Annotated in this window: 53 protein-coding genes, 1 tRNA gene and 1 pseudogene (1 of these 55 only partly in view); 11 read left to right on the top strand and 44 right to left on the bottom strand. The window is 34.6% G+C overall.

What is annotated here, in order from left to right; genetic code table 11:
- Positions 1 to 2: 2 nt before the first annotated feature.
- The 3 genes from HNQ00_RS10510 to HNQ00_RS10500 form a co-directional block, all read right to left on the bottom strand.
- The gene (locus HNQ00_RS10510; RefSeq protein ID WP_173838452.1) at positions 3 to 1,208 is read right to left on the bottom strand and encodes an ammonium transporter; all 1,206 of its coding nucleotides are present in this window, start codon (positions 1,206 to 1,208) and stop codon (positions 3 to 5) included.
- Between the two features lie 34 nt (positions 1,209 to 1,242).
- The gene (locus tag HNQ00_RS10505) at positions 1,243 to 1,581 is read right to left on the bottom strand and encodes a P-II family nitrogen regulator (RefSeq protein ID WP_173838451.1); all 339 of its coding nucleotides are present in this window, start codon (positions 1,579 to 1,581) and stop codon (positions 1,243 to 1,245) included.
- A 463-nt stretch (positions 1,582 to 2,044) separates the two neighbouring features.
- A complete protein-coding gene (locus tag HNQ00_RS10500) occupies positions 2,045 to 3,208 on the bottom strand; it encodes a hypothetical protein (protein ID WP_173838450.1) in 1,164 nt (387 codons plus the stop codon).
- Positions 3,209 to 3,924: 716 nt separating this feature from the next.
- On the opposite strand from HNQ00_RS10500, the gene HNQ00_RS10495 reads away from it, so the two are divergent.
- From HNQ00_RS10495 to msrB, 6 genes are all read left to right on the top strand, one after another.
- Positions 3,925 to 4,620 carry a TIGR04282 family arsenosugar biosynthesis glycosyltransferase gene (locus tag HNQ00_RS10495; RefSeq protein ID WP_173838449.1) on the top strand — a complete coding sequence of 232 codons (696 nt, stop codon included), beginning with the start codon at positions 3,925 to 3,927 and terminating at the stop codon, positions 4,618 to 4,620.
- 44 nt (positions 4,621 to 4,664) lie between these two features.
- Positions 4,665 to 7,649, top strand: coding sequence for a TonB-dependent receptor (locus HNQ00_RS10490; RefSeq protein ID WP_173838448.1), 2,985 nt, complete (start codon positions 4,665 to 4,667; stop codon positions 7,647 to 7,649).
- A gap of 184 nt (positions 7,650 to 7,833) precedes the next feature.
- On the top strand, positions 7,834 to 8,823 hold the full coding sequence (locus tag HNQ00_RS10485) for a phosphotransferase (protein WP_173838447.1): 990 nt from the start codon (positions 7,834 to 7,836) through the stop codon (positions 8,821 to 8,823).
- 10 nt (positions 8,824 to 8,833) lie between these two features.
- A complete protein-coding gene (locus HNQ00_RS10480; protein WP_173838446.1) occupies positions 8,834 to 9,796 on the top strand; it encodes a nucleoside hydrolase in 963 nt (320 codons plus the stop codon).
- Positions 9,797 to 9,945: 149 nt separating this feature from the next.
- Positions 9,946 to 10,578 carry a peptide-methionine (S)-S-oxide reductase MsrA gene (gene msrA / locus HNQ00_RS10475; RefSeq protein ID WP_173838444.1) on the top strand — a complete coding sequence of 211 codons (633 nt, stop codon included), beginning with the start codon at positions 9,946 to 9,948 and terminating at the stop codon, positions 10,576 to 10,578.
- A gap of 6 nt (positions 10,579 to 10,584) precedes the next feature.
- Positions 10,585 to 11,142 (top strand): peptide-methionine (R)-S-oxide reductase MsrB, encoded by a 558-nt coding sequence (gene msrB, locus HNQ00_RS10470; protein WP_173838442.1) that lies wholly within the window; start codon positions 10,585 to 10,587, stop codon positions 11,140 to 11,142.
- 85 nt (positions 11,143 to 11,227) lie between these two features.
- On the opposite strand, the gene HNQ00_RS10465 is transcribed toward msrB, so the two are convergent.
- The 17 genes from HNQ00_RS10465 to HNQ00_RS10385 form a co-directional block, all read right to left on the bottom strand.
- Positions 11,228 to 11,914, bottom strand: coding sequence for a haloacid dehalogenase type II (locus HNQ00_RS10465; RefSeq protein WP_173838440.1), 687 nt, complete (start codon positions 11,912 to 11,914; stop codon positions 11,228 to 11,230).
- Positions 11,915 to 11,928: 14 nt separating this feature from the next.
- Positions 11,929 to 13,008, bottom strand: coding sequence for a glycoside hydrolase family 113 (locus HNQ00_RS10460; RefSeq protein ID WP_173838437.1), 1,080 nt, complete (start codon positions 13,006 to 13,008; stop codon positions 11,929 to 11,931).
- Positions 13,009 to 13,194: 186 nt separating this feature from the next.
- Entirely contained in the window at positions 13,195 to 14,625 is a 1,431-nt protein-coding gene (locus tag HNQ00_RS10455) for a dihydrolipoyl dehydrogenase family protein (RefSeq protein WP_173838435.1), read from the bottom strand.
- A 134-nt stretch (positions 14,626 to 14,759) separates the two neighbouring features.
- Entirely contained in the window at positions 14,760 to 15,020 is a 261-nt protein-coding gene (locus tag HNQ00_RS10450) for a hypothetical protein (RefSeq protein ID WP_173838433.1), read from the bottom strand.
- 34 nt (positions 15,021 to 15,054) lie between these two features.
- Positions 15,055 to 15,636 carry a sigma-70 family RNA polymerase sigma factor gene (locus HNQ00_RS10445; protein ID WP_173838431.1) on the bottom strand — a complete coding sequence of 194 codons (582 nt, stop codon included), beginning with the start codon at positions 15,634 to 15,636 and terminating at the stop codon, positions 15,055 to 15,057.
- 22 nt (positions 15,637 to 15,658) lie between these two features.
- On the bottom strand, positions 15,659 to 16,897 hold the full coding sequence (locus HNQ00_RS10440; RefSeq protein WP_254598488.1) for a mannosyltransferase: 1,239 nt from the start codon (positions 16,895 to 16,897) through the stop codon (positions 15,659 to 15,661).
- Between the two features lie 107 nt (positions 16,898 to 17,004).
- Complete coding sequence (locus tag HNQ00_RS10435; RefSeq protein WP_173838427.1) at positions 17,005 to 18,486, bottom strand: cellulose synthase family protein; 1,482 nt, start codon at positions 18,484 to 18,486, stop codon at positions 17,005 to 17,007.
- A gap of 28 nt (positions 18,487 to 18,514) precedes the next feature.
- On the bottom strand, positions 18,515 to 19,204 hold the full coding sequence (locus HNQ00_RS10430; RefSeq protein WP_173838425.1) for a glycosyltransferase family 2 protein: 690 nt from the start codon (positions 19,202 to 19,204) through the stop codon (positions 18,515 to 18,517).
- 6 nt (positions 19,205 to 19,210) lie between these two features.
- Positions 19,211 to 19,603, bottom strand: a complete 393-nt coding sequence (locus HNQ00_RS10425) for a toxin-antitoxin system YwqK family antitoxin (protein WP_173838423.1) — start codon at positions 19,601 to 19,603, stop codon at positions 19,211 to 19,213.
- Between the two features lie 84 nt (positions 19,604 to 19,687).
- Positions 19,688 to 21,280: a 4Fe-4S binding protein gene (locus HNQ00_RS10420; RefSeq protein ID WP_173838421.1), complete on the bottom strand. Its 1,593-nt coding sequence runs from the start codon at positions 21,278 to 21,280 to the stop codon at positions 19,688 to 19,690.
- A gap of 1 nt (position 21,281) precedes the next feature.
- Positions 21,282 to 22,577, bottom strand: a complete 1,296-nt coding sequence (locus HNQ00_RS10415; RefSeq protein WP_173838419.1) for an NAD(P)/FAD-dependent oxidoreductase — start codon at positions 22,575 to 22,577, stop codon at positions 21,282 to 21,284.
- Positions 22,578 to 22,657: 80 nt separating this feature from the next.
- Positions 22,658 to 23,461: a DUF6503 family protein gene (locus tag HNQ00_RS10410; RefSeq protein WP_173838417.1), complete on the bottom strand. Its 804-nt coding sequence runs from the start codon at positions 23,459 to 23,461 to the stop codon at positions 22,658 to 22,660.
- A 57-nt stretch (positions 23,462 to 23,518) separates the two neighbouring features.
- The gene (locus HNQ00_RS10405; RefSeq protein WP_173838415.1) at positions 23,519 to 24,214 is read right to left on the bottom strand and encodes a TIGR04283 family arsenosugar biosynthesis glycosyltransferase; all 696 of its coding nucleotides are present in this window, start codon (positions 24,212 to 24,214) and stop codon (positions 23,519 to 23,521) included.
- The gene (locus HNQ00_RS10400; RefSeq protein WP_173838413.1) at positions 24,207 to 24,980 is read right to left on the bottom strand and encodes a DUF547 domain-containing protein; all 774 of its coding nucleotides are present in this window, start codon (positions 24,978 to 24,980) and stop codon (positions 24,207 to 24,209) included. Before HNQ00_RS10400 ends, HNQ00_RS10405 begins: the two co-directional genes overlap by 8 nt.
- Before the next feature lie 66 nt (positions 24,981 to 25,046).
- Positions 25,047 to 25,919 (bottom strand): sterol desaturase family protein, encoded by an 873-nt coding sequence (locus HNQ00_RS10395; RefSeq protein WP_173838411.1) that lies wholly within the window; start codon positions 25,917 to 25,919, stop codon positions 25,047 to 25,049.
- Positions 25,920 to 25,926: 7 nt separating this feature from the next.
- Entirely contained in the window at positions 25,927 to 26,538 is a 612-nt protein-coding gene (locus tag HNQ00_RS10390; protein ID WP_173838409.1) for a TIGR04282 family arsenosugar biosynthesis glycosyltransferase, read from the bottom strand.
- Positions 26,528 to 27,022 carry a rhodanese-like domain-containing protein gene (locus tag HNQ00_RS10385; RefSeq protein ID WP_173838407.1) on the bottom strand — a complete coding sequence of 165 codons (495 nt, stop codon included), beginning with the start codon at positions 27,020 to 27,022 and terminating at the stop codon, positions 26,528 to 26,530. Before HNQ00_RS10385 ends, HNQ00_RS10390 begins: the two co-directional genes overlap by 11 nt.
- 352 nt (positions 27,023 to 27,374) lie before the next feature.
- Here HNQ00_RS10385 and HNQ00_RS10380 point away from each other — a divergent pair, with 352 nt between their 5' ends.
- Positions 27,375 to 28,097, top strand: coding sequence for a ribonuclease activity regulator RraA (locus tag HNQ00_RS10380; protein ID WP_173838405.1), 723 nt, complete (start codon positions 27,375 to 27,377; stop codon positions 28,095 to 28,097).
- A gap of 32 nt (positions 28,098 to 28,129) precedes the next feature.
- Here the strand turns inward: HNQ00_RS10380 and HNQ00_RS10375 are convergent, their stop codons facing one another.
- From HNQ00_RS10375 to HNQ00_RS10365, 3 genes and pseudogenes are all read right to left on the bottom strand, one after another.
- On the bottom strand, positions 28,130 to 28,717 hold the full coding sequence (locus HNQ00_RS10375; protein WP_173838403.1) for a DUF6642 family protein: 588 nt from the start codon (positions 28,715 to 28,717) through the stop codon (positions 28,130 to 28,132).
- 114 nt (positions 28,718 to 28,831) lie between these two features.
- On the bottom strand, positions 28,832 to 29,791 hold the full coding sequence (locus tag HNQ00_RS10370; RefSeq protein ID WP_173838401.1) for a bile acid:sodium symporter family protein: 960 nt from the start codon (positions 29,789 to 29,791) through the stop codon (positions 28,832 to 28,834).
- Positions 29,775 to 30,029: pseudogene (locus HNQ00_RS10365) on the bottom strand (efflux RND transporter permease subunit); the annotation flags it as partial. The pseudogene HNQ00_RS10365 and the gene HNQ00_RS10370, both read right to left, overlap by 17 nt.
- A 209-nt stretch (positions 30,030 to 30,238) precedes the next feature.
- On the opposite strand from HNQ00_RS10365, the gene HNQ00_RS10360 reads away from it, so the two are divergent.
- From HNQ00_RS10360 to HNQ00_RS10345, 4 genes are all read left to right on the top strand, one after another.
- Positions 30,239 to 30,718 carry a hypothetical protein gene (locus HNQ00_RS10360; protein ID WP_173838399.1) on the top strand — a complete coding sequence of 160 codons (480 nt, stop codon included), beginning with the start codon at positions 30,239 to 30,241 and terminating at the stop codon, positions 30,716 to 30,718.
- Between the two features lie 316 nt (positions 30,719 to 31,034).
- Complete coding sequence (locus tag HNQ00_RS10355; protein ID WP_173838397.1) at positions 31,035 to 32,663, top strand: long-chain fatty acid--CoA ligase; 1,629 nt, start codon at positions 31,035 to 31,037, stop codon at positions 32,661 to 32,663.
- A gap of 222 nt (positions 32,664 to 32,885) precedes the next feature.
- Positions 32,886 to 33,311: a YidH family protein gene (locus HNQ00_RS10350; RefSeq protein WP_173838395.1), complete on the top strand. Its 426-nt coding sequence runs from the start codon at positions 32,886 to 32,888 to the stop codon at positions 33,309 to 33,311.
- A 416-nt stretch (positions 33,312 to 33,727) separates the two neighbouring features.
- Entirely contained in the window at positions 33,728 to 35,488 is a 1,761-nt protein-coding gene (locus HNQ00_RS10345; protein ID WP_173838393.1) for a PAS domain-containing sensor histidine kinase, read from the top strand.
- 122 nt (positions 35,489 to 35,610) lie between these two features.
- Here the strand turns inward: HNQ00_RS10345 and HNQ00_RS10340 are convergent, their stop codons facing one another.
- The 21 genes from HNQ00_RS10340 to nhaC form a co-directional block, all read right to left on the bottom strand.
- Positions 35,611 to 36,303 carry a M48 family metallopeptidase gene (locus HNQ00_RS10340; RefSeq protein WP_173838391.1) on the bottom strand — a complete coding sequence of 231 codons (693 nt, stop codon included), beginning with the start codon at positions 36,301 to 36,303 and terminating at the stop codon, positions 35,611 to 35,613.
- Between the two features lie 4 nt (positions 36,304 to 36,307).
- Positions 36,308 to 36,658: a hypothetical protein gene (locus HNQ00_RS10335; RefSeq protein ID WP_217425264.1), complete on the bottom strand. Its 351-nt coding sequence runs from the start codon at positions 36,656 to 36,658 to the stop codon at positions 36,308 to 36,310.
- Positions 36,651 to 39,833 (bottom strand): type I restriction endonuclease subunit R, encoded by a 3,183-nt coding sequence (locus HNQ00_RS10330; RefSeq protein WP_173838389.1) that lies wholly within the window; start codon positions 39,831 to 39,833, stop codon positions 36,651 to 36,653. Before HNQ00_RS10330 ends, HNQ00_RS10335 begins: the two co-directional genes overlap by 8 nt.
- A gap of 150 nt (positions 39,834 to 39,983) precedes the next feature.
- Positions 39,984 to 40,520 carry a hypothetical protein gene (locus HNQ00_RS10325; protein ID WP_173838387.1) on the bottom strand — a complete coding sequence of 179 codons (537 nt, stop codon included), beginning with the start codon at positions 40,518 to 40,520 and terminating at the stop codon, positions 39,984 to 39,986.
- A gap of 5 nt (positions 40,521 to 40,525) precedes the next feature.
- Positions 40,526 to 41,194, bottom strand: a complete 669-nt coding sequence (locus tag HNQ00_RS10320; protein WP_173838385.1) for a DUF3800 domain-containing protein — start codon at positions 41,192 to 41,194, stop codon at positions 40,526 to 40,528.
- 84 nt (positions 41,195 to 41,278) lie between these two features.
- Positions 41,279 to 41,839 (bottom strand): hypothetical protein, encoded by a 561-nt coding sequence (locus HNQ00_RS10315; RefSeq protein WP_173838384.1) that lies wholly within the window; start codon positions 41,837 to 41,839, stop codon positions 41,279 to 41,281.
- Position 41,840: 1 nt separating this feature from the next.
- Positions 41,841 to 42,593: a PDDEXK-like family protein gene (locus tag HNQ00_RS10310; RefSeq protein ID WP_173838382.1), complete on the bottom strand. Its 753-nt coding sequence runs from the start codon at positions 42,591 to 42,593 to the stop codon at positions 41,841 to 41,843.
- 4 nt (positions 42,594 to 42,597) lie between these two features.
- Positions 42,598 to 43,893, bottom strand: a complete 1,296-nt coding sequence (locus HNQ00_RS10305) for a restriction endonuclease subunit S (protein WP_173838380.1) — start codon at positions 43,891 to 43,893, stop codon at positions 42,598 to 42,600.
- Positions 43,890 to 45,452 carry a type I restriction-modification system subunit M gene (locus HNQ00_RS10300; RefSeq protein WP_173838378.1) on the bottom strand — a complete coding sequence of 521 codons (1,563 nt, stop codon included), beginning with the start codon at positions 45,450 to 45,452 and terminating at the stop codon, positions 43,890 to 43,892. Before HNQ00_RS10300 ends, HNQ00_RS10305 begins: the two co-directional genes overlap by 4 nt.
- A 154-nt stretch (positions 45,453 to 45,606) precedes the next feature.
- Positions 45,607 to 47,799 (bottom strand): toxin-antitoxin system YwqK family antitoxin, encoded by a 2,193-nt coding sequence (locus tag HNQ00_RS10295; protein WP_173838376.1) that lies wholly within the window; start codon positions 47,797 to 47,799, stop codon positions 45,607 to 45,609.
- Positions 47,800 to 48,541: 742 nt separating this feature from the next.
- A tRNA-Ser gene (locus tag HNQ00_RS10290) sits at positions 48,542 to 48,626 on the bottom strand.
- A gap of 166 nt (positions 48,627 to 48,792) precedes the next feature.
- Positions 48,793 to 49,926, bottom strand: coding sequence for a 3,4-dihydroxy-2-butanone-4-phosphate synthase (gene ribB, locus HNQ00_RS10285; RefSeq protein WP_173838374.1), 1,134 nt, complete (start codon positions 49,924 to 49,926; stop codon positions 48,793 to 48,795).
- Position 49,927: 1 nt separating this feature from the next.
- Positions 49,928 to 51,376 (bottom strand): LptF/LptG family permease, encoded by a 1,449-nt coding sequence (locus HNQ00_RS10280; RefSeq protein WP_173838372.1) that lies wholly within the window; start codon positions 51,374 to 51,376, stop codon positions 49,928 to 49,930.
- 8 nt (positions 51,377 to 51,384) lie between these two features.
- On the bottom strand, positions 51,385 to 52,026 hold the full coding sequence (lolA1, locus tag HNQ00_RS10275; protein WP_173838370.1) for an outer membrane lipoprotein periplasmic chaperone LolA1: 642 nt from the start codon (positions 52,024 to 52,026) through the stop codon (positions 51,385 to 51,387).
- Positions 52,027 to 52,030: 4 nt separating this feature from the next.
- On the bottom strand, positions 52,031 to 54,496 hold the full coding sequence (locus tag HNQ00_RS10270) for a DNA translocase FtsK (protein WP_173838368.1): 2,466 nt from the start codon (positions 54,494 to 54,496) through the stop codon (positions 52,031 to 52,033).
- 18 nt (positions 54,497 to 54,514) lie between these two features.
- On the bottom strand, positions 54,515 to 54,889 hold the full coding sequence (locus HNQ00_RS10265; protein WP_173838366.1) for a diacylglycerol kinase family protein: 375 nt from the start codon (positions 54,887 to 54,889) through the stop codon (positions 54,515 to 54,517).
- 12 nt (positions 54,890 to 54,901) lie between these two features.
- On the bottom strand, positions 54,902 to 55,399 hold the full coding sequence (tpx, locus tag HNQ00_RS10260) for a thiol peroxidase (protein WP_173838364.1): 498 nt from the start codon (positions 55,397 to 55,399) through the stop codon (positions 54,902 to 54,904).
- 177 nt (positions 55,400 to 55,576) lie between these two features.
- Entirely contained in the window at positions 55,577 to 55,834 is a 258-nt protein-coding gene (locus HNQ00_RS10255) for a DUF6952 family protein (RefSeq protein ID WP_173838362.1), read from the bottom strand.
- Between the two features lie 126 nt (positions 55,835 to 55,960).
- Positions 55,961 to 56,269: a thioredoxin family protein gene (locus tag HNQ00_RS10250; RefSeq protein ID WP_173838360.1), complete on the bottom strand. Its 309-nt coding sequence runs from the start codon at positions 56,267 to 56,269 to the stop codon at positions 55,961 to 55,963.
- 159 nt (positions 56,270 to 56,428) lie between these two features.
- Entirely contained in the window at positions 56,429 to 57,067 is a 639-nt protein-coding gene (locus HNQ00_RS10245; RefSeq protein ID WP_173838358.1) for a peroxiredoxin, read from the bottom strand.
- 184 nt (positions 57,068 to 57,251) lie between these two features.
- On the bottom strand, positions 57,252 to 57,671 hold the end of the coding sequence (nhaC, locus tag HNQ00_RS10240; RefSeq protein WP_173838356.1) for a Na+/H+ antiporter NhaC. It continues 1,038 nt past the right edge of the window; the window shows 420 of its 1,458 coding nt (coding positions 1,039-1,458); its start codon lies beyond the right edge, outside the window — the gene reads right to left on this strand; its stop codon occupies positions 57,252 to 57,254.

Raw genomic sequence — 57,671 nt, 5'->3', positions numbered from 1 at the left:
AATTAATCGTTGTACACATTTGTACCGTGCTCATGAATGTCAAGTCCGTCGATTTCTTCTTCTTTAGTTACTCTCAATCCCATTGTTTTCTTAAGGATAAAAAGTACTATAAAAGAAGCGACTGCTGCCCATGCAACGATTGCCGCTACTCCGGTGATTTGCACAATTAATTTGTCTATACCACCACCGTAAAACAAACCACCATCTGTAGCGAAAAATCCAACTAATATTGTTCCTAAAGCTCCGCATACTCCGTGAACAGAAACGGCTCCTACAGGATCATCAATTTTTAATTTTTTGTCAATGAACTCAATTGAAAACACCACGACGATTCCGCAGATTAGTCCTATGAACAAAGCACCTAACGGACTCACAGCAGCGCATCCTGCAGTTACACCTACAAGTCCAGCAAGCACACCGTTTAATGTCATTGAAATATCTGGTTTTTTATAAAAAATCCAAGTTATAAACATCGCTGCTAATGCTCCAGTGGCTCCAGCTAAGTTTGTTGTGATGAAGATTTCGGCAACTTTAAAAGCATTATCACCAGAAATTGCTAATTGTGATCCAGGATTAAATCCAAACCAACCTAACCATAGAATAAACACCCCAAGTGCTCCTAGTAGTAAGTTGTGCCCAGGGATGGCATTAGATTGTCCATCAGTATATTTTCCTATTCTAGGTCCTACCATAGCAGCAGCTACAAGTGATGCAACACCTCCCACAGCATGTACTACAGTAGATCCAGCAAAATCAGTGAATCCCATTTGAGCTAACCATCCACCAGCATTCCAAACCCAGCTACCAGAGATAGGGTAGATTACTAAGGTCATTAATAGTGAAAAAATCAAGTAGGTTGTAAATTTTGTTCGTTCGGCAATTGCACCAGAAACTATCGTTGCAGCAGTAGCAGCAAATACAGTCTGGAAAAATAAACTGTGCATGTCAGGTAAACTATCAAAAAAAGCATACTGACTCATATTTCCTATTAAACCACCTATAGAATCTCCATACATTAAAGAGTATCCTACGGCCCAAAAAGCAAGACTTCCAATACAGAAATCCATTAAATTTTTCATTATTATATTTCCTGTATTTTTTGATCTTGTGAAACCAACTTCCACCAAGGTGAAACCAGCTTGCATGAAAAAAACCAGTATTGCACAAATTAATACCCACATTAAGTCCATTGCAGTATTCGTATCCATAATATTTCTATTTATATGTTAATGTAAAGTCGCATTAGTTTACTGCGTCGTTTCCTTTTTCTTTAGTTCTAATTCTGTATGTTTCTTGAATATCTGAAACGAAAACTTTTCCGTCTCCTACTAATCCTGTAGCAGCTGATTCTAAAATAACAGCCACGGTACGATCTAAAAAATCATCAGAAACTACGATCGACAAGTATCTTCTTTGAATGTCGCTAGTGCTATAGGTTACTCCGCGATATACATGTCCCTCTTTTTCGTTTCCTACTCCAGTAACGTCCCAGTAGCTAAAGAAATTAACACCTATTTCGTGCAATGCTTTTTTAACATCAGAAAACTTAGATTTCCTGATTACGGCTTCAATTTTTTTCATTTTTTTTAATGGTTTTGGTTGGTATTCGTTTTGGTTATTGTATCTATAATTGTAGAAATAGAGCTGCTAATAAATGAATAATTTACAGCCATTTTTCACCTCATTTCTTTTACGAATTTATTGGTTTTAGACTGCGACACCGTGAAAAATTGAGTGTTTTTAACGCAAAAGCCGAATAATTATGAATATTTGAAAATGAAAATCAAAAAATAGTAATAATTGATTTTAAGAGTTATAAATTATTGTATTCATATCTTAAAAATGAGGGGTGGTAGTCGTTTAAGTTGGTTTTTTATAATTTTGTAGGTGTAAAATAAGGGGGTTAAATTTATTTAGTTACATATTATTGAAACATATGGTTGTAAAATAGGGGGTGTATTGCATATTTTTTTTAATTAGGCTCAAAAAAAAGCCCTTCACTCAAAGTAGAGTGAAGGGCTAGATTATTTTGGGAGGAATACTGCTAAAAGTAGTATCCTATATTCATGTTGAAACGTACTTCCCATTTGGCACCATTAGTACCGTTTGCTAAAGCGGGTTCCCATACGGGTCCTAACCAAGGTTGGTTTTTTCCAGCCGCGGCATCAAAGTAGGTGTAAATATTTCCTGCAGTAACGAGTACTCCGGTTACATTCATGATACTGTCAGCAAAGTCACTATTTATCTTCTCTAGATACCCGTAGTCATTGTAGAATTGTAAGGAAGAAACGGGTCCCCATTTTACTGGAAGCGTGTAAGAAGCTCCAAGTGTATAGGTGTTCCCTGTAGCCGCAACGAGGTACGGCGCACCGTAAGCGGTCATTGCAACCACTTCTTTGCTCTCTCCCTCAGGTCCCCTTGTTGATTTTTTATATTTTGTTACTTGGGCTTTAACGCCAATGCGTTTATACTTTAATTGATACTGCAAAGCAAGGGCGTAATGCGATCCCATTTTTTCAGTGTCTAAATTATACAAACCACCATACTGCGCCGATGCACCAATTTTATGACTAATACTATCACCACCAAAATTATAATCCAGTTTACCGTTGACTTGGTTTACTTCTTTATTTCTAAATTCTAATACACCATCACCATCTAAGTCAATTGAAGCAACGTCATAAGAGTAACGGCTATTCGAAATGTCTGAGTTATTACCGAAATTCATTTCCTCAGCATTTTTGAAAAAAGCCAAAGCGTAATTCCACTTTTTATCAGTATGCGTGAATTTTACCCCCATATCGTGATCGTCTTCAAGACCTATATAATAGTTGATACTAAAAAACCAGTTGTGCGAGTTGTAAGTTGTATTCCCAAAAGGGACTTGGGTCAAACCAACTTGGATTTCGTTCTTTGGATCAAAATCATAGGCTAGCCAACCTTGCTTTAACATTCCACCTCCAAAACCATCAGAGTACAAACGGTACTCTGCATTTAATTTTACGCCTTTATATTTTGCTTTGGCGTTAAGCCTGAATACATCGTAACCAAAATCACCTCCACGCTTTTTCTGTCCTGGTTTCCAAGAAGATAAATTATAGTTAAATCGTAAAGCTCCTCCTATTTCTACTTCGGGTTTGTCTTGGGCAATAATAGTTGATGATGATAGCAGCAGGAAGCTTACTATCAAAGTAATTTTTGAAAACATGTAAAGTTATTTTAATTTAAAAAAGAATTATGAAAACGAAAAAGCGTTATTTAAAAGCCATTCACTTCGCCACTCTGAGTATAGAATAGCTGCGAATTAAGGTTGGTTTTTACTTTTAAAGACATTGTATTATTTTTCATTTGCATGCTGCAAAGGTATAAATAAATATTACTTTGACTAATTCTCTAGCGACTGGTTAGGGATTATTGCTTTGTAGCAGCTTTTAATTTTAAAGTTTTTATCGAAAGCAAAAGGCGTCAAAGGCTAGCTATTACTCGTAGTGGGCGCCTATTACAAGTTAGTAGCATGCCTATTGTCGACGGCTTTATACTGATGACTGATTGCTGCAGTGTCAGAAAGAGTGTATAACAATAGAGTAAGTTGCAGGGCACTTTGCAGTATATAAATTTCACGCACAGCTTAATTTTATTAAAAATATTAAAGCGGTAGAAAGTAGTTCAGGCTGTTGATTGTTTGTGTTTATTGCTTTGATTTATAATATGCTATGTAATGGTGGTAAATACTAAAAGAAAAGCTAGGGATAGTAGTTGCTTAAAAATCACGAAAACAATTATCTTTTTTAAAACTACATATTGCCTATTTACGTAAGTATTATCGAATGTATTGATTGTATCTTTGAACCTGTATATTCTTGTTAATAATAAATAAATTTTATTTGTGTCAGGAATAGCAATGAGACACGTCTCTTTTACTGTATGAATTTAGATAATAGACAAACTTCCTCAACGGCAATATTGCTCTTCGCTCAAAGCGATGCAGTCGATAGCGCTTTAAAACCATTTGCTGCTACTAGAAAGCAGAATGATTTGTTGTGGCATCATCTAAATCAGAAAGTTTTACAAACGATTAAAAAAACTAAGCTGCCATTTTTTGTTTCGAATGAGCAAACGCAGCAAGGAACGCATTTTGGCGCTAAGCTAAGTCATGCTGTTCAGGGATTGTTTGATAAAGGCTTTGAGAATATTATTATTGTAGGGAATGATTCGCCTGGACTTACAGTGAAGCATTTTGAGGCAGCCTGCAAAGGACTAGCAAATGGAAACCTAGTTTTAGGTCCGGATTTTAATGGGGGAACCTATCTTATCGCACTTTCACGCGCTGTGTTTAACCAAGAGCAGTTTGCACAAATTGACTGGCAGACAAAACACACCTTCGCTGATTTAAAAGACCTTGATAATGACAGCGCGTTGCTATTGCAACCATTATCAGATTTTAATAGTTTAAAAGATGTTAGAAATATTGCAAAGGGCTTCTCCTTTTACAGTGTTTTTATGGCACAATTACTGTCGCTTTTATATTATCAGCAGCCTTTAAATAGAGTAACTAAAAAGCAGTATACATTTGAAATTGTTGGATTTAATTTTAATAAGGGATCGCCTGCATGGCTGTAATTTCCAAAATCTTATTCGAATATTTATCCAAAATTTAACTTTAAATGAAACATTTTTTATTGTTTTTATTACTGAGCGTGAGCACTATGGCCATTGCTCAGCAAGACTTGTCAGTGTCTGTAATTGACTTTAATACGCAAGCACCTCTAGAAAACATTCAAGTATTATTATTAAATAGTTCTCGTAACAGTAGTTTTCAACAAACATCAAATGCGCAAGGGAAAGTCACTTTTCGTGGAATTCCTGCCTTAGATGGATACCAAGTTATTTTTGAAGGATCATCAGCGTTTGCTGCTCAAAAATCTGAGTATGTTAGTGTGCGTTCAAATCAAGCACCAAACGTGACTTTATTGTTAGCGCCTCGCACTGGGGATGATTCTAATCAATTAAACGAAGTCGTAATTACAAAAGGGGCAACAGCTCAAATTAACCGTCGTGATGCGGAGGTTTCATTTGAAATGAAAGCTGCAGAAATTCAGGAAATACCAGTTGAAGGTCGTGACATTACACGTGTCCTGTTCCGTTTACCTAATGTATCTCAAGCGACTGGATTTTATGCTGAAGCACCTAATGTGAGTATCAATGGAGCGAGTTCTGGATACACCTCTTATTTAATTGACGGATTAGACAATAACGAGCGCTTTTTAGGCGGACAAAAATTTGCAATTCCGTCTGGATTTGTAAAAGATATTACCGTATTAACAAATAACTTCTCGGCAGAATACGGATTGACAGGAAGCGGAATTGTAAATATCACACCGCGTTCAGGATCAAATGAAACAACTGGAGAAGTGTTTTTTATCTCTAGACCTGGTCCCTCAATTGATGGAAAATCAAGTTTTGCACAAAGAGATTTATCAGGAAATCAGGTTAAAAATGGTTTTGCTCGTTACCAAGCGGGTGGAGGAATTGGTGGCGCTTTAGTGAAAGATAAGACTTTTTACTATGTGAATTTTGAGCATACGACAGATATAAAAGACAATTTATTAAACGTACCAGCATTAGGTGTTTCTGAAACCGTACGTGGTACGAATACTTTCAATTATTTTTCGACAAAAATCGACCAAATTTGGAATACTAATTTCAATTCGTCTTTGCGTGCAAATGTGGGAGTTATCGACGTTGAGAGACAAGGTGGTGGTTTAGATGGCGGATCAACTTTTGCTTCAGCTGGAAATTCGCAACAGCGCAACAGTATTTTGTTGGCTTTAAAGAACAGTTATAAATTTGGTAACTTCTCAGGAGAAACAAATGTGCAGTATAGCAGATTTAGATGGAATTATGCAAAACCATTTAATCCAGGTGCTCCACGGGTTACTGTTTTAGGCATTAATGACGAAACTTTAGGAGTAATTGGGAATCCAGGATATGTATTTGATGCTATCGAAAATACAATCCAAATTCAACAAAAAGTCAAATACTATGCAGAAAATCACACGATAAAAGCGGGAGTAAATTTCATTAGAGGAGATCATCAATTGATTGATGGTGGAAATCCAGCAGGAAATTACCGTGTGAAATTGAACCAGAACCAGATCGACGCAATACGAACTAGTGGAGTAGGAGGAGCACTGAATGTGAATGATATTCCGCTTGATGCTTCAGTTTTAGATTATGATGTTGAGTTACGTCAAGCCTCTTTTGGAACAAACCAAGACATTTACTCTGCTTATGTAGAGGATTTATGGGCTGTTTCTGCTCGTTTAAATCTAACCCTAGGCTTGCGTTATGACTATGATAATTTATCAAAAGGCGGAAGCGATAAAGGCGATTTTAACAACCTAGCACCTCGTTTTAATTTTAACTATAAATTAAATAACTCAAGTAGTTTAAGAGGAGGTTATGGAATCTCGTATGATAAAGTGAACTATGCATTGTACAGTGATGCTTTAGGACAAAACACCACTTCAGCTAGTTATAAGTTGCAATTAGAGGAGTTAAAGCGATTGGGAATATTACCAGCAGATACTAATATAGATAGAATTACTTTTAACGGTAAGCTGGCTGCAACGGTATCAAATGTTGGTTATTTACAAGGGCCTTCAGCAAGCGATTTACAAGGAGAAAGAGAAAATATTTTTTCGAATGAAAGACGTATTTTAAATCCTAATGGCTATAAAAATTCGTACTCACATGAATTTGCTTTAGGGTACCAATTGCAATTGACTGATGAGCGCATGTTTTTTGTGGATTTAGTTCACAATCGTGGAGAAAATTTATCACGTCTACGCAACTTAAATGCTGTGTCTGAATATCCTATTGATCCAGATAATGTGGTGATTAGAACTCGTAATGAGGCAGATGCAAGCAGACCAATCCCTATTACTAATGGTAGTGCTGTAATTAACGGTCAAACGGTAACTGGTATTGCTAGAAGTGTAATCATGAGTGAAAACGAAGGGAAGTCAAGATATTATGCGATGAGTTTTAATTATCAAAAGACAAGAGGTACAGATGATTACTCTTACCGATTGAATTATACTTTGTCTTCAAGTAAAAATGATACCGAGGGAATTAACTTTAGAGCATCTGATGGAAATAATTTTGCTAATGAATGGGGACCATCTGTAAATGATAGAACGCATAACATTAACGGAATTTATAGCTATTATCCTTTTAAAGGAACTACAGTTACCTTAGCAGGGTTGCTACAAAGTGGACAACCTATTAATAGAATTCCACTAGGTTTTGGGACTACTGACTTAAATGGTGATGGCGCTAGTTTTTCTGATGCATATCAAGGTAATAGTGACCGTTTTCCAGGTGAGGGTAGAAACAACGATCGTTTGCCATGGAATACAACATTTGATTTAGGAGTGCAACACCAAATCACAATTTCAGGTAACAACAAAATCGAATTGCGTGCTGATATTTTCAACTTATTCAATGCAGAAAACTTGAGTGGATACAGTAATAATGCAACACAAAGTAACCAGATTCAAGGTGGATCTAGTGCTAGCGGATTGTTCACACAAAGGAACGCTTCACCACCAAGACAATTTCAGTTTGGTGTACGTTACTTGTTTTAATATAATAATACAATCCTGCAGGGCATAATCGTCTTGCAGGATTTTTAAAGTTGCGTTAGGGATAGTAGCGGCATCTTGCCATTAATAAAACAAGGCTTTTTACTAGCCGTAGTTTTACATGGGGAATACAGCGAATAGCCCGCCCACCTTTTTTTGGTGGGAACGCCCAAATAAAAAAGAATCTATGTTTATACTAAATGCAAATGAGCCAGAAGAATTGGCTGTATATTTAAGACAACAACAGTGGTTGCAAGAAGATGAGACCATCGTTTCATTAAGTAAACCGGGAGAAGGCAACATGAATTGTGTTTTACGTGTAGAAACCGAAACGCGTTCTTTTATTGTAAAACAATCTCGCGATTATGTTGAGAAATATCCTCAAGTGGCGGCTCCTGCTGAGCGTGCTATTACAGAGGGTGCTTTTTATAACAAAATTGCGACTTCTAAAAAAGTGCAAGATGCAATGCCTGTATTAATGGGCACGGATGTTGTTAATAATTTAATAGCGCTAGAAGATCTAGGTAAGACAAATGATTATGCTGTTTTATATGGTTTAGACCAAAAAATAAGTGAAGGAGAATTGTTAGAATTAGTGGTGTACTTGAATGGGCTGCATACTGATTTTGAAAAAACGGTGACTGATGAGGAGCTTTCTAACAAAGCAATGCGCGCGCTGAATTACGAACATGTGTTTGAATATCCTTTTAAGGAAGACAATGGTTTTAATTTAGATGTTGTTCAAGAAGGATTGCAGGCTTTAGCGATGCCGTTCAAACAAAATAAAGAACTTAAAGAAAAGATTTCGGAGCTAGGTACGCTTTATTTATCGAATGGAAAGTATTTATTACACGGTGATTTTTATCCAGGGAGTTGGTTAAAAACAGATGCAGGAATTAAAATTATCGATCCTGAATTCTGTTTTTATGGCATGCGTGAATTTGATTTGGGTGTTTTTATTGCTCATTTATATTTAACGCAACAAGACGCTAGTACGGTGGCTTTTATTAAGGAGCATTACAAATCGTTTGATGATTTAAATTTCACCATATTAAATGGTTTTATAGGAACAGAAATAATGAGAAGGTTGATAGGTCTTGCACAACTACCTCTAAAAATGGATTTAAATACTAAAGTAGCGCTACTTGCATTTGCTCAAAAATTAATTACAGAATAAAACGACGACTATGAAAATTAAAATTATTGCACTAGCACTATTACTTTCGGCGGCAGTACAAGCTCAGAAAAAAGTGTGGTTTGACACAGATATTATGATCGGGATGCCTGATAAAAGTGCTCGCGAAGTTGATGATGGTTTCACATTAATTATGGCTTTGAAACAACCCCAAATCGAAATCGTAGGAATTAGTTCAATCACCTATGTTGATTATAGCTTTCCTATTATAAACAAGATTTTAGGTTGGCACAATAAAGGAGCAGCAATTCCTGTATATAAAGGCTCGCCTAATGCAGATGATTTAGGAGTAGAAAACGATGGTACACGCGCCTTGTACCAAGCTTTGAAAAAAGAAAAACTGACAATATTGGCATTGGGACCAATGACAAATATTGCCACTTTAATTCAAAACCATCCTGATATTATACCTCAAATCGAAAAAATTTCTATTTGTGCTGCAAGAACAGAGGGATTGCCATTCAATCCTGGAAACGGAAAATTGAATGTTTTTGATTACAACTACGAACTGGATTATAAATCTATGGATGTCGTGCTTAATTCGTCTATTCCGTTAGTATTTGCAGGATATGAACCTAGTTCTTACACACATATTGGTAACATTGATTTGGCTTCATTAGACCAGTCACTAGAAGCTGATAAGTGGTTGTATGATGTTGTTCAACCGTGGATGGATAAAAACGAAAAATATTTTGGAGTAAGGGGATTCATTCCTTTTGACTGTTCGACACTAGGTGTAATCACACATCCAGAATATTTTACTTACTATAAGGACATTCCCATTAAAGTCAATTATAGAAAAAATGATGCGCTAGAAGTACAACCAGATACGCCTTATAAGAATTTTCTAGAAGTTTCTTATAAGTACAAAACCAAAAGAAAGGTAGATTATGCAATTCGTGCTTTGCAAGGCTTTGAAGAAAAGATACTGGAAACTATGAGTGTCAAAAACTAACAAAATTTTAGGAGTTGTTGTAAAACCGTCTTGAAAAATCGGTCGTATATTACAGAACAATACAAGAAGAAAAGGATAATCAAGTAGGTAGTGTGATTTGTGTTTACTGAACTGATTATTAGTAATTTATAATTTTAAAGAAAACGGATATGAAAATGAAGATAGCAGGCATTGCCTTAGTGATGTTTACAATGTTAAGTTGTAAAGCACAAACCGAAAAATTATCGTTAACACCTAAGTCAGGAAAAGCTGTTGCAGTATTTGCAGAAGGTTGCTTCTGGTGCAGCGAGCATGTTTTTGAGGCAGTAGTAGGAGTAGATGAGGCTGTTTCAGGATACAGTGGAGGAGCTTTAAAAAACCCTTCGTATGAAAAAGTAGGTTCAAATACTACAGGTCATGCTGAATCAGTGGCTGTTTTCTATGATCCAAAAAAAGTTTCTTATCGCCAGTTAGTAGATGTGTTTTTTGCATCTCAAGATCCTACAACTCCTAACCAGCAAGGACCAGATCGTGGATCGTCTTACCGTTCAATTGCTTTTTACAGCAATGCGGCTGAGAAAAAAATTATAGAAGATAAAATCAAAGACCTTACTGCTAAGAAGGTTTTTGCAAACCCTATTGTTACTGAGGTAAAACCAGTTTCTGAATTTTACAAAGCAGAGGCTTACCATCAAGACTATGTAAAGCATAATCCTAATCAACCGTATGTAAAATCAGTTTCGGTTCCTAGATACAATAAATTTAAAAAGACCTATAAAGGTGCTTTGAAACCTAATTCTTAAATTGTTATGAAAAAATATACAAAAATTGCAGCGATTGCATTAGTAGCTTTTGGTTTTATGGCGTGTATGCAAGCCAAAAACAGCCAAGCAACTTCAAGTACAGAAATAGCTTCGAATGATGCTAATACAGCAGTACAACAAGCGGGCTTATCATTAAATGACACTTCATTGAAGAAGGTTGAAAAAACCGATGCTGAGTGGAAAAAAGAACTTACAGATAATCAATATTACATTTTGCGCAAGAAAGGAACAGAGCGTCCTTTTCAAAATGAATTTAATGAGAATCATAAAAAAGGACATTACTTTTGCGCTGCGTGTAAACTACCTTTATTCTCCTCTGAAGCTAAGTTTAACTCGGGTACGGGATGGCCAAGTTTTTTTGATGTAATAAATAAAGATCGTGTTAAAGAAGTAGTAGATAAAAGTCTAGGAATGGTGCGCGGAGAAATTGTTTGCGCACGTTGTGAAGGCCACATAGGACATTTATTTGATGACGGACCTAAGCCTACAGGATTAAGATATTGCATGAACTCAGGAGCAATGTTGTTCCAGGAGTCCAAGTAGTTAGATTTGGTTAATTGTTTTGTTCAAAAAAAGGGCGCTTGTTTCAGTGAAACAAACGCCCTTTTGGGTTTTTAGTGTAGCGCAATTATTGATAAGCAGCTACTAATTTTTCAGCCATTTTTAAAATATCTTCAGCTATAAAATTAGGGTCTTTTGATAAGCTATAAAGTGACTGCCCTTCACGCTCGATAAAACCAGTGGCTAGACCAGCGTGTGTAGCACCAGCAATATCCCAACCGTGAGCCGCTACGAGTAGCATTTCTTCTGGTTTAACTTTAAGTTGTTTTGCTGCCCATTGGTATGTTTCAGGAGCAGGCTTGTATTTCCCTAAGGAATCGATGCTTAACGCTTGCTCAAAGAAATGCGTTAATTTTGAGTTTTCTAATTGTGCTTGTAGCGCGCCATCAGGAGAATTAGTAAGGGTAATTAGTCTAAAACCATTTTCCTTCAAGACGGTTAAACCTTTAGCTACATCAGGGTAGCTCTGCAAGGTCTTAATTAATGACAAAGTTTCTTTTACTTGATCCTCAGATACCTTTTTATTCATAGATACTGCAGCCATTTTTAATGTTGCTGTGGCGATAGTAGTAAAATCATTGTACTCTTCAATACTATTTGAAACAGTCGAGTAATGCAATAACATACCAAACCATATTTTAAATCCTTGCTCTTCACCTAATAATTCATTGACTGATTTTTTAAGAGGTGTCATATCTAGTAAAGTTTCATTGACGTCAAAAACTATTACCGGTTTATTTTTTATTGTGCTCATGCTTATTTAATTTATTAGTTGTACCATTTTTTAATCACTGCTAATGCAGGTTTATCTTGCGGCGTGTAGTCTACTTTATTCTTAGGTTTTTTATGGTAATCATCAGCATACCATTTCCAAGCAAATCCACCTACAAACCAGGGCTCTTTTGTCATTGTTTGATATAATGCTTCGTATGCAATAGCTTGCGCTTCATTGTTTATATCATTTTTATTTTCGGTCCATGGTGCTTCTGCAGCAAAGTCAGTATTGCGGTAACCGTACTCAGAGAACATTACTTTTTTACCAAATTTCTTTTGCACCAATCGCATTTTATCTAGGTGTTTTGCCCATCCATTTTTTACCGTTTTTAAAGAAGGATTCTGCTCATTAGACAACGGAAAATAGGCATCAACACCTATGTAATCTAGTTCGTCCCAAAACGGAACCTTGTCGTAATCATCCCAATTAGCGGCATAGGTCAATTTTCCTTTGTATACCTTTTTTATCTTTGCGATCAATTGCTTCCAGTATTGAGGTCGCTTAGCTACCGAATTTCCTAGCTCTGTGGCAAAACAAAAAAGTTCGATATTTTCTTGTTGCGCTAGTTTAGCAAAATTCATTATATAGTCTTCATACTGACTTTCCCAGCGTTGCCACTGCTCCTCTGTATCAAAGTTTAAATTTCCAGTATAAAAGTTGTGATTTACCCATAAATGTGGTTTTAGCATTACCGTCATATTGTGACTATGCGCCATTTTTGCGCTGGTGATTATACCTTCTGTGCGTTCGCCCCACCATTGTCTTTTATTATTGTAGTTCACCGTAGCCGCATCCATATCAACATAAGCATAGGGAATAATAGATACTGCATTGACATTATTTTTTAGTAAATCCTCTAAGGTACTTTTGTTTAAAGTATTGATAGGCGCAACAAGATTCATTCCTTTATATTCCATGGGGAGACTAAGCCGCGTAGGTCCTTCAAGATCATTCATAGCCAGATTAGCTTTCACGTTATCTGTTACCATGCGTTTCTTTTGATTTGCGATAAAAAAATAGCCAATGACCAATAATACTAGTAGCGTACAAAATATAGTTATGTTTTTTTTCATAGGGGAAAATGCTTTGTCGTTTAGCTTACTATTAACAACTAAACTATTATATTTTCGAAAAATTGAATCCATACAGTCAGTAATTGCAGCTCGATTTTTCTATTCGAATATTCATTTTTCGAAATTTAAGATTTTATTTTAAGACATTATCTTTAAATTTTCCTAAAACTGACGAGGCTGCAGCTCCTAGCTAAACATTTTAAATGCTAGGTGGATTAACTTTTTACTTTGATCAGTAATTAATTTCATCTTTAATTGTCCTATCGCTTTCTGGTTGATCCTTGATGCTACAGGGTAAGGGTAAACCTTTCCGGCGATTGTATTGATTGACATTCCGGATACATTTGCTAACAGCAATTCCTGAATTAATTCACCCGCCTTGGGAGCGACCATGCTTCCACCTAAGATACGTTGTTTTTGAAACCAAAACCCTTTTGATACATAGAGAATTAATTTTCCGTAACGGTAATCGTCTACTATAGCACGATCATCATTTGCAAAGTCTTGAACTATTTTTTCAAAAGTGATATTTTGCTCTTTTAATTGTTTCTCGTTCAAACCAAAGGTTGCTAGTTCAGGATCTGTAAATGTGACCCATGACAGGTGTTTGTTGTTTAGTTTTTTCTTGAGTGGCGAAATCAGATTATTCAATATCAAGCGTCCATGTTGCTCTGCGGCATGTGAAAATTGTAGGTTGCCAGCAATATCACCACATAGCAGTATATTTTTATTAGTTGTTTGTAAATAGTCATTGACTACGATACGTTCTTTTTCAACTTTAATGTTAGCCTTTTCTAAGTCTAGTCCTTCAATGTTGAGTTGGCGTCCTATGGAAACAAAGAGAGCGTCTATTTCAAGAGTCATTTCTATTCCTTCCTTTGTTTTTAATACAGCAGTATTTGCCGATTCAAAATGGCTAATGGTAGTGTCAAATAATATTTTTATTCCAGCATCTTCTAATCTCTTTTGTAAAATTACCGTAAGCTCTTTGTCATCATGTGAAAGAATGGTATTGCTGTGCTGTACAACGGTAACCTTTGATCCTAATCTTTGAAAAGCCTGTGCCATCTCTATACCTATAGGGCCAGCACCTAAAATTAAAAGCTTCTTAGGCAGTTCGTCTATCTTAAAAATACTGCGATTATCGTAATATGTCACCTTCTCTACGCCGGGAGCCGTAAATTTTCTAGGTCGGGATCCAGTCGCTAGTACTATTTTTTTTGCTTGGTACGTTTCATTTGCTACACTCACTTGATTGGCGGCTGTAAATTTAGCTTCTCCTATTGCGATGTCAAATCCTTCCTTCTCAAAATACTCTTTATTTTCATGCGCACGAATCACTTCTTGCCCTTCAAAAATGTAGTGCATTACTTTTTTTATATCTACCTCAGGAGATAATTCTAAGCCAAATTTGCTGGCCGCTCTGGCATTATGAACTACTGCTGCAGCGTGAATCAATGCCTTGCTAGGTATACAGCCATCATTCAAGCAATCGCCGCCTATTTCATGTGCGGTTTTTGAAATCATTAGTACTTTAAAGCCTAGCTTTACCATAAATCCTCCTACGCTTAATCCTCCAGATCCTGCTCCAATAATTATAAGGTCGTATTTTTTCATGTTGTGTTATCTTTTAGTGTAGGTATAGACAGTTGTTCAGAGGATTCCTGACTCTTGCAATGAAAAAAAGCCAATAAAGAATGACTTTATTGGCTTTTTATATGTTGTAATCTCATGAAAATATCAGGGATTAATTAAGGTTGTACTTCTTTAATGGCATTAACAATTTTTTGCTTTTTATCAGCATCCATTTTTTTGCTAGCGACATTTTTTTTCAAAAACATTCTTGAAAATGCTGCATCTAACAGTTTCGATTGTTTTGCATAAGCAGAACAAGTAGTGCACAACGCTTTGTGTGCATTTAATTGCAGTTTTTCGGTAGCAGTTAATGCGGTAGATAGTTGTTTATCAATTAATTCAGTTGATTTTTGACAACTATTCAATAATTTTTTCATTATAAAACGCATGTTATTTACAATTCAAATGTTATTAAATCCATTTTTTTTCTAGGCACTTCTTCATCAGTAATTTAGCACGATGTGTCACTTGCCAATAATTAGACGTTGTCATTTCTAAATCCTTACAAATTTGATCGGTATTTTTTTCTGACAAATATTTTGAAGTTATGGCGAGGTTCCACTTAGGTGGTAATTCTTCCATACATTGTTGTAAAATAAGATTAAAATCGGCATTGTCTAGTAACTCTTCGTCCTGATTCCACAGTGGATTAATATCAGTGTTTTTCCAACAGCCATCTTCAGTAAAAATGTCATTTGATAGTTGGAAACCGCTATCCTCAGTAATGCTGAAGTTTTTCTTTGTCGTTCTAGCAGCTATCCTATAATAGTCAATAATTTTATTATTTAGTATCGAAAATAACCAAGTTTTAGGTTGGCTTTTTCCCTCAAAAGAAGCAATTTTATGAAATGCAGCTAGAAAAGTTTCTTGCACTAAATCTTCTGCAGTCTCTTTAGACGAAGTTTTATGAAAGGCCCAAGAAAACATTTCGTCACTAAACTGGCTAACCCAATTTTCTAAAATAGTTGTTTCTTTTTGTTTGTTATCGACCATAAATTAGAGATGTCAGTTTCTTTTATTGGTCCAAATATACTCTTTTTTCAGATTGCAAAAAGCCACTTTTTTCATAAATTATAAACCCTAGCACGAGACAATACTCAATTGCGATTAACCAAAGGTTCTCTTCAAACGTTGCTTTCGCGTAAGCGCTATAGCTTAAAATTATTGTCAAACTCCATATGAGTTGGTACTTATACTTTGTGAAAACGCCTATCAAGATTAGATTCATAACATACCATGGATGCACCGTTGTCGAACTAAAAAAGTAGACCGTTAAAACAATTAGCATCACATTAAATAAGCTCAAAGTAGAAGAATCTCTTTTTTTAAAAGCATAATATAGTATAAATAATATCATTAAAACAGGCATGTATTTTCCCGTAGTGTGAATTGTATTGTAACCTGTGATCCAGATTCCTACCGCCCTAACTATGTAGTAAAAGCTAGCATTAAATTCAAAATTTGTAAACCAGAGCCCTATTGTTTCGGTATAATTGGTAATTAGTTCTTGGGATAAGAACGGTAGAAATAACCCAACATTTGTAGCAATAACGATACTGTAAAAAGCAACCGATTTTTTAAATCCTAGTTTCTGTAGATACAAAGGCAATAGGAGTAGGGGTAATAGTTTTGTAGAAATTGACAGCGCTAATACTACCGCTGCAGTTTTCCATTTATCTTGATGCAATAAGTACATGCTCCAAATAAAGAAGAACAACATCACACTCTCAAAATGTAGATTTGAAACCCCTTCGATAATAACTAATGGATTCAAAATGTACCAGAAAATCATGTACTTTTCTTTACCAACTGCAGTTAATAATTTGCTTCCAAAATAAAGTGTTCCTAGATCAGCTATAATGATGATAATTCTCAAAATCACCACTGATGGGATAATCGTATCACTCCCTAATATCGAAGCTAAGGCAAACAATAATTGATTAACAGGAGGATAGTTAGAGTAATGACTAGCGCTTAAATTACCCATTCCATCAAACAGTTCTTGCGCATTTGCGATATTGAAGCTTGTTTGTTGCATCAAATCATTAGGCAAATACAAGTAGGGGTTCATGCCTTGCAACAACAATCTACCATCCCAAATAAATCTAAAATAATCCTGAGATAAATTAGGTAATACTCCTATGAAAACAACTCTAAATAGAATCGCTGCTACTAGTAAGAACTTTAAATTGTCTTTTTGAAGTTTAATGATTTGGTACACTAAAGCGAACAAAAAAGTAAAGCTAATCGTCAATTTTAAAAATTCTTGTCGCTCTAACACGTAACCTATGTATCCATAAGTAAGCAAGCTTATCACTAATAAAAAGTAGGACTTATATGTGTTTAATACACCAATTTCCACTAGTTATTGTCGGTTATTGATTTTACAAATACAAATGTATAACCGGTAACTAGCATCAGGTGTAAAGCGATGATGCTGTAATCGTTTAAGATTACCGCACTGTAGATTCCAAAAATGAAGTAGAAAATTAAGCCCCCTTCGATAAAGATGTTTTTAGAAATCTTTTTAGACAAGTAGGTGTTTTGTTTCCATTTGTCCTTAAGTCCTTCTATATTTAATTTAGGTGTTCGAATAAATTCACTTTTCTTACCCCACAATCCCTCTAATACAGCAATTGTATTGTGAAATGAAAATCCCATCACGATTGTGTAAAAGGTCATAAACATGCTAGTATAACGTAGAAAATTTTTGAATCCGCCACCGTGTAAATTTTTGAAAGTCACCCAGTAGCTGATGAAAAATAATAACGAACTAATTACAAAAAAGACTAAAATATCAAAGATTGCGTCAAACTGTACATATCTATTTTTAATGTATAGAACAGGAACACTTAATATCGCCATCATAAAAACAGCTAGAAACATCGTACTATTCAATAAATGCAATACACCATGTACTTTAGTTTTAAAGCATGTGTTTTCTGACTGTACTAATCGAATAGCATTTTTACTAAAATTTTCAGCACCGCCTTTATTCCATCTAAATTGTTGTGAACGTGCGGCACTTATAATTGCCGGAAGTTCGGCAGGAGTTTCTACTTGTTCTAGGTATTTAAATTTCCAGTTTTTCAACTGTGCACGGTAGCTTAAGTCAAGATCCTCAGTTAAGGTATCGCTTTCCCAGTTTCCGGCATCGATAATGCATTGCTTGCGCCACACACCAGCTGTACCATTGAAATTAATGAAGTGAGATTTAGAGTTACGACCTACTTGCTCTAAAGTAAAATGGGCGTCAAGCGCAAAAGCTTGTATTTTTGTCAAGATCGAATAGTCACGATTCAAGTGGCCCCAGCGTGTTTGTACAACACCTATTTTTGGATCCTTAAAATACGGAATTGTTTTGTACAACCAGTCTTTTTGAGGAACGAAGTCAGCGTCAAAGATCACTATAAACTCACCTTTGGCGTTAACTAATCCTTCCTTTAAAGCACCCGCTTTATAACCAGCTCTTTTTGTTCTTTTTATTTGTTTAATGTCGATACCAGTGGCGGCTATCTTCTCAATAAGCGATGCGGTATCAATAACGCTATCATCAGTACTGTCGTCTAATACTTGGATCTCTAATTTCTCTCTAGGGTATTCCAGTTGAGCAATTGTCGTTAACAAGCGCTCAATTACATATTTTTCATTAAAAATAGGAAGCTGTATGGTTACATACGGTATCTCTTCAACTTTTGAAAAGTCAAATTGTACCGATTGATCTTTAATTTTTTTACTCTTTAAATAATTAAGTAATAAATTAAATTGGGCAAGACTGTAAAAAAAGACAAGTAAAATGGAAACCGAGTATAGAATTACGATGAAGTAAGAAAGCTGTAGCATGATGGTATAGTGTAACTATTTTAGATTGTTATTTAAAGGTGTATTTAAAAATCCAACCTATAATTTTTATTCCGGCCATAAAAGTACCTTTTACAGTTCCAGAAATTTTTGAAACACCAATTCGGTTTTTATAACGAACCGGGATTTCGACATAAGAGAATTTTTGTTTTAATGCTTTTAACTGCATTTCTACCGTCCATCCGTATGTTTTGTCTTCCATATTAAGGGCGACTAATTTATCGTATTTTATGGCTCTAAACGGACCTAAATCTGTAAAGGTAGCACCAAAAAAAACTTTCATCAAAAATGTTGCTAGCCAATTACCAAAAACTTGCTGCGGTGTCATAGAATTTTTTTCTCTAAGATTTGCAGCTCTAGCACCAATTACAAGATCAATTCCATCTGTGATTATAGGTGCTACAATTTTTGTTAACTCCTCAGGATAATCTGAGTAATCACCGTCCAAAAATACTATAATATCTGGTTTATTAGGCAATTTAGAAATATAATCTAACCCTTTTAAACAAGCATATCCATATCCTTTTTTGTTTTCTGTAAGTACAGTGGCTCCAGCGCTTTGGGCTACTGCTACCGTATTATCAGTAGAATTGTTGCTAATTACAATGACTTCGTCTACATAACAGGGGATGTCTTTGATGACATTTGCTATTGCCTTCTCCTCATTGTATGCAGGTATTATGACTTTAATAGTATTCATTATCTTTTATAGCGTGTTATCTTTTTTATAATCTGAGAGAGAGGTCCATTCATTTGTTTTCACTCCCGCTTTGTAACGTTCTGCTTTTACTAAATTACCGTTTTTGTATAATAAGCATAGTCCGTTAAGGACATTGTTTTTAAATTCGGCTTTTTTCAATGTTACGCCTTTTTCATCATAAAAGAGCCACCAGTCTACTTTTTTATTGGCATCAAAATGTCCTTCTTCTTTTTTCTTGCCATTATCATAATAATAATACCAGTAATCTGTTTTTTGATTTGCTACAGACCAGCCTTCTGATTTCATTTTTTGATTATCAAAATAGTTTTTTACATATACCTTTTGTGCCGTCATGTTCATGACAGAAAATAGGCTCAAGATAAGTAGTGATTTAAACATTTTGATTTCGGTTTTGAAATAATTGCTGTAGATAGCAGTACAAGACTATTTATTTACAGCAATTTATGATTTTATAAAAGGTGATTATTTTTGATTCACATAATCCATTAGATCTACGTCGTTCCCTAAAAGGATATCATTAGAATTGATACGTCCTCCTGGAGAATCGTTTTCTAATTTAAGCACCCCTCTTGGACAAACTGCAGAACAAACTCCGCAACCTACACATGAGGAACGTACAATGTTTTCTCCTTTTTGAGCGTAGCTACGTACGTCAATACCCATTTCGCAAAAAGTAGAACAGTTACCACAAGAAATACATTGCCCTCCATTAGTAGTAATTCTAAATTTAGAAAGTAGTCGTTGTTGCAGTCCTAAAATGGCAGCCATAGGACAACCAAAACGGCACCAAACTCTATTTCCTAAAATAGGGTAGAACCCTACTCCAATAACACCACTAAAAGCAGCACCAATTGCAAAACCGTACCATTCTCTCAATGAATTGCTATCAATAAAAAAGATGTTTTGATTTCCTGAGAAGTAGTTCATTAACAAAGAAAGAATAATGATAGCAACTAATGTTAGCATAGTAAATACGGCATCAGTATCCATATCTTTTCTTTTAAACAAGTATAAGGCGGTTGTAAAAACAGTTAAGAAAATAACAATTCCACCTATGAACTGATCTCTAGTGATAAAGCTCATTTCAGGATTATTACTTAAAAAAGTAAAGATCACTGCAATAGTCATTACAAAGGAGAACACAAGAACAGAGTGAATCATCCATCTTTCTATTTTCCAAGAAACTGTTGATTTGCTAGACAAATGTCTAAAGCTATCACCGGCAGTTTCAGCAAGACCACCGCAACCACAAACCCATGAGCAGTACCATCTTTTTCCGTAGAAATAAGTAAGGATAGGAGAGATAACAAAAATCATTGCAATACCAAACAGTAGCATAAACATTCCTAAATTACCACCTTCTATCATCGCTTTTAAATGCCAATCATTAAAGAAGTAGTAGTTCAAGGGCCACATATTTTTTAAGTCCTTTGCAAAATAAGCTTTGTCAGGATTTAATTTTTCTAATATTTCTGGAATCAAAAATGCAAATCCTAATTGAAAAAACATTACTGATAATGTACGCACTAACTGGTACTTATTATGGCGGTATTTCAAGATGAATTTATATCCTAATCCTAAAATTGCAATAGTGTATAGAGAACCATAAACAAACCATTGGCTGGCAGGTTTACCATTTAATAGTAAGCTCAAAGGGTCAAAAAAGGATACGATACCTGTATTTGCACCACCGTCAGGATTAAGTCCTAAATATTTAGGGAACCAATACAGAACCACATAAAAAGAGGTAAGTAGTATCCCTACCATCCATGCAAGCGTTCCTTTATTAGTTAACGAACTGTGCCAGATTCCGTCATTTTTAATTCCTTCAGGTTTATTTAAGTAGGTTCTGTTTGCGTAAAGCACAATACCTCCAAAAATAGCAACGATAGAAGCTGTTAGCCAAATTCCTTTGTTTGGAAAGTTGACGTTAAAAAGCGCAAGCGCCATGATAAATAGGCCAATTAGACCTAAAGAAATCCCTGTTTTTTGAATACCATCTAATACATTATTATCATGCGATGCTACCGATATGTTTTCTATAGATTTACTCATTTTATGAAGTTTTTAGTCCAGTGAATTCAGTTGTAAACTGCTGTTGTATTTCTTTGTTGTAGTTTTTGAAAAATTCTGGATCAAAGTTGGCTTGAGCCAAATGTTTCACCACATAATCAACCGATTCTTTATTAGTCAGGACTTTGTCAAAAAATTCATGTCTCATACGAATTCCAAAGGTGTTGATTCCTAAAAATTCACGTGTTTGCTTATGAAAAGCAATTCTGATTGCTTTTTTACCTTTTGAATGTTCCCAATAAAAATGATATTCATCTTCTTTTGGTTGTGCCCAAACCCACCCATAAGTTTGGTATTCGATATCTAAAAATTTAGCGGAGTTAAACCAGTGTCCCGGGCTGTATTTCATGGGGTTTCCTGTTAGGGTTTGTGCTAGCACTTCTCCCATCATTCTCCCAGTATACCACACTGCTTCAATAGGGCGTCTTAAATCGATTCCTTCATGCTGCTCAGCACAATCACCTATAGCGTAAACATCTTTGACGTTTGTTTCTAGAAAACGATTTACCTTGACTCCTCGGCCTAGTTCAATGTCAGAACCTTTTAAGAAATCAACATTAGGTGATACTCCGGCTGTTAAACCCACGATTTGGCAATCGATAGTTTCTCCTTTATCAGTGACTACCGCTCGTACGTGACCGTTGGCATCAGATAAGATTTCGACCATATTTGTATCAAGTCTCAAATCTATGTGATGTTCTAAAATATGTCTGTTAATCATGGCGCTTTCGCCGGAAGGCAAAACACCACTCCAGAAACTTTTTTCACGCACTAGAAAAGTGACAGCAATATTGCGAGAACGCAACATTTCGGCAAGTTCAATTCCTATTAATCCACCGCCTACAATAACGGCTCTTTTTGTTGTTGGAGCCCATTTTTCAAGAGCTTCAAGATCTTGCTTATGGTAGAGTCCGGTAACGCCTTCTAATTCCTGTCCAGGCCAACCATATTTGTTGGGTTTTGAGCCCGTAGCGATAACTAATTTATCGTAGCTAATCTTACTTTGATCAGCAAGTAGTAATTGCTTTTGATTGGTGATTACTTCTGTAACCATGCCCTCAAGCAGGTCGATATTGTTTTTTTTCCAGAAATCATTCTCATATGGTTGCATGTGTTCAAACTTCATGTGTCCCATGAAAACGTACATTAATGCTGTTCTCGAAAAAAAGTATTTCGTTTCAGTAGAAATGATCGTTATTTTAGCATCAGACCTTTTTCGAATGTGGCGCGCTAAAGTAACACCAGCGATTCCGTTTCCAATTATGACAATGTTTTCCATAGATAAAAAAAAATGCGTTAATAAATCCCAATCGCAATGATTGGGATTAGACTAATCATGAGTACTTACGTAAATAATGCTTACTTCGTTTTAAAATCTTCTCCTATTTTAAAAGTATCTTCATTTACTTTTACAAAGTGAATGTTAGATAATGTTGCTTCACCTAATTGATCTGTAAGACCTGTTCCTTCTTTCCATCCTGTAAAGATCCATTTAGTAGCAATAGGCACTCCATCTACTTCTTTATAATCCATGTATTTTATAGCATGAGGATTTTTTTCTGCTGCTTCTTTACCACCCATTATCGTTACTATGTAAGCCGCTTTCTCAAGTAAATTTGTTTTTTTATCAGCATATACAACATACCAGTCGTCTGGAGCATCTCCAGTACCTGATTTAAAAGTCAATTTTTCAGTTAAATAATTAGCACTGTCAGCTTCTTTATTATCATAAGCAGTCCAGATCGTTCCTGGATCGTTTACTTTATATGGAAACAAGAAAAAGTAATTCCATGTGTACGCATCAAAACGCACTGCATCTTCATTTGCTATAGTAGGAGAGTAGGCAACCTTATCGTTATTGATTACTATTTTTGAACCATCTTTATATTCAATTACACTTTGAGTAGAATTTGTCAATGTTGTAAAAGTGGCGTTCATTCTTTCTTTACCGCCAAACATGATTTGGATATCAAATTGAACTGCCTCGTTTGCAGAAAACTTATCTTTTTGGTGTGCTTTCTCCATAGCAACTGCAAATGTATTTTGCTCTACAGTATTTTCTGTTGGAGTTGTTTCAGCAGGAGTAGCTTCTTTTTCCTCATTTGATTTACATCCCGTCACTACTAACGCAGCAAGTAATAAAGTTGTGGCAATTTTCTTCATAGTAATTATAATATTTAATGTTTGTTTTTTTTCTTGTTTCTGTAATACAAAAGTAAGCTACTGTATAATCTTAGTGTTGTAATACTGTAAAATACTTTCTGTAGAGTGTCCTAGTTTATGCTTTAAATGTATCATGGCAAAAACATATTGTAAGCGCCAGACACCTATTTGCAAATATTTCCTCGCCGATGTTACGATTGTTTTGTTAATCACTACAAATTGTTTTTTGGCGTAAAGCCTACTAACAATATCGTTGTCCTCATAAATAAGGAGTGATTCATTAAACTGTCCGATAGTATCAAAGAGTTTCTTTTCTACAAATAATGATTGATCGCCTCCACGACAGCACATGTGATTGACTCTTGTAAACCATTGCGAAAATAATAAAACGGGATGTTTGCTATCGAATTTCATCCTGAAACAGCCCGCTTTATTGTTTTTTATTATTTCGTTCTTAATGTTTAAATCAAAATTTTGAGGAGGATAGCTGTCTGAATGTAAGAAGTATAAAACGTCTCCCTTTGCATGTTCTGCTCCAGTATTCATTTGTTTGGCTCTCCCTTTTAATGATTGAACCAACTTAACACTTGGATTTTTAAGAACCGTAGTTACTGTTGCATCGGTGCTTCCGCCATCAACAACAATGATTTCAAATGCTACTTGATTTGAAACCAATTGCTGCAGCTGTGCTAATAGGATATTGATCGAATTTTCTTCATTATAAACCGGTATAATGATTGAAAGTTTATTCATTCAAACTCCAGTTGTAGTCTTTGAAAGTAATTTTTGCGTTACTGCTAATTTTAACGGCACTGTATTTATTGAAAAAGTCAATTATAGACCCTTTTTTCTTGAAGTCATCCCCAAACCAGTCAAAGATTTTTGAAATTTCAATCTTAGATGCTGTAATTGTGTTTTTAGACTTGTCGTTAATGAACGATTTAGTCACACTATTTAATTGTGATTCTAAATTTGCTTCAGTATACGCTTGATTTAATAAGTTAGGACAAGAAAATGAAGCACAGTTGATCGCAAAGTGAATGCGAGGCTCATCCATTTTTCTAAGAATTTGGTGTTCGATTTCTTCTAAACTATATTTTTTAGACCCTAATGTGATGAATTTAGTTCCCCATGGATCTTTGATATCTTTAATACTTTTAACAGGGTAATTATCAATGATTAACTTTACTGTGTATGCGTTGTAAGCATTAATCCAGTAAGCAAGAGTTGCTTTTCTAGAAGTAGAAGAGGTAGGCACATTTGCAGCAAGCTCACTTAAATAACTTGATAGTTCTTTGCTGTCTTTTCTAAAGGCACTGTAATTTACTTTTCCTGATTTAGTTACATTTTTTTGTAATAATGCATTCCATTTAGCGTGGTTTATGCTTTTTACATCTGTGTCAACTTGCATCTCAGTTGGTGTTACTACTGTAGTTGTAGTTGTTTCTGGTGCTGCTGATTTTGTTTTACCACATGAAATTAAGGGTACAAACATAAGGGCTATAATTACTTTTTTCATTTTCTTATTATTTTATGTTACTGATTATATAGACTGCGTATTATTGGATTCCTGACAAAAAAAAAATTATTTTTTTAAAGGATAAAATTCTTGCTTTAAAAAGTCTTCTGGAAATTCGTTATCATCGCTAAATCCTAGCTCGATATCGCGGCCATCTTTAGGGATGTAATCTGTTCTAAAAAGGTAGTCCCACAAACTCAAAGAAATACCAAAATTGACTCCGTTACGATTAGGAATTACTTTACTGTGATGCCAAATGTGCATTTTAGGGTTATTGAATACATATTTGAGAATTCCGTAATCCCAGCCAATGTTTGCGTGGTTCAAGTGTCCTATTGCAATCGTTATAAAATGCACGATAAATACATCTTGTACATTGAAACCACCTATCAAAATAATAGGAATGTATAAAATAGACTTATAGACAATAGGTTCCATCCAGTTGTATCTAAAGTGAGCTGCAAAACCCATCTCCTTAATACTGTGGTGTGTTTTGTGTATTTTCCATAAAAACGGAAAAGTATGCAACATTCTATGTACATTCCATTGTATAAAATCACTAATAATAAAAAACAAAAATAAAGCCGTAGGACGAGATAAATTTTCGATAGAAAATAATTGAATAGGCTGCAATTCTAAACCAAAGAGCAGTAAAAAGTCATTAATTAGTGTAGCTGTAACATTCGATAAAGCGATAAGCAGAATCAAATTCAGTAGAAAGAAATTAAAGAATAAATAAAATAAGTCGAGCCAGAAATCTTTTCTAAAAACTGCTTGGTTTTTACGCCATGGAAATGCAATTTCTAGCAACCACACAATAAGCGAAATACTCAACAAACCGTAAAAATAGTTATCCCACTTCCAGTACAGGATTTCGTTTTTAAGATAATTAAAGTATCCACTGTAGGATTCTAAAAAAATGGTACTATATTTTTCCATGTTCTTATTATAGTTTATGTTTAATTAAGTCAACATTGTAGCCACTGCGCTCAAGATCCTCAAAGGTATCGATGTCGTTTAAAGTGGCTAATAGCTTTACTTGCAGCTTTTCTAAATCGTTCATTGTGGATTTAAAAACGGTAGCTGTTCCCCATTCTTTGTTAGTAAAAACCGCTGGAGTGCTTTGGTTTAAACCTAATAAATAATAACCACCATCTTCTGCAGGTCCCACTACAGCATCATTATTTTGTAAAGCATTAAAAGCCGACTCAATAATGCCTGCTTTTAAGTCAAATAAATCGCTGCCCACTACGACACAATGATCATACCCTTTATTAAATAAGGAATCAAAAGCAGCTTGCATTTTAGTGCCCAAATCTCCTGGAGTTTGTAATTCTTTATTAAAATGCGCTCTTGACCAGATGTCGTTTTCAACTATTGTAGTATCGTAAAACAAGAATTTATCACAATCAATATATTGCGTTTCGTTTCTAGTATGTAGTAATAATTCTTTATAAATTTCAAGCGTTCTTTTATCACCTATGGTTTTAGCCAAGCGTGTTTTTACCTTTCCAAGTTCTGGATTTCGAGTAAAAATGATTAATGCTTTATTTTTCATATACCTTTTTACCTTTAGTTAAATACTTGCTCCATTTTTTGTTGTACGTATGCACACTATCTGTTGCTTGATTTTGACTGTTGTATACCGTTCCGCCTTCATTTTTATATTCAAATATGCCGCCGTAAAGATTGTACACATTAGTATAACCTAACTTTTGTAACTTCTCACCTATGTTTTCACTACGTACACCTATAGAGCAGTACACCACAATAGGCGTGCTTTTATCTTTTATTTTAGTGGTAACAACATCACTTTTAAAATCGTCATAACCCACAAACAATGCCTCTTTTATATGGCTTACTTGATATTCTTTTGGTTCGCGAGCATCAAGGTATACAAGGTTTTTCTTCTCTTTTAACTCGGCTACCTTTATATAAGGAACAGATTCTTTATTAAGCAACTTCAATACCCGCGGAATTGATTGCTGTGCTGATAAAGCAAAAGAAAATAAAAGGGGTAAAAAATAGAGGCTCTTTCTCATTTTGTTTTTTATATTAATCCTATTTTAATAGACGGTTGTCCTTGCGATTACTGACAAAATTTACGTAAAAAATGCAATCTAGGTTTTAAATAGTAGCTAGATTATTGTTCGAATAAGTGATTAGCATGATAAAATTGGACTGCTGCTAGCACGATTGCATAAAACAGTATCTTGGCTTACTAAGTAAACAGCTGCATTTTTAAATTTGTATAAAGATAGTTTAGAAATGAGTATAAGAAAGAATTACGCGCTAAGAATCTACGACTTTACAAAGGTTCATAAAAAAATGATTGATTTACAAATTGGTTAACCAAAAATGAATACCTTAGTTTTTTATTAAAACGCACTACAAATGGCAGGATTATCAGCAGCAACCAAAGCAAAATTACAATCAATAAGTACACCAACAATCGCAACTTGCTTGTTTAAAAAAGGGTTTAAAAACCAGTTTATTCAAGATGTAAAACCATTACAATTAGGGAAGCCTAATATGGTAGGTGAGGCGTATACGTTGCGATCAATCCCAGCTCGTGAAGATCGCAACCCAATTACCGTTTTTAGAAATGCCGATCATCCGCAGCGTGTGGCGGTAGAGAATTGTCCTGCGGGTCATGTGCTTGTAATTGATAGCCGCAAAGATGCACGCGCGGCTTCAGGTGGCGACATTTTAGTAACTAGATTAATGGTACGTGGTGTTGCAGGAGTTGTAACAGACGGCGGTTTTAGAGATTCGGCTAATATCGCTAAGCTCGCCATCCCTTCCTATCATTCAAGACCAAGTGCTCCCACCAACCTCACGTTACATGAAGCGCTCGATATAAATGTGCCTATTGCTTGTGGTGATGTAGCCGTTTTTCCGGGTGATGTTCTTGTGGGTGATGATGATGGTGTGATGGTAATTCCCGCACATATTGTTGACGAAGTAGCCAGTGAATGTATCGAAATGACCTTGTTTGAAGATTTTGTGCTAGAAAAAGTACAGGAAGGAAACGCCGTGATTGGTTTGTATCCAGCAACAAACGAAAAATGGGTAGCAGAATTTGCGCTTTGGCGAAAGCTAAAAGAAAATGAGTAAACGGCTTTTACAACAAGAAGTTCCTTGTAATTTTAGTAATATAATCTAAAATCGAGAAGCTTACATAAATCGTAATTTTTTTGATGCAGCTCTTCTACGATTTCAAATACGTTATCATTCTCTTTAAAAAAACTAAAAAATGCTTTGTCAAGATTAATACTCGTCAAACTATTAAATGCGGTACCATAGCCTGAAATGGCTTTGGCGCCAGTAACATCTATAAAAAACTGTGCTTCGTCTGAGCTTAGGTCTAGGACTTTTGAATTGGCAAAATGGACTATTTTACCCGTCAATTTACCTTCAAAAATTTCGGCTATTTCATCAAGAGTGTAGAAATAATCATTCAAGCAAATGCTATTCTCTTCTCCTTTCATAACGAGATAGATGATTTCGTAATCCTTGAAACCATGATCGTCATAAATCAAGGCGTTCAAGCTGTCCTCAAGACCTTCAATAGTATCACAAGTTTTATAAATACTTGCCACACCATAGTTAAAAGCGAGTTGCTCTAAATTAACGACTACCTCAGTTTCTGTTGCTATTTCTACATCAGCAACGCCTTCTAGGCAATAGATAAAAGTGTCTTGTTCGATAAAATTAGCTTTGTCAAGATGATTCATTAATAAAAAATAGATTTTAGGGTATGATTTATTTCAATACAAAATTAATCAAGTCGTTTTTAAATCTGGCTTCTATTAACAAATACTTAAGCTGTGTGTAAGAATTAATGGGAGTTATTCTTTAGCGTATTTATTAGCAATAATACTAATAACAAAAATCTGTATTCCGTGAAAAATCATTAAAGGCAGCAAGATAATTCCCATGGCAGCTACATTTTGAAAGAGTATTTTCGAAAAAATAGTTCCGTGAACAAGTGATTTTTTAGTTCCACAAAATTGTGCTGTAATGCGATCCTTGTGTTTGAACTGTAGTTTATTAGCAATTAAACCAATGGTAAGATAAACGCAATAAAATAATGCCAGCACACATATTGCAATAAGAGCAAGGTTTGTTAGGCTCAAAATGCTAAAAATACCTTCCTCAAATGAAGTGGCATAAGTCTTATAGATGATTAATAAAATTACTGATTTGTCAAAGGTCGTCAAGTAGCTGTTGTACTTAGCAGCTAGTTTTCCTAGAAAACGGTGCAATAGCAATCCAACAATTACAGGAGCTAAAACTTCGGTGATTAATTTAAAATAGATGCTGCTTAAATCGAAGTTTGCCTCTTTACTATTCAAAAAGAAACCCATCCATAATGGTGTTATCGCTATCCCAATCAATCCTGAAATACTGGCATTAAAAATGGCTGCAGGAATGTTTCCTTTTGCGATTGAAACCATAACCACACTTGATGAAACAGTAGATGGGAGGGAAGCAATAAAGAAAAAAGCCAACCAAATGGTTTTAGTATTTTCTGTTTGCATTAAAGGATAAAACAACAATACAATTATAGGAAATAGTAAAAAAGTGGAAGCCTGCACCAACAGATGCAGTTTCCAGTTTACTAATCCGCTTTTTATTTGCTCCGGGCTTAATTTAAGTCCGTAGAAAAAAAACAGCAGTGAAATTCCTATACTCGCCATTTTGTCTAAATCTAACGGACTTGATTTACCCCCAAACTGCGGAAATAAGTACGCTAGAAAAAGGGTAATCACTATGGCGAGAACGAATTTATCAATCTTTATTTTCATTTTTTTGTTCTGATTTTTTATAGGCTAAATAGTAAATTTGAGGAAGCACCGTCAAAGATAACAACATACAGAATATTAATCCACCTACAATCATAATTGCTAGCGGTTTTTGGACTTCTGATCCCATACCTGATGAAAGTGCTGCGGGCAATAATTGCATTGATCCCATTAATGCAATCATTAAAATAGGGCGTATTCTGGTGAAAATTGCTTGCAAAATCGCTTCCTCCAAAGGCATTACTATGATGCGCAAAATAACTATGCAAAGATAAACTACTAATACAATATTAAAATTATTTTGTTTTGCAAAGGATCAAGAAAAGCTAGAACAAGCACTTGTTACAAAAGTCTAAAATTGTTCGTCATAAGGATTCATTAAGTTAAGAATAATGACTAAATTAGCGTAGGCTTTCGCCAATGAATAAATAGTAATCAAAAAACATCAATATGAAAAAAATCAGTCTTTTTTGTTTCGCTCTATCTTGCATAGCGCTTCAAAGTTGTAAAAATAATCAAGAAGAAAAAGCAGAAACACCAGCAGAGCTTGCAGTTCAAAAAACGGTAAGTTCAGACTGCTATCAAGCAATTTATGAACAAGATACTCTGCTATTAAAACTGAACACCCTTGATAACGGGCAAATAACAGGTGACATGAAAATGACTATAGAAAACATGCCCACAAAACAAGGGAATCTTGCAGGAGAATTTAAAGGAGATACACTGTATGCTAGCTACACTTTTATTCAGGGAGACTATAAAGAGAAAACATATAAAAACCCAATGGCCTTCTTGAAAAAAGGAGACCAATTAATATTAGGAAATGGCGAAATCCAAACTACCATGGGGGCTTCTTACTTTGTAAAAGGAAAACCTATTGATTTTGAAAGAGTCAAATATAAGTTTGATAAAGTTGCTTGTAAAGAGTAATGATAATGAGTAATAAAAAAGAGGAAGCTACGGTTTCCTCTTTTTTTATAAAATGATTTAGGTACATCAAGTATTGCCTTTAAAAATACAATCTATTTCTGAATTTTACTTTATATTTGAGAAAGCTTGTGGCCTGTGATTTCTAATGTTACGTCTTACATCTTAGTTTTTTTTAACTAATTAAATTGTTGGCAAAACACCCTAAAAAAGTTAAATAATAGCGAGTAAAGTAGCCGCTTCAAAGCTTTTTTTCGATCAATAAAAACATTGAACATCAGCTAGCAAAGCGACATACAAACCTTTTAAAACACATAGAATGGAAAGCTTAATGATGGATTACCCGCTTACAACAACAACTATTCTAGAATATGGTAACAGTGTGTACCATCATAAAAAAATAATAAGCTACTTGCCAGATGGTAGTCGCCACGAATATAGTTTTAGGGACATGTACAAGCGTTGTAAAAAACTAGCGAATGCTTTACAGAACAAACTCAGAATCAAGCCAGGAGATATGGTGGGCACTTTTGCCTGGAATCATGCCCCTCATGTTGAATTGTATTACGGCATATCAGGGATAGGCGCGGTGTGTCACCCTATAAATATTAGACTTTCAAGTAGTCAAACGGAGTATATTATCAATAACTCTGAAGACCGTGTGATCTTTGTTGATGCCACACTAGTGCCCTTACTAGAAAAAATTGCTTCGCTACTTGAAACAGTAGAATGCTATGTATTACTCAATGCTCCAGCAAATTTCACAACCACTTTACCCAATGTTATTCACTACGAAGATTTACTAGCAGAGGAATCGGAAGATTTTATATGGCCTGTTTTAAATGAGAACGACGCTTGCGGAATGTGCTACACCAGCGGAACCACGGGCTTGCCTAAAGGCGTTTTATACTCGCATCGTTCCACTTATTTGCATGCTTCAAATATTGTCTCTCCTAACGCGGGAAATTTCAGTAACGAGGATACGCTTTTGCTAATTGTGCCTCAATTTCACGTGATGGCATGGGGATTTCCTTATTTGTGTTTGCTGTCTGGTTCAAATATGGTGCTGCCCTCATCCAACTTACAGCCCGAAGCGTTAATTGATATTTTACAAGCAGAGAAAGTGACTAAAGCAAACGGCGTACCTACGATTTGGCTTGGCGTCTACCATGCTATGAAAGCAAATCCACCTAAGGAGAAACTGTCATTAAAGGAATATCTTGTGGGCGGTTCAGCGTTGCCTAAAAGTTTAATTGAAGACTTTGAACGTGATTTTGGTATAAAAGGCGCACAAGCTTGGGGCATGACAGAAACCTCTCCGTTAGGAACCGTTTCGCGATTGCAGCCGCATCACTTAGAGCTGCCTGTTAGTGAGCAATTAAACATTCGCGCTAAGCAAGGAATTGCCTTTCCAGGAGTCGAAATCAGGATTATGAGTGACGACGGTAGCCTCGCTCCTTCAGATGGTAAAACAATGGGAGAGTTACAAATAAAAGGGGCATGGGTAATCAATTCGTATTTTAAAACAAACAATCAAGAGAGTTTTACAGCTGACGGCTGGTTTAAAACCGGCGATGTGAGCACCATCGATCCAGACGGGTATATGGAAATAAAAGACCGTACAAAGGACCTTATAAAAAGCGGTGGCGAGTGGATTTCGAGTGTTGCTTTAGAGTCGGCTTTAATGGCGCACCCTAATATTAAAGAGGCGGCGGTAATCGCTATCCCAGATGAAAAATGGGTCGAAAAACCACTGGCTTCAATTGTATTGATCAATAAAGAAAACCCAACCACAAACGAGGAACTAATGGCGTTTTTAGATAGGGATTTTGTAAAATACCAAATCCCCAAAGATTATGTCTATCTTGACGAAATCCCCAAAACGAGCGTGGGTAAATTTGACAAAAAAGAAATTAGAAAACGCTTTTCTGATGGGAATTTGAAATAAATAAAAAAAGCGAATAATTAAGCAATACCAAATTACAAATCTTTTAAATATAAGGATTAGGGCGTATCCGTACTTTCACTAGGTTACAGTACGGCCGGGCTATTCGCTGTATCTTTTCATCTTGAACAACAAGATAAAAAGGATGCCGCTACTATCCCTTACGCAAATCACCTGAACGAGAATGACTATTTTTACAATTAAAATACAGCATAACTTTTAACGATGGAACAAGAAAATAAAAACAATACAACCGAAAAGAAGCAACCTATAAATTCGCAAAACGCAAGGGAACATCTCGCTAACGAGCGCACACTTTTGGCTTGGATTCGCACAAGCATTGGTATCATGGCTTTTGGGTTTGTAGTGGTGAAATTTTCCCTTTTTATAAAACAAATTTCGTTACTGCTAGGTAAAGACCACAGCCTTCCTCCACAACATGGCTATTCTTCGATAATAGGAATCATATTAGTAGCAGTAGGTGCTGTTGTATTATTACTAGCTTACTTAAAATTTAAGAAAACAGAACAGCAACTTAACGATGAGAATTTCGTTCCTTCCTCTAAGCTTGTATTTGCACTAACGATTATAATTTTGTCAATAAGTGTTTTACTTATCATGTATTTAGTAGAGAGTACTAAAAGGTATTAGGACAGTGCACCCTGCTTGAACTTAATATTGTCTGTTAAGAAGCAATTAGCAGTCCCTCTATATTTATAGCAAACCTCAAAATGCTCCGCTATTTTGAGGTTTTCTCTGTTTAACATCATTGATTATAGTCGTTCTATTCCTAGATTTTATGGCTTCTTAGGCATTGCTGATACAACTTAGTGTGAGAAATAAGCATGGCAATGGTCATTACATCAAGCAAACTAGCTTCACAACCTATAGAATCAGCTGATTTACATCGTGATTAGCGGAGAATTATCTCTAAATAATTAAGAATTTATTAACATTTACATATATTTGTAGTAAGCCCCAAGCTTACCATATTAGTTAAATGACCTAGCTATTAATTATTTATAAATTGCTACTGTAATAGTAGCAATGCTAATATGCGCTTATTTATGTTCCCTATCGATATACGTACTACTTATTTAAGTATCGTTCTTATTAATATCATTAATTTGATTTTAATGATTTTGACGTACTTCCAGATCAAGAAGAGATTTCCTGGTACTTTGCTCATACTAGCTAGTTTTTTTATGAGCGCTGTTGGAAATATTTTAGTCATTTTTAGAAATGTAATCGCTGATTGGCTGTCTATTCCTGTGGGTAATTTTTTAATCGTCGCCTCTTGTGTAGTATTACTGATTGGTTTTGAAAAATTTGCAGACAAAAGAAGCAACCAGATTAATAACTATGTATTATTAGCGGCTTTTTTAGCTATCCATAGCTATTTTACTTTTGGTAAACCTGATTTGTATTTTAGATTAGTAAACTTGGCGGGAATGTATGTGCTTTTGTCTTCGCAAATCGCCTATCTAATGCTGAAGAGAGTGGGTGATGAAACTAAAAAAATAACTCAAAAAATCGGAATTGTATTTGTCATCATACTGGTCATACAAATGTATAGGCTGCTGTATTTAGTAGCTAATCCACATGGTAACGAAGATTTTTTTAGCGGAGATGCTACAGAAGCACTATTTTTATTGAGTTGGCAAATAATCGTAGTATTTCTAGCCTACAGTATCTCGCTTATGTACAATAAACGCTTAATCACCGAGCTGAATACCCAAGAGGAGAAATTTTCAAAAGCATTTCATACCACGCCTTTCATTACCATTTTATCTAAGCTTTCTAACGGTAAAGTGTTTGAAGTAAATAAAAGTATTGAAGCCATCGCTGGCTACAAACCAAAAGAGTTAATAGGCCGCAAAGCAAGTGATTTAAAACTGTGGAAAAAGGAAGACGACCGTCAGCAGTTTATTGCAACCCTTGTAAAAAACAAATTTGTTAAGGATCACGAATACGTTTTTAAAAAAGCAAATGGCGATTTTTTCTTTGGTCTTATAACCGCCCAAATTATTACTATAAATAATGAGCAGTGCATGATTGCTTCCGTAAATGATATTTCGAGTCGCAAAGAAGCAGAAGAAAAACTAATTGAAAGCCAAAACACACTGAGAGAACTCAACGCTACTAAGGACAAGTTTTTCTCGATTATCGCACACGATTTACGAAGTCCGTTTAATGGTATTATCGGATTTACCGAGTTGCTAAAAAGTGAGGTTCAAGAAAATAACTACGATGGTATTCTACAGTACGCCGAAATAATTAATAGCTCTTCCCATCATGCAATGGACTTGCTCAGTAATTTAATGGAGTGGACGCGCTCCCAAACCGGAAGAATTGCTTTTAAACCAAAAGTAGTCGACATCAATGAAACGATCCAAAACACCATAGAGCTTTTTCAAACATTAATCGAACAAAAAGATATCGCCATAAGCTTGAATTTAGAAGCAAATGCATCACAATACGCAGATCAAGCTATGATTGAAGCCATCTTGAGAAACTTGATTTCAAACGCGATTAAATTTACCCCTAACAATGGTAAATTAAATATTCAAAGCACCGAAAACGACCAACAATTCCAGATAGCAATCACAGATAGCGGCATCGGAATTCCTAAAAATGACTTACATAAATTATTTAAAATAGACAGTCCCTACTCAACCCTAGGAACCAATAACGAAGGAGGTACTGGACTGGGACTCATTCTTTGTAAAGATTTTATCGACTACCACAAGGGCCACATCTGGGCAGAGAGCATCATAGGAGAGGGAAGTAGCTTTTTCTTTGCTATTCCTAAGGATAGGGAGGGGTGATTGTTTTGGGTTGTGGTTTTAATATTGCATGCCCTTCAGTTTATTATACAATTATAAAAACGATTGTATTAATTTGTCACATTTTCGTTAAATCTCGTGTAACTATAAAGAGATGAACTTATTTACAATTTCATACCGTACATTTTTGAATCTAATTCTTTCCAATTAGGAATGTGCTTTGATAGCTCAGCCCAGAACTCTTTGGAGTGGCTTTTGACCTTGGTATGCACTAATTCATGAACAACCAAATATTCTATGAGTGAATAAGGTAGTTTAATGGCGTTGTAATTTATTATTATTGTATTGGTAGGTGTACAGCTTCCCCAGCGTTTTTGAAGCTTCATAAATTTGATATTGCTGTAAATTAAACCAGTTGATTTTGATTTTTTCCTAAGAATAGGTTCAATTTTTTCTTGTGCTTTTACTCTAAAATAATTATCAAAAGCTTGTAGCAAATGTTCTTGACTATTCAGATGTGTTGGAAGTGAAACTTTAAATTTAGATTCCGTAAAATCAATATCAATTTTAGTAAAATCTTCCACTATAACAAGCTCAACATAATATTTCTTTCCTAGATATTGGATTCTTGAACCAGTAACTATATCTCCTTCACTTATTGAGCTCACCAAATCTAATTTATCTATAATCCATTTAGCTTTTTTTAGAATCAGTTTATTGGCAAACTCTTCTTGAATCAACTTCCCTTTTAGAATCACGCCAGCTCCTTTTTCTACAATGATATAATGTGATTTAAGACCTTCTTTTTCTGTAAAAGAATAATCGATAGTTCTATTTCCGTATTGAACTTTAGGCATTTATCTAAGTATTGTATTGATGAATATTTAATTTTTTAATTTCCTTCTCAGTTTGTTTCATATCATCTTTATCCAAAAATGAAATTGTTCTGTAAAATATTGAAGATAAGTTGTCTAAAATATATTCTCGTTTCGAAGCATTGTTTCTTGTTCCGCGCCCTAGTGGGCTTGGTAATAATGAGGTCATTCTATATGCACAGTTACTACTAATCCCAAACAAAATATATTCTTCAGTGTGTTTGTTTTTTAATTGATATAACCCACATCCAAAAGGAGCTGTTAAAACTTCTCCTTTTCGAGGGTCTGGAAAGGTATGCCATTCAGACCAATTATAATTATCTAATTCTTTACACATCTTTATTTCTCTTTAAAACCTCTACCATTTCTCTTGCTTTCTCCTTCGCTTCTGTACGTTCCAGTTTGGTCTTTACGAATCGAAATATTTTGTTCTCGATGTCTTTTTGAACTTGACCCTTGGACTCCCAAGCTACAATATTCAATTCCCCATTTATAAGGTCAAATAGAGTTTTGGTAGCATCCTCGGCATCCTCAGCAAAAATAACTTTCATTGAATTGTAAACCGCTCTTTCTCGTTCCGTTACAAATCCTTTTTGCTCTCCTTCTTTTTGTTCCTCAATGATTTCGTCTTGTATTGCTGTATAAGCAATTAATAACTGAGCTTCATCAATACGTTGCGCTTCTTTTTGCTTCAATAATTCATCTAATCTTTGAGCCAGTGGTTTATAAAAATCTGGATTCTTATCTATTCCAACCTTGATGGTGTGCTTTAAATTGTTTCGCATCTTTAGCTCCTTGGTGGCTGGTGAAGCGTTCATGATTTCTTCTTTGAACTTATCTTTATCTATTATAGAAATAGGCTCACCAATCAAACTTTGAATTCCTAACGATTTTAAATGTTCATCAATCATTGCCTGAAGCATTTTACTCTCGTCTTTGGTGATTTTTAAATCTTCGTCATCTGGAAAAGCGTTTCTAGCTCTTAGCTTAATCTCATTAAAAAGTTTAAAATCAGCTTGGTATTTTAAAGCTTTGGTGTTGGGCAAAACAATGTTAATTGACTTGTTGAAGTCTTTCAATAATGCTTTAAAGTCGTCTCGTTTGTTGATAGGTTCAATGTATCGAACGGAAGAATCTATATATTTTTCTCGTTCGTAATTTCTATCAATTTTCATGGGTCTGAAGAAGTCAACCAGTTTGGTATGATTCATTTCCAGCTTAGGGAACTCTTCATTCAAGTTTTTCAAAATATCATCAGGTCTTATGTCACCCGAAAAGATTTCTAAGGCTTGAATCAAATAAGCGGTTATTCCGTTATAATCTATAATAAACCCAGCTTTTTTACCTTTTCGAGAACGATTTACTCTCGCAATTGCTTGTAAAAGGTTGTGTTCCTTCAATGGTTTGTCCAGATATAAACAAGAAGCAATTGGAGCATCCCAACCCGTGAGCAACATATCGGAAACGATTATTATTGCAGTGTTGTCAAACTTCTTTTTACCCGATTTTTCTGTTTCATTTTCGTTACCAAATGGCAGTTTAAAATTATCTGTAGCATCCTTAACTCCTTCTGGAGGCACAACGTAAACAGGTCTTTTGTTGTTCGGATTAATTCGATTCCATTCTATGGTTTCATAGTACTTTTTTGCAATCGCATCTGATTTTGGCGTACCGATACTGATAACTACTTTAGTTTCAAAATCATGATACCCTTTTTCCTTTAAAGCGTGTATAGCTTGCTGGTATTTGATAGCGGATTCTCTACCATTACAAACCAACATTGCTTTATGTCCATCAGGAAAAATCTTGTCTCTAAAGTGGTTGATTAAGTGTTTAGAAATATCATCAATTCGTTCTGCTGACAATTGGTATTTTCTAAGTGCTTCACGCTTGAGCTTGTCTTTCTTTTCTTCGGATGCTTCTGCGAAGGTTTCTTCAAATTGTTTGTCAAGTTCTTCTTTCTTCACATCTAGCTTGCAGATACCTTCATCATACAATAATTCAACCGTTGCTTCATCTGCAACAGATTCTTTGATGGTATAAATATCAATATAATCACCTCCATAAAATTCAGCTAGGGTTGATTTGTCTTCTTTAGAGATAGGTGTTCCCGTAAAAGCGATAAACTTAGCATTAGGTAAAACGGTACGCATAAAGGAAGCTAAAAATCCGTAATGACTTCGATGTGCTTCATCTACTAGAATATATAAGTTTTCTTTTTTAGAAAGTTCTTCTAGTTCTACTACTTCTCGTTTTATTTCAATCCATTTTCCTTTTTGAAGTTCTTTTGTAATCTTGGTCAGTTGGGTTTCGTTGATGTGTTTTTCAATCATCAAGTTTCCATGTTCTTCTAATTCGGTTTGGTCTATCGTTGCAGTTGCTTCTTTGTCTGTCTCTTGAAACTTTTGAATGGTAGTGGTAATAATTCCACCGTAGTCATTGCGAAGTAATTTATCTAAATGTACCACAGATGAAGCTTGGTTTACATTCTTGAATCCTACGTTTTGAAGCGTGGTGGTTATTTGTCTGTCTAAATCCTTTCTATCGGTCATGATTAGAACCGTTGGATTGTCAAATCCATATTCTGGAGCTTGCAATTTACGAGCTACATACGCCATCGTTAACGATTTTCCAGAACCTTGCGTATGCCAAACAACACCACCTTCGCCAGCTTGTAAACGTTCTATAGTTTTATTGGTGGCTCTTAATTGCTGGTATCTTGGTAGTTTTTTAATGGTGATTCCTTCATCCAATTCAAATAAAACAAAATGACGAATGATGTCTAAAACTCTTTCTTTTTGAAAAATGGAATACAGCAATTTATCTTGTTCCGTTGGGTTGATTCCCAATAAATCAAGATTATCGTCTTTGTTGGTTCTGAAGACTGAATAAAATTGTTGTGGAGAGTTTATCGCTCCATAACGTCCATCTACTTGCCAGATTCCAACTAAAATTTGATTGAAATGAAATAGTTTTTGGTTTAAATCTTGGTATTCTTTTAGGTCGTTGAAAGCAGAATCCCAAGCGTTTGGAGCTATTGGCGATTTACATTCTATAACGGCTATTGGTAATCCATTGATAAAAACTATTAAGTCAGGTCTTGATTTTCTTCCCAATCTATTGTGGAAAGACATTTGGTTCACCACCAAGAAATCATTGTTCTCGGGATGGTTATAGTCTATAAAATGTACAGGTCTAAATTCTTCTTTGCCCTCAATTATTTGTTTTGGTGTGAATGTTCCACCTTTGATAATATCCCATATTTGCTCATTAATTTCCATTAACGAAGCACCATTGACCGATGTAATTAAACTATACGCTTTGTTGAGATTGTTGTCATCTATCCAGGGATTGATGCGTTTTATCGCCTCTAACAAGCGTTGTTTGAGAATCACTTCTGTAAAATCATTGCGTTCCTCCATCATTTCACCAGTACAATAACTGTAACCCATTTTTTCAAATAGTGCTATCGCTGGCAACTCGCTATAGATGTACTCTGGTGATTGCTTCATGTTATTTTATCTTTCGATTTTTAAAAATATTTTAATAAAAAACACTTTTATTGTTTTTATTATGTAATTTTGCAACGCACAACCTACCACATTAGGAGGATAGTGTTTCGAAGCTCGATACATCAAGATATGTACCGAGCTTTGCGGTTTTTATAGGACACTTGGTAATTTCTTCTTCATTTTTTTTAGCATATTTTTTGTTGCCCAACTTTTATTTAGATAATAAGCTGATAACAAATAATAGTCAAGTCCTGAGTTTTGAGGTTCCAAAATTACAACATACTCTTGTTCTGTATCATAAATGTAGGTTCTAAAAACATTTTTACGTTTGACAACATCTCGTTCCTCTGTGCTAAAAATTTCGACACCCGATTTTTTAGTTAATTCAATATGAAATCGTACCCAATGTAATCGTTGCGCTCTGTCTTTTTCAAATACTCTTTTTTTTATTATTTCCCCGTTTTCTTCAACTTCCTCAACTTCTTTTATTAAATGATTAAACACTGTGTCAAAGGAAGGTTGCCCCTCTTTTTTTATAGGTCTAATTATCTTTGTTTGAAAGGCAAGTTTCTCATTCTCTTGAATGTCCCTATCATAGATTGCTCTCAATGATACTATTCTAGCATATTCATTCAAGTGCATGATTTCAAGTAAGTCGGGATATTTCTTAATTTGATTTAATGGCATTCTACTTACTTTAAATCTATATAAAATAGGTTAAACTTATCGTTGCTTTTTGGTGTTGATTCTCTTAATGAAATCTTGGTATGCGATTGTATTTTTTCAATTAATCTATTTTTGGCTGTTACTTTGTTTAAACTTCTCAAATGATAATTAATTGCTCCCATAATCAAATCACACAGCTGCATTAAAAAACTCTCGTATGATTTAATGAATTGAATGTTTCTAATATTATTATTTGAATTTAATAGCTCTTGTAACCGCACTAATTTAGTCTGGCTACAAGTATCTTTAATATCCAGATAAATATTGAACGTATTTTCGGGAGTCAGTTTGTGATATATTAATTGGTAATACATTCTAAAATAGAAATCATTGTAGGTAAAATCTTTTCTTGTTTCGTCTATTTTACTCTTGTCAACAATTACGGCTCTAAACATTAAATCGGTGGCAAAAAAATAATCGATTAAATCAGCATAAAATTCATATTCTGATTTAGAAACAGCTGACCACTTTATTTCTCCTTTAAACTTGTGTTTTGCTCTGAGTTGCTGTACATAAGCTTTATGTATTTTTAATTGAGGATAGGCACAACTTACATAAGAAATCATCATAAAGGGCATGCCATCATTCTGTAAGTGAGTACTCTCGTCACAATAAATATTAAATGTTTTTTTCATAATTAATTATACTTTTACCCTAATCTTACCCGTTAGCAATTGTTGCATCACACCTTGTTTTAGTTCTTGGTAATTGACTCTTTATTACTTAAGACAATTATTAATTATGTATTCTGTGTGAACTTTATTCGTTACCGCGAAATCAAATAATTTTTGTGCTTTTGACATACTATATTCACTCATTTTAGCGGGTAAAATCATTAGTAGCGATTCAAAAGAATTAAAGTCATTTTGCACATGTGTTTTTGCAAACCACCAATGATTAAAAGAATAACTACCGAAGTCTAAGTTTACCGCGTTTCTATATTCAGTTATTTTTTCATAATTGATTTTGTCATCAGAAAACCAAATTCCAAAAGTTTGTTTCTGAGATAAATTTTCAAATAAAACCCTTACAGATGGATTTTTTCCATCGTACAAATAGCACTTTGAAGTTGGATGAGATAAGTCACTGTCTAGAGCTACTTTAAAATTTTCACCGGTTTTTAGAATCAATTCATTTAGATCTTTTTCGACACTTTTCCAGAATTGCTGAATCATTTTTCTTTTAACCATATTCAAATGATTGGCAATTTCAAACGCTGATTTAAACCTGTCCTCTGATGATGTAAGAGTTTTAAAGATTTTATTTTCGTATTCGCTCATTTTAAAATGATTTTATAATGCTTAGATATTGTTTAGTAATAAATTTTACTTTTCGAGAATCGGATTGTTTTATGAATGCTTTTACTATTTTTCTAATATCCTTGCGATAACTTATATTGACTAATGTATCTACTTCCTTCAATCGCTTTTGCTCTAATTTAGTAATAGAACCATCACTTGCTTTAGTTCCAGATTTGGTTAAATAAACCAAAAGAATATTATTATCATTATATCCTTCTTTTAGACAATGATTATAATACCTTTCTAATTGTTTTTCTTGATCGCCAGCGTTTATTTTATTTTCTATAACAATTACAAATCGATCTTTAAGACCAAAACTTTCAATAAAAATATCTAATCGACCGTCCTCAGTTGATTTTTCTTCTTTTAATCGAAGGTTGTAAATGTTCAAATCTTTAAAAAGATGCTTTTTACTCTCGGGAGCTATAGCAGCTATGAAAAGATTGAAAAATAGTAGTCCTTGCGCATGCGACCCTTTTGGGTTTAATAAATTAATTAGAAAAGGAGTATGTGTCTTGGTTTCTGCATGGCGAATGTTGAGCACTTGGAAAATATTATATCTCTCCGCTTTTTTTCGATTCCAGCGGTAATACTCTTTTCTCATAGCAGTATAATCCTCTAAAAGCGCATCGTATTTAGGGATATCCTCTGCAATGCGTTCTTGCTCGAAATTATGTTTTACCATTTCGTACTCAGTTATTAAAGCTTCAATGTTGGCTATCTCCCTTTCCATAATATTACACTTTTACCCTAATCTTACCCGTAAGCAATTGCTGCATCAAGCCTTGTTTAAGTTCTTGGTAGTTTACTTTCTTTTCGGCTAAAACTTCTAATTTTTCATCAACCGAACTTAAAATAGCTGCTATCTTTTGTTGTTCTTCCAAAGGTGGTTTTGTTATTTCAAAAGTTTTGATTCTAGTTAATGCAAGTTTTGGTTGAGCATTGTTTGTTTGTTCTTTTAGAACTGAATTCTGTACAAGTGGCGAAAGTAATACTTGCAATAGATAGGACTTGTTAATTTTTAAATTGGTCAATTTATCAGCGTTTTCTGTTAGGTTTGCTCCATCTAATTCAGCAGGAATCTCACCTACAATTCCGAGTGTACCAGCGACTGAAATAAATAAATCATCTTTTGAAATAGTATAATTTTTAATTAATGGAAAAATGTTTTCTGGAACGTAAAGTATCTTTTGTAGCGATACTCCACCCATAAACATATCAGCAACTCTTATATATGGATGTGAAGTTTTTTCTTCAGATAACGTCTCTCCTTTGGGTAATCTTTTTCCACCTTTAACGTCTGCTATTTCTTCTAATTTCACAACCTCCCAACTCTCAGGAATCTTCCCTAAAGGAGAATCTTTAAATTCGCTATGACCAATGCCTTTGGTAAGCAAGCGTTGCATTAAACCTTTTTTGAGTTCTTGGGTTTCGGTAATTTGCTGATCTATTACTTCAATTTTTTCATCAACGGTACTTAATATTTCGGCTATTTTTTGTTGTTCTGGGAGCGGTGGGAGAATAGCTAATAACTTTCTCAATTCTGTTTTGTTAATTTTTGGATGCCCGCTACCAGCAATAATTTTGTAAATCTGACTTAGACCAATTGAGGAGCATAAATAAGCATGTAAATATTCTGGATTTACCTTTTCATTATTTGCACGAATTAAAATCATATTAGGAGCTATTGAAGCTAATTGTTTAATATTGGGCATAATCCAAACTTCTCCTACATTTGCTCCTATATTTGCAAATAATATCTCTCTTCCATAAAGATTTGATTTGGATAGAAATTTATAACTATCTTCATCTATATATTTTTGTTCAGTGTGACCAAGTCCTTTTCTTAAGTCAGTTAATCTTACATAAACAGCATGATTTGGCTCATTTAATACAGTTACTTTTTCTTTTAGGTTAGCAAAACTTCCAGCAGAAACATAATCTGTTATTTCATCAGTAAATTCGGATAAAAAAGAAATTATCCAAGTCTTAGGTATTCTTCCTAAAGGAGAATCTTTATATCCTTCTATCATATCCCCAACTCTTTTAAAAATCCAGCCAACTTCGCATCAATCTCTGTTTCTCTTTTTTCTAAAGCGTCCAATTTAATATGAACTGCTTTTATATCCACTTCAATTTCGGCTTCACTTGTATCAATAAAACGAGAAATATTAAGGTTGTAATCGTTTTCAGCCAGTTCAGCTACATTTACAATACGCATGTATTTTTCTACATCGGTAGCGCCATCATAGGCTTTTACAATTTTATCAAGATGTTCGGGTAATAATTCATTTTGGTTTTTACCTTCTTTATAATCACTACTGGCATCAATGATGGTTACTTTTCCTTTTTGGGCTTCGGTTTTGTTTTTGTTAATAATCCAAATCGAAGCTGGAATTCCTGTATTGTAAAACAATGCAGAAGGCAAACCAACAATTCCTTCAACCAAATCGGCTTCTAGTAATCCTTTTCTAATCAATCCTTCGGCACCACTTCTAAACAAAGTACCATGTGGTAAAACAACACCCGCTTTTCCATCTTGTTTTAAAACGGCTATCATGTGTTGTAAAAAAGCCAAATCGGCATAACCTCTTGGCGGTATTCCATATTGGAAACGTCCATAAGGGTCAGTAACTACTTTGGCATAATTAGGCGAAATTTTCTTTTCCTTGCCGTCTTTGTCGAGTTTTACTTCAATCGAGTTTTCGGCAGGAGTCCACCAACCATCCATAGAAAAAGGAGGATTGGCAATCACTCGGTCAAACAATTCTAGTTCGTTATTTTCATTTTTGTGTTGGGGAGTAATTAAGGTATCTCCTTTTCTAATATCGGCATCCATAAAGTTATGGAGCAACATATTCAACTTACCAATTGCCCAAGTACCTAGGTTTTTTTCTTGACCAAAAAGCGATACGTTTACATTGTTACCTACTTTTCCGTTGGGTTGCTCTGCAATATATCGAGCCGATTCAATCAACATACCACCAGATCCACAAGTGGGGTCGTAGATTTTTTGTTTCGGTTCAGGTTTAATTAGTTGTACAATCAACTGCACCACCCCACGAGGAGTGTAGAATTCGCCCCCTTTTTTACCAGCATCATCGGCAAACATTTTTATCAAATACTCATAGGCATCGCCCAACAAATCATTCGATTCCAAATGAGAGTTTCTAAGTGAATGTTGATTGAAATGTCTAAGAAGCCTTTGTAATAATTCGTCAGATAGTTTCTCTTTATCTCCAAATTTGGTAGCGGTCATAACGCCTTCTAATGATGTGTTTTCACGCTCAATACCAGCAAAAGCTTTATCTAAAACAATACCAATATTCTCAGTTTCTTTTTTAATGGTTTCCCATCGAGATTCTATCGGCATCTGGAAATAGGTTTCGTCTTCGGCTTCTTCACGAGAGACACCGTCACGATTCATAATATTTTCTACCTCTTCTTCAAAAACATCGTTGGAACGTTTTAGAAACAGTAATCCAAAGATGTAATTCTTAAAGTCAGAAGAATCAATGCTTCCTCTTAATATGTTAGCTGAATCCCAAAGCCAGCTTTCTAGGGTATCTAGGGATAATTTTTTGTCGGACATTGTAAATTTTGTATGTAATAAGAAGTTTTAAGCTCCGTTTTTATTTGAATATAAAGGTTAAAAATACGGTAAAATATTTCATTATAACGAGTGTAAGATCGAAAGAATGTCTTCTATATTTTAAGTATTATTATTCATCCATAGTGAAATAAAGCTATGACTTTAATTTTCCCTCTTTGTAATTTTCTTTTCTTATAGTTTTATTAGTAGTACTATCTATATAGGAAGTTTTACCATTACGTAAGCCATCTTTAATTTTTCGTACTTCTTTTACATTTAAATTTCCATCAAAAAATTCAAATTCACCAGAAAATAAAGTGCCATCTATGTTAAAGTAGATCTCAGTAACTACAGCATTGTTAATATATTTCTCTTCTATTTTTACTTTCTGGTCGTAGTAATAGCTTGTCCACGTATCAAATTTCTTGTTTTTATATAGCACACCTGATAAGAGTGGTCGGTTATCTAAAGTAGTTAAGAGGTAGTCTCCATCTGCAAAAATAGTATCAGAGTTCTTAATATCGTCTCTACCTTTTAAAAAATTAGAATCTAAGGAAACTTCATCATCACCAAGATTTTTCATCCAGTATACTTTAGATAAAACGCCATCTTTCTGATAATCAATCTGTTTTATTTTTACATGATTGCTGTAACGGTCTATAACGTTAAGCTGCAAAACTATTTTTTTATCTTCTCCTAAATAAAATTTTGATTGCGTGAACAAGCCATTTTGGAATTCTTTTATTATAGAAGGTCTGTAATTTACATCATAAACGATGTATTTTCCATCATTAAGACCTGCTTTATATTCTATTTCTTCATCTACAATATTCTTATCTAAATAAGAGGTCCATTTACCCTCTCTCAAGTCATTAACAAATTGCCCTTTTAACTTAATTTGATTTATAGAATCCCTTAATTCATAATTACCATGCAGTAAATCATTCTTATAAAACATCACCTCATGAATTTTACTTACTGTCGTTGTAAAACAGCTATCTATTTTATCGTGATTATTGTCAATGTCGCGACAAGGATAATTTGAAGTTTTCGCCATGTAGAAACGTTCTGATCTACCATTTAACTTACCATTTACATAGTTTGATTGTAGTAGTAGTTTCTTTGCAAAAGGTTCAGGAGTTCCATTTTCTTTTACATAGTTAGGGTTGTAAAATTTCCATTCACCAGTTTTGTCTCCATCAAGATAATTACCTTCAGAAATTAAACTCGCTGAAATATCGTAGGTTTTCCAATAAGCTGTTTTTTTGCCATTGTAATATTGACCTTCTTCTGCTAATCTTAAATCATCAATTTTGGTGTTTATTATCTTTTCTAATAAAGATTTAATTGGATCTATGTAAACTTTGTAAGCGCCATTAAGGAGGTCATTTTTATAGCTTCCTTTAATGAGAGTGTCCCCTTGCACTTCTTGAAATTCACCTTCTTTAATACCTTTATGGTATGTTGTGTAAAACAATCGTTTTTCTATTTTTTCATCTATTATATTTATATCCCATATACCTTCCTTTTCATCCTCAACATAGTATCCAACCTCTTTAGCAGTCAATAGCTTGGTTACACTATCATAATAGTATGAAGTAGAGAGGCCATTCATTTTGTCATTAACAAAATAATAATCACTATCCTTAGTTCCATCTTTATTGTACTCAATTACCTTTCCTATTATCTGACCGTTTTTGAAGCCTCCCGTCTTTTTAATATTTCCAGATTCATCATAAAAAGTATAAGGTCCATCTAATTTTCCATTAACTAATGAGTATTCTGACTTAACTGTACCGTCATCATAGTAGTCCACTTTTTTACCATTGGCGTTGTCGTAAATACCTAGTTTTTTAATGAGCGTTATATTATATGAAGTTACACTGCTAGTTGACCATTTATCCTCTGTTGTTTTCGAATTTGTTATAATTAGTCTGTATGAAGCGTTTGCATAAGTTGTAATTACCATCTCATCTTGTATTTCACTGTCAACTATTTTAAATCCATTTGTGACGAGAGAATTTTGTATTAACAAGTAAGAAGCTTTATTGAATACGTTATAGGAAATTTTGTTGGGGTAATCGTCAAATGTGTATATGTAAAACCAAGCTTGTGCTTTGTTGCTATATGACTCTTTATTGTAAGACCAAGTGATGGTACTATAATTATCAGTATCTCCTTTAGTAGAGTCATAATATGTCCATCCTTTAACTAACATATACTGGTTTACATCTTGCCAAGTTTTCTTACTACATAGATTAGATAAATCATTTAAACTAAGTTTTTGTGCAGATAATGCCGTGCTAATAAATAATGTTAATACGATTAAAGTAAAGCTTTTTTTCATGATTTTGATTTGGTGATTGTTGCACATTATAACTTTTTATAAGACTTTAAAAAGTAAGATTTGTCAATTAAATACTGTAGAGCATCTAATTCTTAAAACTTTTTCAAGTTAATTCTGCGTTTGAATGAGAATAGGCAAATGTAAACTTAATAGCATAATAAGCCTATACCCAGTTTTAGTGATATTTTTCTCGTAAAACTATTTGTGGCCAAGTGTAATTATTCCTATCATTATGAGGCAAAAGGATTATTTCATGATCCCAAAAGGGGAGACCTACAAATAAAACCCAACTCAAAATAAATTTTGACTTTGTTTTTTGTTTTCAAGCTTACTCCCAAAAGTGAACTTTTATCATAATCTTAAAAACAATAAACCCGAAACTTTCGTTTCGGGTTTCTTTTGCGGAGAAAGAGGGATTATTTCATGATGCCAGAAGGGGAGACCTACAAATAAAACCCAACTCAAAATAAATTTTGACTTTCTTTTTTGTTTTCAAGCTTAATCCCAAAAGTAAACTTTTGTCATAATCTTAAAAACAAAAAACCCGAAACTTTCGTTTCGGGTTTCTTTTGCGGAGAAAGAGGGATTATTTCATGATCCCAGAAGGGGAGACCTACAAATAAAACCCAACTCAAAATAAATTTTGACTTTGTTTTTTGTTTTTAAGCTTATTCCCAAAAGTAAACTTTTGTCATAATCTTAAAAACAAAAAACCCGAAACTTTCGTTTCGGGTTTCCTTTGCGGAGAAAGAGGGATTCGAACCCCCGGACCTGTTACAGTCAACAGTTTTCAAGACTGCCGCATTCGACCGCTCTGCCATTTCTCCAGTGACTCGCTATCATTGCTGATTGCGAGTGCAAATATAAGTTGCTTTTTTGGTTTTTTTACCCTTTTCGAATAAAAAAATGAGCTAATATTTTAATTATTTTTTAATCGTTTCATTTTCCAGCTTTTAGCAAACAGAAAAAATAAAATAATTTTTAAAAAAGTACCTAGTAGCTTACGTATTCTGTTATTTCTAAGCCGTAACCTATCATTCCTACACGTTTTTCTTGCACTGAATTACTCACTAATCTAATTTTTGAGATATCGATGTCGTGCAAAATTTGCGCTCCAATTCCGTAATCTTTACTGTCGATAATGATTTTTGGTGCTTTCATTTGGCCTCCTTCTTGCAAGCTTTTCAATTCAGTCAAGCGGCTTAATAAATTTACGGCTTGCATGTCTTGATTGATAAAGATTACAGCACCTGTTCCTTGCTTGTTAATCGCTGTAAACATATCGTCTAGCTGTTTGTCCGCATCATTTGTTAAGGTACCTAGCAAGTCATTATTTACCTGAGACGAATTGATTCTTGTTAATATAGGTTCGCCTAAATTCCAAGTTCCTTTCGTTAAAGCAATGTGTATTTGTTTGTTAGTTGTTTGCTCGTATGCTCTCAAACGGAATGTTCCAAAACGAGTTTGAATATCAAAATCATCTTTCTTTACAATCAAACTATCATGTTGCATTCTATAAGCAACTAAGTCTTCGATAGAAACTAATTTCAGGTCAAATCTTTTAGCTACAGCTACTAACTGTGGTAGACGTGCCATAGAACCGTCTTCATTCATGATTTCGCAAATAACACCCGCTGATTTAAAACCTGCTAAACGAGCAAAATCAATTGCTGCTTCAGTGTGACCAGTTCTTCTTAAAACGCCACCTTGCTTAGCGATTAGTGGGAAAATATGCCCAGGGCGTGCTAAATCGTGAGGTTTAGTATCTTGATCAACAAGAGACATTACGGTAAGCGATCTGTCGGCAGCCGAAATTCCTGTTGTTACTCCGCGACCTTTTAAATCTACAGATACTGTAAAAGCAGTTTCCATATGGTCAGTATTGTTGTTAACCATCACGTGAAGTCCAAGTTCCTTACAACGGCTTTCAGTAAGAGGAGCACAAATTAATCCGCGCCCATGAGTAGCCATAAAGTTGATCATTTCTGGAGTTACCTTTTCGGCAGCAGCGAGAAAATCCCCTTCGTTTTCGCGATCTTCATCATCAACAACGATGATTATTTTTCCTTGACGAATGTCTTCAATAGCTTCTTCAATGGTATTCAATTGTATTTTATCAGTCAGCATGTTACGCTTGTTTTTTGGGTGGGAATAATTTTTTAAATAATTTTTGGAAAGGAGTTAGCACAACATCCATACTTATTAATCCTATATCATTTGTAGCTCTATACGTTAATAGTACAGCTAACGGCGTTAATATTATAGACGACATCCAAGCACCTAGAAATGGCGTAATACCATTTTCCTGTGCCATTCTTTTACCAAAGGTGTTGATAAAGTGGAAGGATATAAAGATTAAAACCGCAAAGATAATAGGAAGTCCAAGTCCTCCTTTTCTAATGATGGCACCTAATGGAGCACCTATAAAAAACATCATAATACAAGCGTATGCTATGACAAATTTGTCGTAGAAAGCGAGTAGGTGATTGTTAATATTTTTTTGTTTGTTTTCTAAATTTACTTTGGTTGCATCAATAGAATAGTTGGTACTAACTAAATTACTACTAGCAATTTTAAGAATCTCTGATTGCTTCTCTTTGCTAAATTTAGATAAAATGTCTGCAGGAACCTGTCTCGGTTTATACGAGGCTTTAGTACTTAAAGGTGGCGTCGCTCCTTGTATTCCGGTGCGTAAATTGATGTTTTCTGAGTAAGAAACGATCTCTGTTTTGTAGTTTGTGTTCAACGAATCTATGGTGTATTGTAGTTCGTTGACATCTAGCATAGTATTCGTACTAGCCACATCTTTTTCATCTACATCAACCTGATTCAACTTTGATAAATCGATATTGATGGTGTATTTTTTAAAGGAACTTTTGGCAAAAGGCAGCTTCTGACGGTCCTCATACTTTTTAGGAGTAATGTCCTCGTAGTAATTTCCATTATTTAAAACAAGCTGTAAAATGCTAGAGGCTTCACTACTAATCAACTCTCCGTTAACTGCTTTTATAACTGTTTTACTTCCGTCTCCACCGGTGGCTTTTTTATGAATGGTAATTCCAGAAAGGAAGTTTCCGTTTTCACCAGATTTCTTGTCGACTTTGATGTTGTAGAGTCCCACATCACTAAATTGTCCTTCGGCTATAGCCAAGGCTGGTTTTACTTGAGCGATGTTTTTTCGAAAATTAATAAATTTAAACTCCGCGTAGGGAATCACATTATTAGCAAAAATGAATGCGAGTATACTCAAGGAAAGAATCGACACGGTCAAATAACGCATCGAGCGTTGAAGCGAAATTCCTGAAGATTTCATGGCTGCAAATTCGTAGTTTTCGGCAAGGTTACCAAAACTCATAATAGACGCTAGCAGAATCGACAATGGCAGCACCAATGGAATGATACGGGGCATTGAAAACATCAAAAATTTAAGGACTAAAACGAAGTCCAAATCTTTTCCGGCTAGTTCAGCAATGAACAACCAAACGGTTTGCAGTATGAATATAAAAAACAAGATTACAAATACCGTAGTAAATGTAATCAAGAATGTTTTTAATAAGTATTTGTCAAGAATTTTCACCTAATAATCTAATCTAATTTATTGATGTAGTAATTTGGATATTTACTTTGCGCAAAGATAAATTGATTTTTCGACAATGGCTGATTCGTTTTAAAAGAATTAACGGTTAAAGTAGTTTTTGTTCCTTTTTTCCCCATTTCTATCAAATTATAGATATGTTTTGTTGATACATCGATACCTAGTAGAATTTCTTTTCTTTGATCTTTAGGATTTGTAGGAATTAATTTGATGTATTGAATTTTTCTACCTCGTACATCCTGAATAATATCCATGTAATACTTGTACCCGCTATTGAAGAAAGTTAACATCTTAGACGGTGTAATAGCATTATCGTCGTTTTCATTCACGCTAGAAATGGTAATTTCTTCATCTTCAGGAACGATAGTGTAGTTCTTTCTACCATCATAAATTTTAGTAATTCCCATAAAGTTCAATACATATTGATTGCCTTTTAAGGTTACATTTCCTTTACTATCTTGATTGATGTTTTCCTTAGCGTTGTTTAATGAATATTTAAAATCAATTACAATATTATTATAGCTTTTAACTTTAGTAGTCACTTGATCTAAAAGGGCTTTAGCTTTTTTATCTTGTGCTTGAACTGAAAAGCTAAAAAGGATAATAAATGCAATCTGAATTAATTTTTTCATGGTCTTAATTATTTTGTTCATTGTTAAAAAATTGATCAAGAGACGTTAAGTCTAGGATGTTTACAGATCGTGCTTTACTACCTTCAAACGGTCCTACAATTCCAGCTTGCTCGAGTTGGTCAATTAAACGACCCGCTCTGTTGTACCCTAATTTTAGTTTACGTTGCAATAATGATGCTGAACCTTGTTGTGCATTTACGATAATTTCTGCCGCTTCTCTAAACAAAGTATCTCTCTCGGAAATATCTACATCAAGATTGATGCCATTTTCCTCACCTACAAACTCTGGTAATAAATAAGCAGTGGCATACGCCTTTTGTGATCCAATGAAATCTGTAATTTTTTCTACTTCTGGGGTGTCAATAAAGGCACACTGAACGCGTACAACATCGTTTCCGTTTGTGTACAACATATCTCCACGACCTATTAATTGATCGGCACCTTGTGTATCAAGAATAGTTCGTGAATCAATTTTTGAGGTAACTCTAAAAGCTATCCTCGCAGGGAAGTTGGCTTTAATTAAACCGGTAATTACATTCACCGATGGTCTTTGTGTAGCAATAATTAAGTGAATACCAATCGCACGGGCTAACTGAGCTAGTCGAGCAATAGGAACTTCTACTTCTTTTCCTGCTGTCATAATTAAATCGGCAAACTCATCGACTACTAATATAATGTAAGGTAAAAAACGGTGTCCGTTCTCAGGGTTTAATTTTCGACCTTTAAACTTGTCATTGTATTCTTTAATATTACGTACCATCGCGTCTTTTAATAAAGAGTAACGGTTGTCCATTTCTACACACAGTGAATTTAAGGTGTTCACCACTTTTGCATTATCGGTGATAATCGCATCTTCGGTATCTGGAAGTTTGGCTAGGTAATGTCTTTCGATTTTGTTAAATAAGGTAAGCTCCACTTTTTTAGGGTCAACCAAAACAAATTTTACTTCGGCTGGATGTTTTTTGTACAACAATGATGTTAATACAGCATTTAAACCAACAGACTTTCCTTGTCCTGTTGCTCCCGCCATTAATAAGTGGGGCATTTTTGCCAAGTCGACTACAAAGGTTTCATTCGAAATAGTTTTTCCAAGTGCAATAGGTAGTTCCATTTCTGCCTCTTGAAATTTGGCTGAGCCAATAACACTTTTCATAGAAACAATAGTAGGATTCTTATTAGGTACCTCGATACCAATCGTTCCTTTTCCTGGGATAGGAGCAATGATACGAATCCCTAATGCCGAAAGTGATAAGGCAATATCGTCTTCTAAATTTTTAATTTTCGAAATCCTGATTCCCGCCTCTGGTACAATTTCGTATAACGTCACAGAAGGTCCTACGGTTGCTTTAATTTGGGCAATTTCGATTTTATAATTACGAAGCGTATCTACAATTCTGTTTTTATTTTCCTCTAATTCTGCTTGATTGATAGTAATTCCACCTGTAGAATATTCCTTTAAAAGGTCTATTGTAGGGTACTTATAGTTGGATAAATCCAAAGTAGGATCAAATAAACCAAAATCAGATACCAATCTCGAAGCAAGATTTTCTTCGATGATTACTTCTTCCTCAGCAGTTTCTATTACAAAACTATCTGTGGCTTCTTCTACAATAGGAGGTGGGCTGTTGCGGTCAAGAGACATCTCTTGTGACGCTGCTGGTTCTCTCTTGATTTCAGAAGAATGAGAAATAGTAGGTTTTAAAGATTCTTTATTGATTTCGAATTGAGAAGGTTTAGGTGCAGCTGCTGTAGCTACTGCTGGCTCAAAACCATCCGATTCCTTAACTTCAAATTCTTCTAAATTATAAGCAGCATCTGTATTATTAGACGTTGTTTTAATACTCGAAAGATCGCTTTTTAAGTCTTTTTTTGTGCTTTCGAAAAAGGATTGAATTTTTTCTGGAGACACTTTTAATTTGAAAATAATATACACGATTACAGCAAAAAACAGTAGTAATAATGTTCCTGTTTTCCCGATGTAATCTTGCAAGAATAAATTTAGTTCGTATCCTACGACTCCTCCCAATTCAGGTAGGGAAGTAGCAAAAAAGCCTAATAGTATAGATAGGATAATCATCATGTACAGATCCCAAAACCACGTTGACTTTAATTTTCTAACTGGTAAACTTACTACAAGGTAAATTCCGGTTAGCAAAAACAAGCGTACAAATAGAAAAGAAGCTAATCCAAAACCATTGTATACGAAGAGATTGGCTAGATAGGCACCAAATTTCCCTGACCAGTTTTGAACCTCTTCGGTACGGTCAGTAAAAGCGCTTACAGCACTTTGATCTTCTTGACCGTGAATGTAGAAAGAAACAAATGCGACCAATAAAACGATAGCAAACAATACTAATAATGCGCCTAACACTATTTTATGCTGTTTGGTTACTCTTTTTTTAGGGGTTGTGCTAGTTGTTTTAGCATTATTCTTTTTATCAGTAGGGGCTGTTCTTGTTTTTTTTGCCATTATGGAGTGTACTTTTGCCTATACTATTTTTGGCATGTAAATTATTAAACCGATGATTATTGCGGTAATCGCTGCAAAGAAAACAGCACCGGCAGCAATATCTTTTATAAAACCTATTCTTTCATGGTAGTCTGGGTGGATAAAATCGGCTATTTTTTCAATAGCAGTATTTAAACCTTCGACACTCATTACCATACCTATTGCTAATGTTTGAAATAGCCATTCGGTTGCTGTAATTTGGAAAAAAATCCCTGCGATTACCATTATTATTCCTAGGCTAAATTGTACCATCACACTATGTTCTGTTGTGATTAGTTTGATGGCACCTTTTAGCGCATAATTGACGCTTTTTAATCTCCCTGTGAAGAAAGAATTGTCTTTTTGAAATTCCATTAAATTGAAATATTATAGTACTGCTAACGCTGCTTCGTAGTTTGGTTCGTCAGCAATTTCGCCAACTTGCTCTGTGTACAATACGGTTCCGTTTTCATCTGTAACGATCAAAACTCTAGAGTGCAATCCAGCTAGAGGACCATCTACAATCTCTAAACCGTTTGCTTTACCAAAATCTCCAGTTTTAAAATCAGATAAGTTGATCACATCTTCTAATCCTTCAGCACCACAAAAACGTTTTTGAGCAAATGGTAAGTCTCTTGAAATACATAAAACTACTGTGTTGCTTAAATTTGCAGCAGATTGATTGAATTTTCTAACTGACGCAGCACAAGTTCCTGTATCAACACTTGGAAAAATATTGTAAATCACTTTTTTACCCGCAAAATCACTTAATGTAGCTACTGATAAATCGTTTTGCACTAATTTAAAATCAGCTAGTTTTGATCCCACTTTTGGTAACTCTCCTGATGTATGTATTGGATTTCCTCCTAATGTAATTGATGCCATTTTTTTTGGTGTTTGTTAAGGTTCAAAAGTATGAAATTTATTTAAGATTTAAGTTTTAACGTTTAAGTTTTATAAAGTATTGTTCCGCAAGGGAGTTTGCTATAGAAAAGCTATAAAACAAAAAAAACGCACCTGTTAGAAGTACGTTTTGTTTTTAAAAAATGGGGAAGTCTACAATTATTTGTCTATCGATCCCATAACTCTTTTCATGAAGGTATTCAAAGCCTCCTTTTTATCGGTGCCTGTTTTTACCATTTTATGGACTTCAAGAGCGCCGTACATATTCGAAATTAATTCTCCTATAACATCTAACTCTTCGTCTTTTAGTGATGGAATTTCTGTCATCGCTTCTAGTACGTCGATTGTCTCAATGATATAATCTTGATCGTTATCTTCTATGAATTGCGTTAAATGTTTTATTACAGGTAATTTCATTTTTTTATTTAGTTTAAGTTTAAAGTTTTAAACGTTTAAAGTTATGTTTCGCTTAAGAGAGAGATCTTTAATGAATTATTAAACGTCTCAATCAACAGTAACAGCATGGCACTTTAAACAAATAAATTAAACGATTTCGTTCACTAATTCAATTAGTACTTCTTGCTTGTTTGTTTGCTTTTCGTTTACTAGTTTACCATCTACAAAAGTTGCAAAAGTAGGTAAGTTACTTACGTTAGCTAGTTTTCTTGATTCAGGAGAGTTTTCAGCATCAACTAGTACAAAAGTTACCGCTTCGTTTTCTGTTGCTAATTTCTTGAATTTAGGTTTCATGATTCGGCAGTTCCCACACCATGAAGCAGAATATTGTACTACAACTTTATTGTTTGAGCTAACGATATCAGCTAATGTGTCTTCGGTTAAATCTATTAACATGTTTTTTTTATTTAGTTGCAAAGTTACGTAGAGGCAAAGTTGCAAAGTTTTTATATTGATTATCAACATTGAAAAAGTACAAAGTCTCAAAGTTTTAAAAACTTTGTAACTAGTTACTCAAGAGCTTAGTACCTTTGAGACTTTGTAACTCTTAATAATTTAGTTTGCGCTTAAGTATTCAGCAGTACTTTTTCTATCAGCACTCATTGCTTCTTTACCAGCTTCCCAGTTAGCAGGACAAACTTCTCCGTTTACTTGAACGTGTGTGTAAGCATCTACCATACGTAAGTATTCGTTTACGTTACGACCTAATGGCATATCGTTTACACTTTCGTGGAAGATTTTTCCAGTTTCGTCAATAAGGTAAGTAGCTCTAAAAGTAACATTAGAACCTTCGATAATAACAGAATCAGTTTCTTCACTGTACTCAGTTGAGTCAATGTCAAGAATACCTAAAATGTTAGATAAATTTCTGTTAGTATCTGCAAGGATAGGGTAAGTAACACCTTCGATTCCACCATTGTTTTTTGGTGTGTTTAACCAAGCAAAGTGTACTTCGTTAGTATCACAAGAAGCACCAATTACGATAGTATTTCTTTTTTCAAATTCAGGTAAGGCAGCTTGAAAAGCGTGTAATTCAGTTGGACATACAAAAGTAAAATCTTTTGGGTACCAAAACAAAAGTACTTTCTTGTTGTTGTTAACTGCTTCATCAAAGATGTTGATTTTTAAATCATCACCCATTTCCGACATAGCGTCTACTGCAATACTTGGGAATTTTTTTCCTACTAATGACATAATATTATATTTTATATTAATTATTTTTGATGATACAAAAGTAAATAATAAAGCGAGTTTTGTAAATAACTAACGATTATATAAATTTATGTATTGATAGTCTTAGACTATTTTTAGTAAGAATTATTGCATAAGTTTTTAACTATCAAATGGTTAGCTAAAGCGTTCGTTTGTAGTGGTTAATTTATTTTTTATTGGCTGTAGCCAATTGTCTAATTTTAATGTTGAAAGCGGCAAATAGCAAGGTCATAAACGGACTCAAAATATTAAAGAAGGCATACGGAAGATAATCAAAAGTAGACACTCCTAATGTTCCTGCGTGATACGCTCCACAGGTATTCCAAGGAATTAATACCGATGTTACCGTTCCAGAATCTTCCAGGGTTCTACTTAAATTTTCGGGAGCTAAGCCTTTTTCTTCATATGCTTTTGCAAACATTTTCCCCGGCACTACAATGGCTAAATATTGATCTGATGCAGTGATGTTCAAAGCCAAACAACTTCCTACAGTCGAAGCAAACAAACCAAAAGTGGTGTGGGCTAATTTTAGTAACGTTTGGCTTATTCTTGCCAAAGCACCTATAGCATCCATTATTCCTCCAAA

The sequence above is a fragment of the Flavobacterium aeripolare genome, from assembly GCF_013294025.1.
In the GTDB taxonomy this organism is placed as follows: domain Bacteria; phylum Bacteroidota; class Bacteroidia; order Flavobacteriales; family Flavobacteriaceae; genus Flavobacterium.
The sequence above is the reverse complement of the archived record's forward strand: the minus strand, read 5'-3'. Positions and strand labels throughout refer to the sequence as shown.

Coding starts and splice junctions, on each gene's coding strand:
- HNQ00_RS10415 (WP_173838419.1), bottom strand. CDS start 22,577: ATGGAAAACATTGTCATAATTGGAAACGGAATCGCTGGTGTTACTTTA.
- HNQ00_RS10300 (WP_173838378.1), bottom strand. CDS start 45,452: ATGTCCGACAAAAAATTATCCCTAGATACCCTAGAAAGCTGGCTTTGG.
- tpx (WP_173838364.1), bottom strand. CDS start 55,399: ATGGCATCAATTACATTAGGAGGAAATCCAATACATACATCAGGAGAG.
- HNQ00_RS10310 (WP_173838382.1), bottom strand. CDS start 42,593: ATGGAAAGGGAGATAGCCAACATTGAAGCTTTAATAACTGAGTACGAA.
- HNQ00_RS10500 (WP_173838450.1), bottom strand. CDS start 3,208: ATGTTTTCAAAAATTACTTTGATAGTAAGCTTCCTGCTGCTATCATCA.
- HNQ00_RS10505 (WP_173838451.1), bottom strand. CDS start 1,581: ATGAAAAAAATTGAAGCCGTAATCAGGAAATCTAAGTTTTCTGATGTT.
- HNQ00_RS10395 (WP_173838411.1), bottom strand. CDS start 25,919: ATGGAAAAATATAGTACCATTTTTTTAGAATCCTACAGTGGATACTTT.
- HNQ00_RS10425 (WP_173838423.1), bottom strand. CDS start 19,603: ATGTTTAAATCACTACTTATCTTGAGCCTATTTTCTGTCATGAACATG.
- HNQ00_RS10245 (WP_173838358.1), bottom strand. CDS start 57,067: ATGTCATTAGTAGGAAAAAAATTCCCAAGTATTGCAGTAGACGCTATG.
- HNQ00_RS10255 (WP_173838362.1), bottom strand. CDS start 55,834: ATGAAATTACCTGTAATAAAACATTTAACGCAATTCATAGAAGATAAC.
- HNQ00_RS10335 (WP_217425264.1), bottom strand. CDS start 36,658: ATGTGTAAAGAATTAGATAATTATAATTGGTCTGAATGGCATACCTTT.
- HNQ00_RS10410 (WP_173838417.1), bottom strand. CDS start 23,461: ATGAAGAAAATTGCCACAACTTTATTACTTGCTGCGTTAGTAGTGACG.
- HNQ00_RS10465 (WP_173838440.1), bottom strand. CDS start 11,914: ATGAGCACAATAAAAAATAAACCGGTAATAGTTTTTGACGTCAATGAA.
- HNQ00_RS10460 (WP_173838437.1), bottom strand. CDS start 13,008: ATGAAAAAAAACATAACTATATTTTGTACGCTACTAGTATTATTGGTC.
- HNQ00_RS10510 (WP_173838452.1), bottom strand. CDS start 1,208: ATGGATACGAATACTGCAATGGACTTAATGTGGGTATTAATTTGTGCA.
- HNQ00_RS10345 (WP_173838393.1), top strand. CDS start 33,728: ATGTTCCCTATCGATATACGTACTACTTATTTAAGTATCGTTCTTATT.
- HNQ00_RS10420 (WP_173838421.1), bottom strand. CDS start 21,280: ATGAGTAAATCTATAGAAAACATATCGGTAGCATCGCATGATAATAAT.
- HNQ00_RS10480 (WP_173838446.1), top strand. CDS start 8,834: ATGAAAATTAAAATTATTGCACTAGCACTATTACTTTCGGCGGCAGTA.
- HNQ00_RS10495 (WP_173838449.1), top strand. CDS start 3,925: ATGAATTTAGATAATAGACAAACTTCCTCAACGGCAATATTGCTCTTC.
- msrA (WP_173838444.1), top strand. CDS start 9,946: ATGAAAATGAAGATAGCAGGCATTGCCTTAGTGATGTTTACAATGTTA.
- ribB (WP_173838374.1), bottom strand. CDS start 49,926: ATGCTGACTGATAAAATACAATTGAATACCATTGAAGAAGCTATTGAA.
- HNQ00_RS10330 (WP_173838389.1), bottom strand. CDS start 39,833: ATGAAGCAATCACCAGAGTACATCTATAGCGAGTTGCCAGCGATAGCA.
- HNQ00_RS10405 (WP_173838415.1), bottom strand. CDS start 24,214: ATGAATAAACTTTCAATCATTATACCGGTTTATAATGAAGAAAATTCG.
- HNQ00_RS10270 (WP_173838368.1), bottom strand. CDS start 54,496: ATGGCAAAAAAAACAAGAACAGCCCCTACTGATAAAAAGAATAATGCT.
- HNQ00_RS10325 (WP_173838387.1), bottom strand. CDS start 40,520: ATGCCATTAAATCAAATTAAGAAATATCCCGACTTACTTGAAATCATG.
- HNQ00_RS10400 (WP_173838413.1), bottom strand. CDS start 24,980: ATGAAAAAAGTAATTATAGCCCTTATGTTTGTACCCTTAATTTCATGT.
- HNQ00_RS10250 (WP_173838360.1), bottom strand. CDS start 56,269: ATGTTAATAGATTTAACCGAAGACACATTAGCTGATATCGTTAGCTCA.
- HNQ00_RS10360 (WP_173838399.1), top strand. CDS start 30,239: ATGAAAAAAATCAGTCTTTTTTGTTTCGCTCTATCTTGCATAGCGCTT.
- HNQ00_RS10295 (WP_173838376.1), bottom strand. CDS start 47,799: ATGAAAAAAAGCTTTACTTTAATCGTATTAACATTATTTATTAGCACG.
- HNQ00_RS10445 (WP_173838431.1), bottom strand. CDS start 15,636: ATGGTCGATAACAAACAAAAAGAAACAACTATTTTAGAAAATTGGGTT.
- HNQ00_RS10450 (WP_173838433.1), bottom strand. CDS start 15,020: ATGAAAAAATTATTGAATAGTTGTCAAAAATCAACTGAATTAATTGAT.
- HNQ00_RS10320 (WP_173838385.1), bottom strand. CDS start 41,194: ATGAAAAAAACATTTAATATTTATTGTGACGAGAGTACTCACTTACAG.
- HNQ00_RS10340 (WP_173838391.1), bottom strand. CDS start 36,303: ATGCCTAAAGTTCAATACGGAAATAGAACTATCGATTATTCTTTTACA.
- HNQ00_RS10385 (WP_173838407.1), bottom strand. CDS start 27,022: ATGAGAAAGAGCCTCTATTTTTTACCCCTTTTATTTTCTTTTGCTTTA.
- HNQ00_RS10435 (WP_173838427.1), bottom strand. CDS start 18,486: ATGCTACAGCTTTCTTACTTCATCGTAATTCTATACTCGGTTTCCATT.
- HNQ00_RS10375 (WP_173838403.1), bottom strand. CDS start 28,717: ATGAATCATCTTGACAAAGCTAATTTTATCGAACAAGACACTTTTATC.
- HNQ00_RS10430 (WP_173838425.1), bottom strand. CDS start 19,204: ATGAATACTATTAAAGTCATAATACCTGCATACAATGAGGAGAAGGCA.
- HNQ00_RS10305 (WP_173838380.1), bottom strand. CDS start 43,893: ATGATAGAAGGATATAAAGATTCTCCTTTAGGAAGAATACCTAAGACT.
- HNQ00_RS10380 (WP_173838405.1), top strand. CDS start 27,375: ATGGCAGGATTATCAGCAGCAACCAAAGCAAAATTACAATCAATAAGT.
- HNQ00_RS10350 (WP_173838395.1), top strand. CDS start 32,886: ATGGAACAAGAAAATAAAAACAATACAACCGAAAAGAAGCAACCTATA.
- HNQ00_RS10490 (WP_173838448.1), top strand. CDS start 4,665: ATGAAACATTTTTTATTGTTTTTATTACTGAGCGTGAGCACTATGGCC.
- lolA1 (WP_173838370.1), bottom strand. CDS start 52,026: ATGAAAAAATTAATTCAGATTGCATTTATTATCCTTTTTAGCTTTTCA.
- HNQ00_RS10315 (WP_173838384.1), bottom strand. CDS start 41,839: ATGAGCGAATACGAAAATAAAATCTTTAAAACTCTTACATCATCAGAG.
- HNQ00_RS10455 (WP_173838435.1), bottom strand. CDS start 14,625: ATGAAAAAATACGACCTTATAATTATTGGAGCAGGATCTGGAGGATTA.
- HNQ00_RS10355 (WP_173838397.1), top strand. CDS start 31,035: ATGGAAAGCTTAATGATGGATTACCCGCTTACAACAACAACTATTCTA.
- msrB (WP_173838442.1), top strand. CDS start 10,585: ATGAAAAAATATACAAAAATTGCAGCGATTGCATTAGTAGCTTTTGGT.
- HNQ00_RS10265 (WP_173838366.1), bottom strand. CDS start 54,889: ATGGAATTTCAAAAAGACAATTCTTTCTTCACAGGGAGATTAAAAAGC.
- HNQ00_RS10390 (WP_173838409.1), bottom strand. CDS start 26,538: ATGAAAAATAAAGCATTAATCATTTTTACTCGAAATCCAGAACTTGGA.
- HNQ00_RS10485 (WP_173838447.1), top strand. CDS start 7,834: ATGTTTATACTAAATGCAAATGAGCCAGAAGAATTGGCTGTATATTTA.
- HNQ00_RS10370 (WP_173838401.1), bottom strand. CDS start 29,791: ATGAAAATAAAGATTGATAAATTCGTTCTCGCCATAGTGATTACCCTT.